The sequence below is a fragment of the Bradyrhizobium sp. CIR48 genome (genome assembly GCF_014198315.1).
Taxonomy (GTDB): domain Bacteria; phylum Pseudomonadota; class Alphaproteobacteria; order Rhizobiales; family Xanthobacteraceae; genus Bradyrhizobium.
This window is the reverse complement of the sequence record NZ_JACIHG010000007.1, coordinates 1-57671: the sequence shown is the minus strand read 5'-3', so window position 1 is coordinate 57671 and position 57671 is coordinate 1. Positions and strand designations below refer to the sequence as shown.

The window sequence follows — 57671 nt, the reverse complement described above, 5'->3', positions numbered from 1 at the left end:
TATTTATCGACAGAGTTGCCAAGCATACCCATCGGAAATCTCCGCCAGATCACGCGATGTACAGGTAGAGAGGTATTGCCGGTTCCAGCAATTAGCATGCCAGAGAACCGCCAGGGCGTCCACCGGACGAGAGCAGTCCGGGACAACAACACCGCACGTTTTGAAAAGCCAAAGCGGGTCCGGCCGCCGCATCCTTCGGACCGTCTTGAATCAGGAAGCGGAGAGATCCATGGCGAGGTCCACGGTCATAGGCGCGTGCCCCCACGACTGCCCGGACACCTGCTCCATCCTGACCACGGTCGAGGACGGCAAGGCCATCGCCGTCCGCGGCAATCCCGATCACCCGTTCACGCGCGGACGGCTCTGCGTCAAGGTCAACAATTACGAGGAGCGCGTCTACAGCGACAAGCGCATCCTCCATCCGCTGAAGCGGGTCGGCCCGAAGGGCTCCCGGCAATTCCAGCGGATTTCCTGGGACGAAGCCATCGACACCATCGCATCGCGCTGGACCTCCGTGATCGCCGAGCACGGCGCGCAGGCGATCCTGCCCTACAGCTATCTGGGCACGCAGGGCATCATCAACGGGTTGAATGTCGGAGATCCCCTCTTCAACAAGCTGGGTGCGACAGTGCTGGAGCGCACGTTCTGCGACTCCGCCTCGTGCACAGCGTACATGATGACGATCGGGCACACGCCCGGCGTCGACCCCGAAAGCTTCGTGCACTCGAAATACATCATCCTGTGGGCCTGCAACACGCTGAGCACGAACTCGCATCACTGGCCGTTCATCGAGCAGGCAAAGAAGGCCGGCGCCAAGCTCGTCGTGATCGATCCCGTCCGTACCCGCACCGCGCGCCTCGCCGACTGGCACATTCCGATCCGGCCCGGCACTGACGCCGCGCTCGCGCTGGCGATGATCCACGTCATCATCAAAGAGAACCTTGTCGATCGCGACTACGTCAACAAATACACCGTTGGCTATGAGGAGCTGGCCGAGCGGGCCGCAACCTACACCCCTGAATTTGCCTCGCAGGAAACTGGCATTCCCGTCGACGACATCCTCAAGCTGGCCAGAGAATTTGCGACCACACCGCCCGCCGTCGTACGCATCGGCGTCGCGGTCGAGCGGCATGCCGGCGGCGGCCAGACCGTGCGTGCGATCGCCTGCCTTCCGGGGCTGATCGGCGCCTGGAAGCATGTCGGTGGCGGCCTGCTCCAGCTGCCAATCTGGGCCTTCCCGGTCAGATGGGACGTGTTGATGCGGCCCGATTTGCAGCCCGAGACAATGCGCGTGCTCAATTCCTGGCGGCTTGGAGCTGCGCTGACCGGCGAGCTCGGCTTCGACCCACCGGTCAAGGCGCTGTTCGTATACAACGCTAACCCGATGGCGATGGTGAGCGAACAGGCCAAGCTCGAAAAAGGGCTCGAACGCGAGGATCTATTCACCGTCGTCAGCGAGCACTTCCTGACCGACACCGCCAGATATGCCGACATCGTTTTGCCCGCAACCACGCAGCTCGAGCAGAAGGACATCATGTTCTCCTGGGGGCACCTTTACCTCTCCTACAACAACCAGGCGATCGCGCCGCTCGGCGAAGCCGTCTCCAACACCGAGCTGTTCCGCCGCCTGGCGCTCGCAATGGGCATCACCGACCCCGCTTTCTTCCGGACCGACGACGAAATCATCGAAGCTTCGCTCGACTGGAGCAGCCCGGTTCTCGAAGGCATCACGCTCGACGGCGTCAAGACCAAGGGCTATGCGCGCCTCAACATGCCGGCGCCCGCCGACTGGGCGCCGCATCGCGAGGGCAATTTCCCGACCGCCTCCGGCAAGTGCGAGTTCAAATCGACGATCGCGGGCGGCGGCAACTTCGTGGTGCCGCTGTTCCGCCAGGGCTACAACGGCGACCAGGATGCCACTCCGGTCGATCCCCTGCCCCACTACATCCCGCCGAACGAGAACCCGCGCACGGCGCCGGTGCTCGCGACGCGCTACCCGCTGAGCTTGATCTCGCCGAAGAGCCACGCCTTCCTGAACTCGAATTACGGCAATCTTCCCGCGCAAACCGCCCAGGCCGGCGAAGAACAGGCGGTGCTTCTCAATCCCGATGATGCCGCACAGCGCGGGATCGTCGCCGGCGCGCCCATTCGCGTGTTCAACGATCGGGGCTCATTCGAAGCCTTTGCGACCGTTTCGTCCGACATCATGCCTGGAGTCGTGGTGGCGCCGTCCGGGTACTGGCAGCGGTCGAATCGCAAGGGCGCGACGGTCCACGTGCTGACGCCGCCGGCGTTCGCCGACCTCGGCCGGGCCCCGACATTCTCCGACATCCTCGTCCAAGTCAGCGGGGCGTGACGATGACTTATGTGGTCACCGACAATTGCCGGGGGTGCCGATACACCGAATGCGTCACGGTGTGTCCCGTCGAGTGTTTTCACCTCGATGAGTCCATGACCTATATCGATCCGGAAAACTGCATCGACTGCGGCGGCTGCGCGCCGGCCTGCCCGGTCGGTGCGATCGAGCCCGACTATCGCCTCGCAGCCGACAAGAAATTCTGGATCGACGTCAACCGCAAGCGCGCCGCCGAAACTCCCGTCATCAGCGCGCGCCTGGTGCCTCTGCCGGGCGCCGACGCACGCCGCCTGGCGCTCGGCCGATGACGGGCGGGACGCGCATCGCCGTCGTCGGCAGCGGACCGAGCGGCTTCTACACGGCCGAGGCCCTCTTGCGTTCCGGTACATCCGTGACGGTTGACATGTTCGAACGGCTCCCGGTGCCGTACGGGCTGGTGCGGTTCGGCGTGGCGCCCGACCACCCGAAGCTCAAGCAGGTGACGGCAGCGTTCGACCGCATCGCCGCCATGCCCGGCTTTCGCTTCATCGGCGGTGTCACGGTCGGAGACGATGTCACGGTCGACGAGCTGCGTGAGGCCTATGACGCCGTCGTGTTGGCAACGGGCGCCGAACTGAGCCGGCCGCTGGGCATTCCGGGCGAGGCTCTACCCGGGAGCCACAGCGCCGGCGATTTCGTCGCGTGGTACAACGGACACCCCGATTTCGCCGATCTCAGCTTCAATTTCGACCATGAGGCGGCAATCATCATCGGTCACGGCAATGTCGCACTCGACGTCGCACGCATTCTCGCCAAGACCGCCGACGAGCTGCGACAGACCGACATCGCGCGCCACGCGCTCGAGGTGCTGGCGGCGAGCCGGATTCGCGAGATCTCCATCGTCGGCCGCGGCGGACCGGTGCAGGCCAAATTCAGCGCCAAGGAATTGCGCGATTTCCTCGAATTGAGGTCATGCGACACACTTGTCGATTACCGCGATGTCACGCCGAAGGACTTCGAACCGCAGCATCCCGCAGATCCGGAGCTGGTCGAGAAGCTGTCGCTGCTGCGCGGATTTTCGCAGCAGACCGCGACCAGGCCGCGCCGCTGTGTCTTTCGATTTGGCTTCTCGCCCCTCGCGATCCACGGACGAGACCGGGTGGAGACCCTCTCGGTGACGCACCGGTCCGGCGCCGTCGAGGACATCGCCGGCGGCCTCGTGTTCGGCAGCGTCGGCCGCAGGACGGCGCCCGTCACCGGCGTGCCCTACGACACACATCGCGGCGTTCATGCCAACGCCAATGGACGTGTCACGAACGGGCATTGCGTGATCGAGGGCCTCTATGCCTGCGGATGGAGCAAACGCGGTCCGAACGGCACGATCGGCACCAATCGCGGCTGCGGCATCGCCACGGCAGAGGCCGTGCTGGCGGATCTTGCGCATCGGCGAGCGCGCCCGGACACGCCGGATGCGCTGCTGGCACGCGTCGTCGGCCGCGTCACCCACGTCGTGAGCTATCCGGACTGGATGGTGATCGATACTGCCGAGAAATCCAGGGGAGCCCTGCTCGGCAAGCCGCGGGAAAAATTCGTCACAATCCCCGACATGCTCGCAGCGGTGGGCGCGTAACCCCGGAATCGATCGCGTCACCGGACCGCGCTAAAGCGCGATGCGATCAGGATGAATCGTCATCGCGCTTTAGGTTGTTGTTTAAGCATGATCTTTTCGGAAAATCGCGGCGCACTTTTCCGGACCACGCTCGCATCTACTCCTGATCGACGAGATCGTCCTCGAGGATCGCCATCTGGAACTGGAACGAGCGATCGTCGTCCTCGTCGTCGACGAAGAGAACGCCGATGAATTCCTCGCCGATATAGACTTCGGCGGAATCGTCCTTCTTCGGCCGCGGCACGACGCGGATCTTGGGATTGCCGAATACGCGCTTCAAATACGCATCTAACTTTCTGACTTCTTTGACGTCCACGGCAAGTCTCCGATCGAAAATGGTCGGCGGGTTTTAGGACGAGACGCGACGAACCGCCAGCATGAATTGCCAAAGAATTTGGGGACCGAAAGGGCCGGAAATCCGGCCCTTTTCGCCTTCAAAGCCAAGTCTTAAGCCCCAAGTCTCAAAGCCCCATCGCGTTGATCATCTGATCCATCGTGCGCGACGGTTCGGCGCACCCGGCCTCGCCGACGACCTTGGCAGGCACGCCCGCGACGGTGACGTTGTGCGGCACGGGCTTGACCACGACCGAGCCGGCGGCGATGCGCGCGCAATGGCCGATCTCGATGTTGCCGAGGATCTTCGCGCCGGCGCCGATCAACACGCCATGGCGGATCTTCGGATGACGGTCCTCGTTCTCCTTGCCGGTGCCACCGAGCGTGACGCCGTGCAGGATCGAGACGTCGTCCTCGATCACCGCCGTCTCACCGCAGACGAAGCCGGTGGCGTGGTCGAGGAAGATGCCGCGGCCGATGCGCGCGGCGGGATTGATGTCGGTCTGGAACACCGCGGAGGCGCGGCTCTGCAGGTAATACGCAAAATCCTTGCGGCCCTTCAGCCAGAGCCAGTGCGCCAGGCGATGGGTCTGGATGGCGTGAAAGCCCTTGAAGTAGAGCAAGGGATCGATGAAGCGCGAGGTCGCGGGATCGCGATCGTAGACGGCCACGAGATCGGCGCGGAAGGCGTTGCCGAGATCGGGATCGTCGCGCAGCGCCTCGCCATAGGTCTGGCGCACGAGGTCGCCGGACAGCGCGGAGTGATCGAGCCGGTCGGCGACACGGTGGATCACCGAATCTTCCAGGCGGCTGTGATGCAGCACCGTCGAATAGATGAAAGTCGCAAGCTCGGGCTCGCGACGGACGATGTCCTCCGCTTCGCCCCGGATCCGGTCCCAGATCGGATCGAGCGATGCGAGCTTTCCTCCCGGATTGACCTGATGCACTGCCATGGATTTGCTCTTTGGGATTTGCTCTTTCGAGTGGGCTCGTTTTGCCGGCTTTATAGCATAGTGTAGGCGACGAAGTCCTGACCGGCTTGCCTGAGAGTGAACAGCGCCTTGCCCTGCCAAAGCATGCCAAGACATTGAAACACAACAGTTTCTTTCGAAGCCCCCAAGCAGCAAGGTCGGCTCAAAGTGGTCAGAGTTTTGCCAAATTCAAGTCGGGCGGCGTCAAAACTATTGGTGAATTCTCTCCCGACCCTTATTGCGAGCATGGTTCGGGGCGAGGACGGGGAACAGATTTGAGCATCACCACCGATCAATTGCGCGCACGCGCCGCGGATACGCTTTGGCTGCGTCTGGCGGCGGTCGCCCTGCCCCTCCTGATGATCGTGCCGGCGTTCTGGAACGGCTACCCGCTGTTGCAATGGGATACCGGCGGCTATCTGGCGCGCTGGTACGAGGGCTATCTCGTCCCCAGCCGCTCCACGGTGTTCGGCCTCTATCTGCACTTTGGCGAGAGTTTTGGCTTCTGGATCAACCTCGCGGTCCAGTCGCTGGCAACGCTGTGGCTGTTGCAGCTCACCCTGCGCGTGCTCTCGATGATGCAAACTGTCCGCTTCGTCGCGATCAGCCTTGGCCTGATCCTGTCGACCGCGCTGCCCTGGCTTGCGAGCATGCTGCTCACCGACATCTTTGCAGGACTCTCGGTGCTGTCGCTGTTCCTGCTGGTCGTCGGCGCCAGCCGAACCTCGGTGCTCGAGAAAATCTCGCTGTTCGTCTTCACCGCCTTTGCCGCCGCCACCCACAGCGCCACGCTCGGCGTGCTGCTCGGTCTTTGCGTCGCGGGCTGGATGGTACGGCCGTTTCTCAAGGAGCGCCTTCCGCTGGCCGGATTGGCGCAGGCCAGCCTCACCATCGTTGCGGGCGGGGTGATGCTGGTCTCGGCGAATTATGCGCTGTCCGGCAAGCTGGCCTGGACGCCCGGCGGTTATGGCGTCGCCTTCGGCCGCATGATGCAGGACGGCATCGTCGCGCGCTACCTCGACGACCATTGCCCCCGCGAGCGCTACAAGCTGTGTCCCTATCGCAACGAACTGCCGGCGACGGCAGATGAGTTCCTGTGGGGCAAGAGCATGTTCAACGCGCTCGGCCGCTTTGAAGGCATGAACGAGGAGATGGGTTACATCGTCGTGCAGTCGCTGAAGGATTATCCGGCCTGGCAGGCCGGCGCGGCGCTGCGGGCGATGGGCCAGCAATTGCTGCATGTCGCGACCGGCGAAGGCACCAATGGCTGGATCCCGCACACCCGCGGCATCATCGAACGCTACGTCCCCGCGCAGGCCGGGCCGATGCGCGCGGCGCGGCAGCAGAATTGGCAGCTCGACTTCACCGCCATCAACCGGCTGCACGTGCCGGTGGCGCTGGCCTCGATGCTGGCGCTGGTCGCGCTGCTCGGCCATGCGCTCGCGAACCGCCGGCTGGACGATTTGACGCTGCTGGCGGCGACCGTGACGCTGGCGCTGCTCGGCAACGCCTTCATCTGCGCCGTCATCTCAGGCCCGCACGACCGCTACGGCGCGCGGATGGTGTGGGTCGCGACATTCGTGGTGCTGACGGCACTGGCGCGGCGGTTTGGCGAAACTGATCCGTCCAGGCCGGATCATCGCCACTCCTAGATGGCCCGGGCTTATCTAGTCCGCTTGCGTAACCAAGGCGATGGACGGCATGCCCGCCGCGCTCGACAGCCTGGATCACCTCGCTTTTATCTTCGGCTGCGCTTCGCCTTGCCCGAGAAACGTGTCCGCAAAACCCCGTCCAAGGAGAGCTAGCATGCCCTATGTCACGTCCGCAGACGGCACCCAGATTGCCTACTCCATCGACGGCAGCGGTCCGGCGGTCATCCTTACCACCGGCTCGCTCGATGACGGCAGCGAGAACGCGCGACTTGCAACAGAACTCAGCCGTTGGTTTCGCGTGGTAAATTATGCGCGGCGCGGTCGCGGCGAGAGTGGTGACGGGCGCGAATATTCAGTTGCCCGCGAGATCGAGGACATCGCCGCGCTCATCGACGCGGCGGGGGGCGGCCGTGCTGCGCTCTACGGCGTGTCGACCGGCGGCGCCCTGGCCCTCGAGACGGCTGCCACATTGCGGTCCATCGATGCGGTCGCAGTCTATGAAGTGCCCTACGACCTCGCGCCGGAGACGCCGCAACAGCAGCGGGCCTATGTGGCCGAGCTCGACAGACGACTGTCGGCGGGGCGGCGCGGCGATGCCGTAGCACTGTTCATGGAGCTCGCCGGAAGTTCGGCTGAAGAGATCGCCGGCGCTCGCGCGCATCCGGTCTGGCCGAGTCTCGAGCGAATAGCGCATACGTTGGCCTACGACGCTGCCGTGCTGGGGACGCGCCAAGCCCCGTTGGAACGTTTCGCGCGCCTTCACCAGCCGGTGCTGGTTGCCACGGGCGGCGGCATCCCCCCGTTCGAAGGTGCGGCCGACGCGCTCGCGGACGCGATCCCCCGGGCCCGGCGAAAGGTGCTCACCGGTCAGGGCCACGTGGTGGATCCGGCCGTGATGGCAGCAGAACTGAAGGCGTTTTTCGAGGAGGCTAGGCCGGCCACGTCGTCAGAGCCCCGTTAGATCGCTACTTGCACGCGAGCTTCGCCGCCCTGGTTTTCGAGGGTACGGCATCGATGTCCGCAGTTTGGCCTTTGCTGACGTCCCAGAACCGCCCTTAGCGACCTCCGGGATGCTGAAAGGTCATCACCCCGGCCGCCGCCGGCGCCGGAATTCCCGCCTGCTCGTAGGAACAAAATTTAATTGATTTAATTTATTTAATATTATTTAATACCTTTCGAGAGAAATGACCATGCCAGACCAGGACGACGGCCGACGGGACCTGCGGAAAGTTCGCCGCCGTGACGCCGCCGACCATCACCCTTTTGCTATCAACGTCCCTCACGTCCAACGCGATTGCACAGTCTGGCGCGGGGGGCGGTCCACCATGACCATCAGCACCATGGCAACAATGGCCGGCGCAACGGCGGCCGCGATGGCAGCCCCAACGGGAAGGGCGATAGAGGCCGCTGAGCCGACGCGCGGCCTGCGGAAGGAGACACAATGCAGCCCAGGCGCCGTGACGTAGATTGGCACTTCGCCTCCATGATCGTCTCGTCGATATGGCTAGCGATCTTGGCTGCCGCACTTATAGCGGTGCTCATCCGAGTGCAATCCTGACCGCCCAGGCCGCGCGAGAGCGAGGATCGCGGGTCCCGGAACCATAGATGGGGTATTTCGCGATCGCGCGGAAGGACCGTGAGCCTCGGAGAGGCACCAGCTTGCATATTGGCATCCGATAGACCCAATACGCGATGACCTACGGGCCCTCTAATGGTCTTCGTGCAACCGCAGCCGCAGACGATGACCGCATCTTCGGCCATCGCACTTGGTTTCGTCGAGCAGCGATCGCTTCGTCGAAAAGGAACAGCCAGAACTGACTTGGCGTTCAACAGCCTATCCGCGTCGGCAAAGAACCCGCGCAACTGAATCCGGTGATAGCCGCCCTTAACAAGAGATTGCCTTCACTTTAGGGGAGGTCGCAGCTTAGCGCTCGCGCCAGGCGCGCATCAACTGATCGGAGAGCGGCTTGACGAGGTACGACATCACCGTGCGCTGGTCGGTCTGAATGAAGGCTTCGACCGGCATGCCGGCGATCAGCTTCAGGTCGCCCAGGCGGGCGATCTCCGCCTCGGGAACTGCGATGCGTGCTACATAGAAGCTCGTCGTGCTCTTTTGGTCGACCGCCACGTCAGCGGACACCTGGCTCACTTCGCCGTTGAGTTGGGGTGTGGTGCGCTGGTTGAAGGCCGTAAAGCGTAACAGCACCGGCTGGCCGACCGACAGACGATCGATCTCATGTGGGGGAATCCGCACCTCCACGACGAGCGCGTCGTGCGTGGGGACGATAAGCATGATCTGCTCGCCGGGGCTGATGACGCCGCCGATGGTGTGCAGCGCCAGCTGATGCACGGTGCCGTCCTGCGGCGCGCGAATATCGATGCGTTTGAGCTGGTCCTCGGCGGCAACGCGTTTCTCGACCAGCTCCGAGGTCTTGGCGCGGATCTCGGCGAGATCCTTTCCGACTTCGGTGCGCAGATCCTGATCGATCTGCATGATTTGCAGCGTGGTCTCGGTGATCCGGCCCCTGACTTCGGCGATGGCCGCGACCAGAGCGCCACGTTCGCCATGCAGGCGCACCGCGTCGCGCTCGAGCGTTGTCAGGCGCGTGATCTGTACCAGATTCTTTCGCCACAGGTCGCGCACGCCCAGAAGCTCCTGGTCGATGAAGGTGGTTTCGCGGTCTTTCGCCTGGATCTGCTCGTCGAGCCCGCGGATCTGCTCCCGGAGCTGGCCGATGCGCTCGCTGAGCTGCGCCTTCTTGCCGGTGCGGGCGGCGCGGCGCAACTCGAACAGCTTGCGCTCGCCCACGATCAGTCGATCGACGTCGGGATCGGCGGCACGATCAATGAGGTCGGCGGGAAATTCGAGCCGGTCCTGGCCGTCGCGCTCAGCCTCGAGCCGCGCCCGGCGCGCCGCCTGTTCGTCGAGACTCTTGACGACGATCAGGAGATTGGCCCGCGTCACCGTCTCGTCGAGGCGCACGATCACGTCGCCAGCCGTCACCCGCGCACCCTCGCGAACGTTGAGTTCACCGACCACGCCGCCAGTCGGATGCTGCACCTTCTTGGTGTAGCTGTCGACCACCAGCGTGCCGGAGCCGACGACGGCGCCAGCCAGTTCCGTGGTCGCGGCCCAGCCGCCGGCGCCCCCGGCAAGAATGATGACGCCCACCAGGCCGGCGCGCAGGTGCTGGCGGATCGCGTGCGGAACCTGGTTCACCGGCTCGCGGTTCAAAGGCTCGCTCCCTCGGTTACGACCTTAAGCGGCACTGCCGGCCGCGGCTGCATCATCTTGGCCAGCAGCGCGTCCTTGGGCCCGAACGCCTGCACGCGCCCCTCGGCCATCACGATCAATTGGTCCACGCCAGCGAGCGCACTGGTGCGATGCGCGACGACGATGACAATGCCGCCCCGCGCACGCACGCCGTGGATGGCCTGCGTCAGGGCCTGGTCGCCGTCGGAGTCGAGATTGGAGTTGGGCTCGTCGAGCACCACCAGGAAGGGTTCGCGGTAAAGGGCACGGGCGAGCGCAATGCGCTGCCGCTGCCCGGCAGAGAGCGCCGCGCCGCCTTCGCCGATCGGCGTGTCGTAGCCTTTCGGCAAGCGCAGCACCATCTGGTGCACACCGGCGGCGTTCGCGGCGGCGATCATCGCCTCCGCATCGGGAACGGGTTCGAAGCGGTTGATATTCTGCGCCACCGTGCCGGCGAACAGCTCGACGTCCTGCGGCAGATAGCCGATGTGGCGGCCGAGCGCCTCGGAGCCCCATTGGTCGAGCGCGGCGCCGTCGAGCCGCACCTTGCCGCGCGCCGCCCCCCACACACCGACGATGGCACGCACCAGCGACGACTTGCCCGATGCGCTCGGGCCGACGATGCCAACCCCCTGCCCCGGGTTCAACGCGAAGGATGCTTCCAGCACGACGGCGGTCTGCTCGCCCGGCGGCGCCACGGAGACAGCCTCGACGGCGAGGGTCTTGCACGGCGGCGGCAACGGCGTCTTCTCCTCCTCGGCCGGGAGTTGCGCCCATTGCTGCTGCAGACGTTTCCAGCTCTCCCGGGCCGCGATCAGGCTCTTCCAGTGGGCGATGGCGAGCTCGACCGGCGCGAGCGCGCGCGAGGTGAGAATGGCGCCGGCAATGATGATTCCCGCGGTCGCCTCCTGGATGATGACGAGATAGCCGCCGACGGCCAGCACCGCCGACTGCAGCACCATGCGCAGCACCTTGGAGGCGGAGCCGAAGCCGCCGGCGATGTCGGCGGCGCGCCGCTGGGTGAACATGTAGCTGTCATTGACGTCCGCCCAGCGCGCGGCGAGCCGCCCGCGCATGCCCATGGCCTGCAATACCTCGGCATTCCGGCGGCTCGCCTCGGCGAGAGCGTTGCGTTGCGCGATCTGGCCGGTGACTTCCTTCGTGCGCGCACGCGTCAAGCGGTCGGTGAGAAGGGTCAGGGACACGAGCATCACCGAGCCGATCGATGCCGTGAGCCCGAGCAGCGGATGAAACATGAAGCAGATCGCGAGGTAAAACGGGATCCAGGGCAGGTCGAACAGCGCGGTCGGGCCGAGCCCGGAGAGATAGCTGCGCACCTGGTCGAGATCGCGCACCGGCTGCAACCCGTCGCCGCTGGCGCGCACCCGCAGCGGCCAGCGCGCGACGACGTCGTAGGCGCGCGCCGAGAATGCGCGGTCGAGCCACTCGCCGATGCGGACGAGGATGCGCCCGCGCAGAATGTCGAGGAATGCCTGGAACGAATAGAGCGCGCCGACCAGCGCGGCGAGGCCGATCAGCGTCGGCACGCTGCGGCTCGGCACCACGCGGTCATAGACTTCGAGCATGAAGAACGAACCGGTCAGGTACAGCACGTTCAACATGGCGGTGATCAGGCCGAGCCCGACCAACACCCCGCGACAGGCCTGAAGGGGTGAGGACATTTGATGCGCGTGAGGTGGCTCGTCGGGTCGCGCAGCTGCCGCCGCGCGCCGCCGCTTCCAGACCAGCCTGATGAAAATGAAGGCCGCCACGGCCAACAGGCCGACGCGGATGGTGAAGCTCGCCAGCTCCTCTGGATAACCGAGGACCTGGCCACACCAGGCGGCAGCAGACCGGGAGAGATGGCCGCACCAGGCGGTGACACTATCCGGCATCGAATCTACTCCAGCCCCGTGCGACCGAACAGGTGCCGGCTGCGCGCCAAAGCGGCGTGCAGCCGGCGGCTTGCGATTCAGATCGTGATGACGCCGTTGTGGTTTCCGTCAATCCCGACCGAGAAACTGCTGGAAGCCGTATCCCCGTCGGCATCAGCGATCTGCACGGTGAAGTCGAGCTTCTCGTCGGGCGCCGGCTGCGACTGGATCAGGCTGAACCCGCCGATGTCGAACGTGTTGTTGTCGTTGCCATCGATGCCATCATGGGCGCTGATGTTTTCGATCAGCACGCGGTCGTGGGTCGTTCCGCTCGTCGTCCACTGCACCTTGTCGCCGGTGCTCAGCCCGGTGATGATCAGATTGCCGTCGCCGTCGATCGTCGCTTGCGGTGTAAACTGCAAGTTGCCTGTTTTGACGACGAAGTCGGTGATCGAGAACGACGTGATGTTGACGTGCGTGTCGTTGGTGAGCCCGTCGACGAACCCCGCCCCCGGCTCGTAGGCGGTGCTGAAGGCCGTGATCTTGACGGTGACGGGTCCGACGCCCGGGTTCGTCTGGTTGACGGTAAAGGACGCCGACGTCGCATTGAACAGGGCCTGGAAGTCGATGTTGGCTTCGACATCGGCCTCGTTCTGGTCCAGATTCGGCACGAGGAAGTTCGTGTTCGCGCCAGTCACGTAGGTGATGTACGCGCCTTCAGTGGGATAATTGGCGCTGTCATTGAGCTGGTTGCCGTTGACACCGAACGACGTGGTGCTGCCGGCCTGGCTGATGTTGAGCACGTCCTTGGTCGTGATGTTGCCGCCCTGGGACTGGTTCAGCGGATTCTCTCCAACCACCACGATCTGGGTCGAGGCAGGATCGCCGAAGGTCATGAAGAGATTGCTGCCGGAGGGCGCTCCGGCAAAGCTGAAGCTGACCTCCGCGGGCGGAGGATTCTGCAGGACATCGAAAGTGTAGTTGCCGCCGGACACGGTCAGCTTGAAGAAATCGATGTCGCCCGCGGTGTGTGTGGTGCTGCCATCTACGTCCTTGTAGTAGGTGGCGACAGTATTGCTGTCCGTGAGGGCCCGGAGCAGCGTTGTCTGCGAGACCGTGCCATCCAGGATCGTCAGGCTCGCCGGCGAGCTGGTGATACTGTACGTCGCCGGGTCGTCCACTCCGCCCGCTGCGTTGAGCGTCTTGGTTACGCTGGCGCCGGCAGCAAAGTCCACCTGCCCATCGGCGATGGGCCCGATGGTCGGCCCGTCGTCCTGGAACTGCACGGCATCGCCGATGCCGGTCGAGCTCGTCGCCGTGTCGCCGTCACCGTCGGTAACCGTCACCACCGCCAGCAGCGCGCTCTCGGTGATGTTGATCGCCTCATCGTAGCTGGCACCGCCGGTCGGATGCTTCAGCGAGGCATATTGCGCCACGCTGACGACACCGCTCGTGCCGTCGATCGCCACCGCGAAGGCCGCGGCTCCGGCGGAACTGCCGATGCGGCCGACCACCAGGCTGCCTTCCTTGAACAGGAAGATGCTGGCGCCGCCGGTCGTGTCGAGGCCGGAATCCACGCCTGCGGCGGACACCGCCAGCGAGAACGCCGTCGTCGCGCCCTCGTTATCGGCACCCGCAGAGCTGCCGGTCGCGCTCACGACGGGGGTGGCATCCTGTGCGTAGCCGGGGCTGAGATCGGTGCTTTTATTGGCGACGCCAGCGAACAAGGCGACAACACCTGCCGCAGTTGTGTCGTCGGCATCCGCGTCGACCCCCGCAGTCTCGTCATGCGCTACCGTCGCCGTGCCCTGCGCGATTCCCGCTGTCGGTCCGTCGTCCTGGAACTGCACGGCATCGCCGATGCCGGTCGAACTCGTCTTCGTGTCGCCGTCGCCGTCGGTCACCGTCACCACTGCCAGCAGCGCACTGTCGGTGATGTTGATCGCCTCATCGTAGCTGGCGCCGCCGGTCGGATGCTTCAGCGAGGCATATTGCGCCACGCTCACGACGCCGGTCGAGCTGTTGATTGCCACCGCGAAGGCCGCGGCGCCGGTCTCACCGCCGATGCGGCCGACCACCAGGTTGCCTTCCTTGAACAGGAAGATGCTGGTGCCGTTGGTGGTGTCGAGGCCGGAATCCACCCCTGCGGCGGATACCGCCAGCGAGAAGGCCGTCGTCCCGCCGAACGAGTCGGTGCCATACGAGCTTCCGGTCGCGCTCACGACAGCGGTCGCATCCTGCGCGTAACCGGTCGGGCTGAGGTCGCTGCTGACGTTGGCTACGCCCGCAAACAGCGCCACCACGCCCGCCGCGATGGTGTCATCGGCATCGCCCTGATTGCCCGCGGTCTCGTCATGCGCCACGGTCGGCGCGCCCTGCACGATCCCCGCCGTCGGGCCGTCATCCTCGAAGTGGATGGCCGTGCCGACCACGGCGCTCGCGGCGTTGGAGCTGACAAGGCTGAAGCCGCCGATATCGAAGGTGTTGTTGTCGTTGTCTGGATTGGTATCCGCGTTGCTGATGTTTTCGATCAGGACGCGGTTATGGGTTGCGCTCGTTGTCCACTGCACCGTGTCGCCGCTGCTCAGGCCGGTGACCGTCAATGTGCCGTCGGCGTTTACGGTAGCGGCCGGAGTATATTGCGTATTGCCTGATTTTTTGACGACGTTGATGAAGGAGGCCGATGTGATCGCGATCTGCGTGTCGTTGCTGAGCCCGTCGACGAAATTCACCCCCGTCTCCGCGGCGGTGCTGAAGGCCGTAATCTTGACGGTGACGGGGCCGATGCCCGGATTGGTCTGGTTGACGGTGAAGGAGCCGCCGGTCGCGTTGAAGACGTTCTGGAAGGCGATGTTGGCTTCGACGTCGGCCTCGTTCTGATCGAGGTTCGGCACCAGGAAGTTCGTGTTCGTGCCCGTGACATAGGTGATGTACGCCCCCTCACCAGCGTTGATCTGGTTGCCGTTGACGCCGAACGAGGTGGTGCTGCCGGCCTGGCTGATATTGAGCACGTCCTTGGTCGTGATGTTCCCGCCCTCGGATTGATTGAGCGGGTTCTTGCCAATCACCACGATCTGGGTGGAGTTCGGATCACCGAAGGTCATGAAGAGATTGCTGCCGGACGGCGCTCCGGCGAAGCCGAAATTGATCTGCTCGCTGACCGCGACCTTGAGATGGCTGCCGAGGTCGAGGGAGTCATCGGGGTTGGTGCCATCCAGATGCTGCAGCGCCTCGTATTGAACGCTCCAGATCTTGGCACCGGTCGCGGTCTGCTCGAGATAGACCGCGAAGACGATGACACCCGCAGCCGTCTTGCCGACCACGATGTTGTCGTTCGTGGGGTCCGCCCAAAGGAAGACCTCCTCGCCGTCATTGGTGAAGAGACCGCTCGTGTCACCGTCGAGCGCGCCGCCAGTCGAATCGGTGAAGGCGAGGTTGCCGATCGCGCCCGTGACGCCGCTGATGGTGATAACGTCGCCGCTGCTGACCGCGTGGTTGATCTCCGTGGCCGGAGCGCCCAGTGCCGTCAGCCGACTTGAAAACGCGCTCGGGAGCGTCGTGTTGGTGTCGTCGTTCTGCAGATCAGCGGTTTCGTCGAGAATAACGGTTGTGCCGGTAAGAGTGACTGAGAGTGCCATGAGAAACCTCCTACAAGAGAATAATGGTAGGCTTGCACATCAGAAATTCCTGCGTCAGCTCTTCGGCGTATCGCGAGTTTCGACAACGCCGGCATCATCGGCGGCAAGCCGATCACAGGCTCCTTCTTTCTCTTTCATCGAAGAATTTCCCGCCACCCGGGAGGCAACGCACGCATCACACGACAAAGCAAGACCGCTTCGTCTCTCTGCCAAGTGAGAGAACGAACTTGCAAAACATGCAAAACGGTCGGAAGCGTGCGCCGCCCCGAGCGGCGATCACACCCTGCTGATTGGATATTTCCTGAAGCAAGCAGCGTGCACAAACATGGCCGCCTCCCCAAACAATGAACGTTACTCTGAAGCCCTCTCAATCAATCAGGGCCAACTCTGTTCAAGTGCGTGTGGGCTCGCAATCTCGATTCCTGTCGAGTATTAAATCTCGACGAAAGTAAAAATTTAAACCAATTATTAACAAATGTAAATAGCGGCGCAATGTCGCTCGCGTTCGTGCGAGGAGATCTCGCGGCTCTCTTGATGATCTTCAGGCCTTGCGGCCATCTTGCGCAGCACTCGCGTACAGTTCGTTGGACTAACGCTCGAGATAAATGTCCGTTAGTGCCCTTTGCTGACGTTCCTACCCGCTTCGAGCTGACGTCTCGTCAGCGCCCTTGGCGGACTCCAGATCTCTGCGCATAGGATAGTTGGGCAACAACGTCATCCCCTCAGCCAACATTGCCTCAGCCGCGGCGTGACAGAAAATCGAGCACGCCGGTCTTGTAGACCTTGTCGCCGACCGCGCGCATGTGGTCGCGGTTCGGAATGTCGAGCACTTCTGAGCCGGGGATGATGGCACCGAGCGCGCTGGCACTTCCTGCGACGTCGTCGGTCGAGCCGACCGCAATCAGCACCGGCAAGTCGATGCGCGCGGCCTCGTCCTTCGTCATGAGATCGCGCGTGCCGCGCAGGCAGGCGGCGAGCGCACGGTGATCGGAGCGAGTCTGGTCGGCGAACGCACGGAAGGTGCGGCCGACGGGATCGGTGACGTCATCCAGCGAGGGCGCCTCCAGCGCCTTGGCGACGTTCTCGCCGGGACCGGTGCCCTCGATCAGGCCGCCGATGCCGATGCCGCCGAGGATCGCCGAGCGCAGGCGCTGCGGCTCGTTGAGGGACAGCCATGCCGCCATCCGACCGCCCATCGAATAGCCCATGATGTCGGCCTGCGGGATGGCGAGATGATCCATCAGCGCAAGCACGTCGCCGGCCATGGTCGGGATCGAGTATTGCGCGGGCTCGTAGAGCTTTGCGCTTTCGCCATGGCCGCGATTGTCGAGCGCAATCACGCGGCGGCCGTTCTTGCGCAGCTCCGAGACCCAGGTCGGATAGACCCAGTTCACGTTCTTGCTCGAGGCAAAGCCGTGCACCAGGATGATCGGATCGCCCTCGCCTTCATCGAGATAGGCAATTTCAACGGCGCCGTTGTGAAAGCTCGGCATCTGCAGTTCCGCGGGTCTGGAGGGGAATGGTTGATCTTAGAGCATGATCCGGAAAACTGTGCAGCGGTTTTCCGGCAACATCATGCTCAAACAATAGCCTGAAGCGCCGCGCGCCTCAGGCCGTGACGGCCGCGTTGGCCAGGGCAGCTTCGGCTGCGATCTGGGCACGGCGCAGCCGCCGCGCCCGTTTGCGATCGCACCAGGCCTGGGTGAGGCGCTCGGTGGTCGCCTTGATGGAGGAGAGAAGGCCGAACAGCGTCAGTGCCGCACTGAACAGCCAGAGCGCCAGATTGAACGCGCCGCCGATCAGCAGCAGCGCGCCCCGGCCGAGCAGCTTCATGATCGCGCGCGTCTTGCTGCCTTGCGCTTCGGCAAGCCGCGCCGCGCGTGCGACATCCTTCGGGCCTTCGGCGATGCGCAGCGTATCCATCGCCCCGCGCGTGCCGGTCTTCTCGGCGACGCGCGTGACGTCCTTGCCGAGCCGGACCAGCGCACCGGCCTTCTCGGCACGGAACGCGGCCTTGATCGCGCTGACGGTCTCGCGCGGCCGCAGCACCGAACCTGATACCACCGCATTCCGCAGCGCCGGCGTGTCGACGACCTCACGCGCGGAACGGCCAGCCCAGACCGCGAGTCCCTCGCCGAGCCGCCCGACTTTGCGCGCGTCCTTCACCAGCGTCAGTCCGGCGCGCACCGGCGCCGCGCCACCGACGGACACATAGGTCGCCGCCGTCACCGCAAGTCCGGCCGCCGCAAGCCCGAGCACGAGCCGGTCGGTGTCCTCACCCATGGCCAGATGCTTGCCCTCGCGCACCACGTCCCTGATGTCGCCGATCACGAAGAGATCGCCCGCCACCGTCCCCGAGAGGCTCGCGACATCATCGGCATTTCCGGTGACGAGGCCGGTGGCGAAACGCTTGGCGAAATGCGAGGTGGAGCTTTCGGCTTTGACCGCGTCATTGACGCGGCTCAGGAGGTCGTCGGGCAGCGCGATGTTGCGGTCACGCGCGAGCGCGACAAAACTGTCGGCGAGATCGGCATCGCCGGCGGCGAGCGCGGCCTCGATGTTGTCCTGGACCAGGCGATCGTTCTGCCGCAGCACTTGATCGAGCTTGAGCTCGGAGAGCACGGCCGGATCATCCTGGGCGGCGAGGATCGCGCCGGCCTCACGGGCGTGCGGCGCTACCTGCGCGAGCAAGAAGCCGCACGCCGCGATGCCGGTCAAAGCTGTGGTGATTCGCAGCCACTTCATGTGGAAAAGCCCGGAAGTCCCTGGGATCCCTTGCGCCTGATGATTCGTCTTTCGGCACAAATTTGCTCGTCCACAGACATAGTATGCCAAAATTGCGACACAACGTCCCCGACGAAAGAAGGGCTTCTCTCAGGCCTTAAGATTGTGTCGAATTTGCATGAGCAAATGAGCATGGGGCAATTGTGGACCTTTCGGTTCCGCTGGACTAGCAATCATCCACACCCGCCAGTATGGTCCGCGGCGCCTTAAAGATGCCGCGTCAGTTCTTGATTGTGTCTGCCGCCATTGCCACTCCAGGATGAGTTACGATGTCCGACCATGTCGTCCCGCACTTCCACAACGATGCCGGTGTCCCCGTCATCGAGATCGGCTCGCAAGAGTTCATGTGCGTGGGCGCCAACCCTCCGTTCGACCATCCGCACGTCTTCCTCGACCTCGGCAACGACAACGAGATCATCTGCCCCTACTGCTCGACGCTGTACCGTTTCGCGGCCGACCTGAAGGCGGGCGAAGCCCGCCCGCCGGAATGCGTCCTGAAGGACAAGGTGGCCTGACCGCTTCCATCGGTCAGGGTGGCGCTCTCCCGCACGATTGTCATCGCCGGTGCCGGCATCGGTGGACTGACGGCCGCGCTGGCGCTCGCGGCCCGCGGCTTCCGTATCGTCGTGCTGGAAAAGGCCGAGCGGCTCGAGGAAGTCGGCGCCGGCCTGCAACTCTCCCCCAATGCCAGCCGCGTGCTGGTCGAGCTCGGCCTCGCTGAGCGCCTCAAGCTGCGCGCCGTCACTCCGGAAGCGGTCTCGATCATGAGCGCGCGGGCCGGCGGCGAGCTGCTGCGGATGCCGCTCGGTGAAGCAGCGTCGCTGCGGGCCGGCGCCCCCTATTGGGTGGTGCACCGCGCCGACCTGCAATCGGCGCTCGCCGGCGCTGTTGCCGATCATCCCGACATCGACCTGAAGCTGGGCGCGACCTTCGAAGACGTCGCGCCTCACGCCAAGGGGCTGACGGTGGTCCACCGCAGCGGCACGATCCGCCGCAGCGATCTCGCCAGCGCGCTGATCGGCGCCGACGGCATCTGGTCGACGGTCCGCCAGCATCTGTTTCCCGAGGTGCAGCCGCGCTTCTCCGGGCTGATCGCCTGGCGCGGCACGCTGGACGCCACGCAACTGCCGAAGGACTACACCGCGCGCCGGGTGCAGCTGTGGATGGGGCCGAATGCCCATCTCGTCGCCTATCCGATCGCGGGCGGCCGCCAGCTCAACGTGGTCGCAGTGCTTCCGGGCACCTGGAACAGGCCGGGCTGGAGCACGCCCGGCGATCCGCTGGAAGTGATGGAGGCCTTCGCCGCGCCGCGGTGGCCGGCCTCGGCGCGGATGATGCTGGCCACGGTCGACAGCTGGCGGAAATGGGCGCTGTTCGGCGTGCCCGATGGCTGCCCCTGGAGCAAGGGTCCGGTGGCACTGCTCGGCGATGCCGTGCATGCGATGCTGCCTTTTGCAGCCCAGGGCGCCGGGATGGCGATCGAGGATGCCGCGGTGCTCGCCCGGCATCTGAGCTTTGAAGCCGCCGAGAGCACAGCGGGCATCAGTGCTGCGCTGACGCAATACGGCCGTGCCCGTCAGGCGCGGGTGCGGCGAGTGCAGCGAACCGCGCGGCAGCAGGGCCGCATCTATCATCTCAGCGGGCCGCTTGCGGCCGCACGCGATCTTGCGATCCGCGCGCTCGGCCCGGACCGCATGCTGGCGCGGCAGGACTGGATCTACGGCTGGCGGCCCTGATGCGAAGCGCCGCTGGCGCGGCGCCTCAGCGTGACGCTTTCCCGGATTTCGAAGCGGGCTTGGCAGCCGCCGCGGGGGACAATTGCGTGGCAGGCGGGGTCGCCTCCGGCGGCGTTTCCCGGCACTTGTTGCGGCGCCAGGCGTCCTCGGCCATTTGCGCCGACCCGCGCACGGCGACATAGTCGTTGCGATAGGCGAGTTCGGACACCACCGCGCCACCGGCCCCGGTCTCGGCCTTTTCCATCAGCCCCCGCAAATCGTCAGTGCGTTTGGCGAGCGTCTTGCGTTCGGCCTCCAGCTGCTTGCAGTCGTACAATTCGTATTTGGCGGGATCGGCAAAGGCCGGCGCGACCGTCTCGCTCATACCGGCGCAGCCGGACAACGCGGCGCCGGCCGCAAGCAGCGCCAAGAGCGCGCCGAAGCCGCGCGGCGAAGTGGAAAACGAAGCAGCCATGCCGAATGAATAGTCCCCGTGGATTGAGAATGCCTAAAGCAACAACAGATGTCCGGATTGAGGCTTTGCCTTGTGCGCCCGGCTCGCTTAAGGAAGGACCGTCCCTCCGGGCTCGCAACGCGCCAATTCCAGACGGCTAGGATGGACTTAAGTGTTTGATCTCGTTGGATCAAGCGGGCATGGCGGAATTGGTAGACGCAAGGGACTTAAAATCCCTCGGTGCGCAAGCGCTGTGCCGGTTCGACCCCGGCTGCCCGCACCACGAGATTTGATGCTCCCGCGTGGGCCATTGGTGAAGGCGGTCTGCCCTCCGCTTCAGCTGAGCGATCATCGAACGCGCCTCCGGTGGCGTCTCGATCTGCCCAATAGCTTTGTTGCGCGGCTTCAGCATCTGAAGATCGCCCTCTTCCGTGTCCGAGCAGCCGCTTCACCGAAAGCAGGCGACGCATCGCCACCGCATCGAGCGCTTGTTGGAACACGTACAGCAGAGTGCTCGGAGAGCTGAGCGATTATTGCGGCGTGGACCACGACCGCGAAAGCATCGAGCGTGCCGCCAAGGCGATGTCAGGCTCAACCACCGCCACGGCTATAGCTGGACCGCGTCCGGCACCCGGCCCGCATGACGGACGTCGAGCAGCAGGACCCAGAAGAACATCAGCGCGCTGAAGAGCTGGATGGAATTGTCCTCGGAGGAACTCCCCGTCAGGAAGATCAATGAGGGCATCAGGAGACCGACGGTGAGCGCGGCGGCCAGTGCCCTGGCCGGAAGATCGACCAGCAGGATCGCGGCATACAGCGCGAGCTCGAAGAAGGCATATTCCTTGAGGCGCGGCGAGCTGAGATAGAGCGCAAACATGGCCAGCACCGTGATGCGCATGGCTGCACGGGGGTGATCCATCAGCCAGCGATCCAGTCGCGCAAGAAGCGAATCTCCTTCGTGCGCCGGCCGGCTCCCGATCAAGCGCAGGACGGACAGGACGAACGGCACGAGCACCAGTGCGGTCGCAGCGAACGCATAGGCTGCGAAGATCGCCGGCTTGCTGTCGATCAGGCCCACATGGCCCATCAGATCCCGCGCCAGCAGCAGCAGGGACGGATTGCTCTCGAACAGCTCGACGAGGTGCTGGTCCGGAATCTTTCCGGCCACCGCAAGCTGCCAGCTCGCGAACAGATCGGGGTACGCCAGCCACGATATCAGGATCGGCAAGGCGAAGCTGAACACAGCCATCGCGATCAGCATCAGCTTGCGGCCGCGCGGCAGCGGCAGGAAGTACAGCGCGGCCAGCACGGGAAAGAACACCAGCTTGAACGACATCACGAGGCCGAGCAGCGCGGCGCCGGCGAGGCGCGATGGAAAGCTGCGGTCCTCTGCCGCTCCGGATGCGGGCGGAGAAAGCAGGAGCCTCAGCGCGATCGCGGTCAGCACGCCGCTCAGGATCGCGAAATTGCCCGACGCCTGCACCCATTCGAAACCGACGAATGCGCCGAGTGCGCAGAGCACCCTGAGCCCGACGTCGCGAGCGCTCGGGCGCGTTCGGCCAAAACCTGGCAAGATGAGGCCGCAGAGCACGGCCAGCACGGGAAAGATGGTTTTGTAGTGAGCGACCAGAATGCCGTCCGCGCAAAAAGGACGAAAGGCGTCCAGCGTCACCGGCAGATAGGGGTAAGAGAGCTTGGTGCCCTTCAGGTTCTTGACGAAATAGGGATCGAGTCCGCCGACATAGGCATCCACCGCCGCGCAATTGACGCGGGTGTCCCAGCCATATTTCACATCGAGCCCGACGTCGCTGGCGAGATTGCCGAACACCAGAAGCGCGGTCAGTGCGATCAGGCAGGCAAGCCAGAGGTTACGCCTCGAAGTCATGTCGGCCGAAGGCTCCAACCATCGTGCTGTACCGGTGACATCAGACACAATCGGATACCTTGTTTGGCCTGGTTTTCTTTCGGCGCCAGCGCGGCGCCTCATCCATCGGCCGCCACAGTGGACAGGAGGCGTTTCCGTTTCATCCCGCCGGGCCCGACCTGCCTCGCCCGGCGCCGATCTTTAGGGAGGGATGGTGAATCACAGGTTTCCGGGCCATAGCAGGACCCGCGGTCGGCTCGCGCGGGGGTTCCCCTCACCAATTCTTGTCCGCCCCTCCTCCGCCTGCCAGCCATCCCGAAACATGGGTTGTGCAACGCAGCATGGGCGATGGATAAAGTCGCTCAATTTCAGAGGTGAGCTTCTTGTCTGACGTCAATGCCGACGATTGGGTGTCCGCAGGACACCGCCCGATGGGATTTCCAGAATTCGTCATCGTGATCGCGTCCATCATGGCGCTGAATCCGCTTGCGATGGACATGATGCTGCCCGCGCTGCCCAATATCGGGACAGCCTTCAACATTCCCGTCGCCAACCATCTGCAGCTGGTGCTGTCGACCTTCCTGATCGGTTTCGGCGCCGGCCAGTTCGTGATGGGTCCCTTGTCGGACCGCTTCGGCCGCCGGCCGGTGCTGCTCGGCGGCATGGCGGTCTATGCGGTGGCGAGCGTGCTGGCGGTCGCGGCGCCCTCGTTCGAGACGCTGCTGCTGGCGCGCGCGCTGCAGGGGCTCGGCACCTCGGCGACACGCGTGATCGCGACCTCGATCGTGCGCGACTGCTATGTCGGCCGCCGCATGGCGAGCGTGATGTCGCTTGCCATGATGGTGTTCATCGCGGTGCCCGTGATCGCTCCCTCGTTCGGACAGGCGGTGCTGCTGGTGACGGCGTGGCGCGGCATCTTCGTCGTGCTGATGCTCTACGGCCTGCTGGCGCTCGCCTGGTGCGTGCTGCGGCTGCCGGAAACCCTTCCTGAATCCGGGCGCCGGTCCCTGGCGCCCGCCGACGTGCTCTCGGCGTTTCGGCAGACCGTGACCAATCGCCAGACCATCGGCTATGCCACGGCCGCCGGCAGCGTCATCGGCGCGCTGTTCGCCTTTGTCTTCTGCGCCCAGCAGGTCTTCACCGGCATCTATCACCTCGGCCATTACTTCCCACTCGCCTTCGCAGCGATTGCAGCCGGCACGGCCGTCGCCGGCTTCCTCAATGCGAGGCTGGTCGGGCGGCTCGGCATGCGCGTGATCTCGCATGGCGCACTGACGCTCTACACAATCGTCGCCGCCGTGATGCTGCTGACGGAAATTCTCGGCGTCCTGCCGCTGACCCTGTTCATGGTGCTCTCGGCTCTGATGATGTTCTCGTTCGGCATGATGGTTGCCAACTTCACCGCGCTCGCGATGGAGCCGCAGGGCCACATCGCCGGCACCGCCTCCTCGCTCTACGGGTCGATCACGACGCTGATCGGAATCGTGGTCGGCATGGCGATCGGACAGAGTTTCGACGGCACGCTGCTGCCGTTCTCGATCGGCTTCTTCCTGTCGACGCTCGCTGCGCTCGCGATCGTGCTGGTGGTGGAAAAGGGCCGGCTGTTCAAGCCGCATCATCGTCCCATCACTTAGGGAACTTCCCGATCCGCTCGATGTTGTCCTGCAGCAATTCGAGAGGTCACATTCAATGGAACCGGAACACCGGGAAGATCGCCGCGACGTCGAACGGCGGAAGACGGAACATTCGGAGCCGAGCGAAGAGCACGCCACATTGACGACGCCTTTGGCGAGCGAGGGTCTTGAGCAGGTCCGCGACAGTCATTGTTGAGCGCAGAGCCTATTCCGGACCGCGCCTGCTGGCGCTGAAATCATCCGCAGCGCTCTTGGGTATCATCCGCATTCCCCGGGGCCGCACGATCAGAGCGACCACCTCCCGCGAGAGACCGGGCCGCCCCCACAGGGTGGCCCGCACGGTGAACTCGCGCCTGACGAAGTGTCCGGTCTGCGAGGACGCCCACGCCATCCACCGGGTGCAAGATTCCTGGTCGCGGAAACACAGCGCGGCCCAGCCGCGGTCGAGCGACGTCTTGCGCGGCAAGCCCAATGTCTGGTCGTACTCGAAGGGCGCCGCATGACGTGGATGGTCCGGGCTGTAGAAAGCGGTGGCGAAGGCCAGCGAACCATCACCACTCACCGCGCCCAGCGGCACACCGGTCTGCTCGCGCCACTCGCGCGTCAATTCACTGGCCGCCTGGGCGTAAAGATTCCGGCCCTCCTCATACCCGTGATCGTTGCGATAGACGGCATGGATCGGCGCGGCGATCAGGACGGCCGCGAGCGCGACGCCGGCCAAGATCACGGTGAGGTTGACCGTGTAGAAGCGCTCGATCGGGTAGCTCGTGCCGCAGACCACGAGAACGGTGAACAGGAACAGTCCCTGCAACGCCCATAGCGACGGCAGATCGGTGCCCATCGCGAGCGACGTCACCACCGGCAGCACGATCGTACCCATCGCGACGTAGAACAAAAGCCGCAGGCCCGGGCTCATTGCGGCGAAGTCCGCCGGAAACTGCTTCAAGCGCGTTCCTGCAACGAGCACCCAGAACACGGCCGACATGCTCATCGCGGCCGCCAGCCCCAGCAGAAAGTTTCTCGCCTCGCCGAGTGAGGTCGCAGCGTTGCCGCCTGTGTGCGCCAGTGCGTAGGTGAAGGTCGACGCGCCCGTTGTCGCGAGCCAATAGACGTGAGGTGACAGCGCCGCGAGCCCGACGACGACCGAGATCCAGGGCGAAGCGGAGGTGAAATAAGCGCGCCGCGCCGGGTGCGCCAGCGCGGCAAACGCGAAGCTCGTGACGAGAAAGACCGAATAATATTTGCCGACCATCGCCAGCGCCGTCGTGCATCCCATTGCGACCGCCCACAGCGGGGCGCGCGTCTCGAATGCGCGCAGGAAGCACCAGGTCGCCAGCGGCCAGACCGCCAGCAGCACCGAATTGGCATTGAAGCGCTGGGCATGGAATTGATAGACCGGCGTCAGCATCAGCAGCAAAAGCACCAGGATGCGCTTGTGCCCGGTCACGAATTGCCGCGCGATCCGGTCGACGAAGATCAGCGCAAGCCCGGCATTGGTCATCGCCATCAATTGCAACGACCAATCGCTGAGCGGGAAGACAGAGGTCCAGCTGGCGGCGATCCAGCCGGTCAAGGGAGGATGCTTGTGATAGCCCCAGGCGAAATGCTGCCCCAGCATCCAGGCCTCGAGCGTATCAGGGTGCAGGCCGCCGCCGGCATAGGCGATCGCCAGATAGAGCGTCCAGATCGCGACGAAACAGCCGATGAGGAGCGGAACGGCCCAGCCCGCCTCGACGCCATCGAGCCAATGCAGGAAAGGCCGCCGCCAACGCGCCGGCGCGCGATCGGACCGTTCGGCCATCGCCTGGAATGCAAAATCGATCGGCACGGGAATCAGGTTGAGGAGGGAAAATGACGCGTAAGGACGACGCATCTATTTCAAGATTGAAACAAATAGCAATGACCGGAAACTGGAAAGGTTAAAAGCCGCAACGCTTTTCCGCCGACGCAAGACCACAAAAGACAACGGCGCCGCTGATGACAGCGGCGCCGCATGGTGAAGACGACGAAGGCTACGTGAATTCGCCTCCCCTTACTCCGACTTGTCGACGTTCCAGAACAGCGGCGTCGCCGGGCCGTCGAGCACGCCGGTCAGCGATTTACGCCAGCCGCTCGGCAGCAGGTATTGCCCCAGCGGGATGTAGATCACCTGCTCATAGGCTTCCTTCTGGATGTCGGCGGCGATCTTCTTCTGCTCGTCGATCGACGGCGCGCGGACGAACGCGTCCTTGAGCTGCTCGATCTTGGCGCTTTCCGCCCAGCCGAACCAGCCGCCCTTCTTGCCCTGGCCGCCGATCGAGAGATTGGCGATCGGGTTGGAGACGTCGGCCGCGACCCAGTTGGTGAAGAACATGTTCCAGCCACCCTCCTTCGGCGGCTTCTGACTGGCACGGCGGCTCACCACCGTCTGCCAATCGGTCGCTTGCAGATCGACCTTGAAGCCGGCTTCGCGCAGCAGCTGGGCCGCGACGATGGGCTGGGCCTTGAGCGTGGTGACGTCGCCGGGCGCCATGATGACGACCGGGGTGCCGTCATATCCGGATTCGGCGAGCGCCTTCTTGGCCTCCGCCATACCATTGCCCTTCACCAGGGTCTCGGCGCCGACCTCGGTCGCGAACGGCGTATCGCAAACGAAGAACGCGCCGCAGATCTTCTGGTACTTGGCATTGCCGACCAGCGCGTCGAGAACGTCCTTCTGGTTCATCGCCAGAAGAGCTGCACGTCGCACCTTCACGTTGTCGAACGGCGGATAGAGGAAGTTCATCCGGCCGAGCGTCTGAAAGCCGAACTTGTTCGAGACCTCGATCGTGATCTCCTTGTTCGCCTCCAGCACCGGCAGCATGTCGTAGGGCAGGTTTTCCATGAAGTCGATGTCGCCCGACTGCAGCGCGTTCACGGCGGTCTGCGAGTCCGGCATGGTGATCCATTCGACGCGGTCGACCTTCGCCACCTTGCCGCCGGAGGTCCAGCTCGCCGGCTCCTTGCGCGGCACGTAATCGGTGTTCTTGACGTAGACCGCCTTGACGCCAGGCTGGAATTCCGACGCCACGAACTTGAAGGGGCCCGAGCCGATCTGCTCGGGGATCTGCTTGTCCGGCGGCGTCTCGGCGAGGCGCTTCGGCATCATGAAGGCGACGCGCGAGGACGGCTTGCCGATGGAGTCGAGCACGAGGCCGTAGGGCTCCTTCAGCTTCAGCGTGATGGTCTTGGCGTCGGTCGCCTCGATGCTCGCGGTGAAGTCCAGGAGCTTCTGGCCCATGCCGTCGACCGCGGCCCAGCGCTTCAGCGAGGCGACGCAATCTTCCGCCGTCACCGGCGCACCGTCATGCCATTTGAGGCCGTCGCGCAGCGTGAAGGTGTAGGTGAGCTTGTCGTCGGAGATCTTCCAGTCCGCCATCTGCGGCTGAATCTTGAAGCTCGAATCGGGAGCCACCAGCGTGTCGTAGACCATGTAGCCATGGTCACGCGTGATGTAGGCCGTGGTGAAGATCGGATCGATGATGCGCAGATCCGAATGCATCACCGCCGTAATGGTCTTGCCGGCTGCTAGCACTGGCGAGGCAAGCGCCGTCGAAAGCGCAACGACAGACAGCGCAAGTTTGGAGGCAAACGCGCGAGGCCCCCGGCGCATGAAGTGGAACATAAAAAGTTTCTCCTGACGTGAAACTGTTCAAAGGCAGGTTATTGGTTAAGCATGGGGCTCGTTCCTTGGGCGAACTAACCTCATGCAATGCCTTTATCTTTCGAGACTTGCAGACAGTGCCGAGCGCGTCAATCCGGTTTCGCTGCAAGCCCTGGCGGCGCGGGCACGGGCTCCACAAGGATCGGTTTGGCTCTACAACACTCTCCACTCGTCCTGCCCCGCACCAATGCAATGCGCATTCCATCTTTCGAAGCTTGAGAGACATTGAGATGAATCCAGCCAATCTTCCTTTCGATTCCGAGGCGATGCTCCAGGGTCTGCGCGGCTGGGTCGAATGCGAAAGCCCGACCTGGGACGCTGATGCGGTGAATCGCATGCTCGATATCGCAGCGCGGGATATGGCGATCATGGGTGCGACGATCGAGCGCATCGCCGGCCGGCAAGGTTTCGGCGGCGTGATCCGCGCGCGCTTTCCGCATCCGAAACAGGGCGAGCCGGGCATCCTGATCGCCGGCCATATGGATACCGTCCACCCGGTCGGTACCATCGAGAAGTTGAAATGGCGGCGCGAGGGCAATCGGTGCTACGGCCCCGGCATCTATGACATGAAGGGCGGCAACTACCTCTCGCTGGAAGCGATCCGGCAACTGGCGCGTGCATCGTTCACCACACCGCTGCCGATCACCGTGCTGTTCACGCCGGACGAGGAAGTGGGCACGCCCTCGACGCGCGACATCATCGAGGCGGAAGCCGCCCGCAACAAATATGTCCTGGTGCCCGAGCCCGGCCGCGCCGACAACGGCGTCACCACCGGACGTTACGCCATCGCACGCTTCAATCTCGAGGCGACGGGCCGGCCGAGCCACGCCGGCGCGACGCTGTCGGCGGGACGCTCGGCGATCCGCGAGATGGCGCGGCAGATTCTCGCCATCGACGCGATGACGACGGAGGACTGCACCTTCTCGGTCGGCGTCGTGCATGGCGGGCAATGGGTCAATTGCGTTGCCACGACCGCCACCGGCGAAGCGCTCTCCATGGCCAAGCGGCAGGCCGATCTCGATCGCGGCGTCGAGCGGATGCTGGCGCTGTCGGGCATGGCCAACGATGTTTCCTTCAAGGTGACGCGCGGGGTGACGCGTCCGGTGTGGGAGCCGGATGCCGGCACGATGGCGTTGTATGAGAAGGCGCGCGGCATCGCCAAGTCGCTTGGCGCCGAACTGCCGCATGCGAGCTCCGGCGGCGGCTCCGACGGCAACTTCACCGGTGCGATGGGAATCCCGACGCTCGACGGCCTAGGCGTGCGCGGAGCCAATGGCCACACCTTAGAGGAGTATATCGAAGTCGAGAGTCTCGTTGAGCGCGGCCGGCTGATGGCCGGGCTACTTGCGACGCTGGAGTGACCGGATTGGATGGGCGCGCCTGGCGGCGCGCCGCGATATTTCGTCTGGCGGGCACGCTCCGCTGGCCCCCTTGAAGAGGGGTCGCCAAAACAGCTGACCGCACTGCAAAAACTGTGGCCCTGATGGCACGGGAATTGCTGAAATGTTAGGCTGGTGGCAGAACAGACTACGACCGCTGCCGCCGATTTACTCTAATCTGACGGATCCAACTTGCTCGGATATCTCCTTCGCCGAATCTTCGCCGCCGTGCCCGTGATGGGCGTCGTCGCGCTGTTCGTCTTCCTCCTGCTCCGCCTCACCCCCGGCGATCCCGCCGCGATCCTCGCCGGCGACAATGCAACGCCGGAACGGCTCGAGCGCATCCGCACCTCGCTCGGCCTCAACGAGCCCTTGATCGTGCAGTTCGTCACCTGGGTGAACAAGCTGCTCCACGGCGATCTCGGGACCTCGCTGATCTCCAATCTGCCTGTGATGAAGATGATCGGCCAGCGCGTCGAGCCGTCGATCTCGATCGCGCTGTGCACCATCATCCTCGCCGTGATCGTGGCGGTTCCCCTCGGCGTGATCGCCGCGTGGAAGCACGGCACCTGGATCGACCGTTTCGTGATGGGGCTTTCCGTGCTCGGCTTCTCGGTGCCGGTGTTCGTGGTCGGCTATATTCTGATCCAGGTCTTCGCGATCGAACTGCGGTGGGTGCCGGTGCAGGGCTTCCGCAGCATCTTTAACGGCTTCGGACCGTTCTTCGAGCGCATGATCCTGCCGACCTGCGCGCTCTCCTTCATCTACATCGCGCTGATCGCGCGCATGACACGCGCGGCGATGCTGGATGTGCTCGGCGAGGACTATGTGCGCACCGCGCGCGCCAAGGGCATCAACGAGGTCGCCGTGATGATGCGCCACGCGCTGCGCAACGCCGCCGTGCCCGTCATCACCGTGATCGGCACCGGCTTTGCGCTGCTGATCTCCGGCGTCGTCGTCACCGAGAGCGTGTTCAACATCCCCGGCATCGGCCGCCTCACCGTGGATGCGGTGCTGGCGCGCGACTATCCGGTGATCCAGGCGATGATCCTGCTGACGTCGCTGATCTATGTCGTCGTCAATCTTCTCATCGACGTCGCCTACACCCTGCTCGATCCCCGGATCCGGTACTGAGGCAAGGACAAGAATAGAATGTCGGTCGATACCCTTCCCCAGTCCTCCATTCCGATCACGTCGCCGCTGCGGCCGCGCTTCGGCTTCCTCACCTCGACGCCGATCATCGCCACGGCGACGGTCCTGCTCGCGCTGATCATCCTGATCTCGATCCTGGCGCCGCTGATCGCGCCGCATGATCCGATCCAGCTCGCGCCGTCGCAACGGCTCAAGCCGTCGTCCGCGCAATTCCTGCTCGGCACCGATGCCTATGGTCGTGACCTGTTGTCGCGCGTCGTCTATGGCGGCCGCATCTCGCTGCTGATCGGCATCGGCTCTGCGATCCTGTCGATCGTCATCGGCCTTGCGATCGGCCTCGTCTCCGGCTTCTTCAAGCTGGTCGATGCCGTGCTGATGCGGGTCATGGACGGCCTGATGGCGATGCCGAGCATCCTGCTCGCGATCGCCGTCGTGTCGCTGTCCGGCGCCAGCCTCTGGACCGTGCTGATCGCGATCACCATCCCCGAGATTCCGCGCGTGGCGCGGCTGGTCCGCTCGGTCGTGCTGTCGGCGCGCGAGGAGCCTTATGTCGAGGCAGCGATCTCGGTCGGCTCGTCCTTGCCGAAGATCATGTGGCGGCATCTGATGCCGAACACGGTGGCGCCGCTGATCGTCCAGGGCACCTATATCTGCGCGAGCGCGATCCTCACCGAGGCGATCCTCTCCTTCCTCGGCGCCGGCATCTCGCCGGAGACGCCGACCTGGGGCAACATCATGGCCGAGGGCCGCCAGTACTTCCAGATCAAGCCGTCGCTGATCTTCTGGCCGGGCCTGCTGCTCTCGATCGCCATCCTCAGCATCAATCTGATCGGCGACGCCGCCCGCGACGCACTCGATCCGCGCATGAAGCAGCGGGAAGGCAAGTGATGACTGATCAAGTGATGACCAACACGGTTCTCGACATCAACAACCTCGTCGTCTCCGTCGGCAAGAAGCCGGGCGGGCCAAAGATCATCGACGGCATCTCGATCCAGGTCCGCGAGCGCGAGACGCTGTGCCTCGTCGGGGAAAGCGGCTCGGGCAAGTCGGTGACCTCGCTGACCACGATGGGCCTGCTGCCGAAGGGCACGCTGGTTCCCACCGCCGGCAGCATCAAGCTGGTCGGCGAAGAGCTGCTCACCGCGACCGACCGCCGCCTGCGCCAGCTCCGCGCCACGCAGATGGCGATGATCTTCCAGGAGCCGATGACCGCGCTCAATCCGGTGGTGCCGGTCGGCCGCCAGATCGACGAGGTGCTGCGCGCGCACACCAATCTCGATGCCAAGGCGCGAAAGAAGCGCATCCTCGACATGATGGAGCAGGTCCACCTGCCCCAGGTCGAGCGCATCTTCGCCTCCTACCCGCACCGCCTCTCCGGCGGCCAGCGCCAGCGCATCATGATCGCGATGGCGCTGGTGCTGGAGCCGAAGCTCTTGATCGCGGACGAGCCGACCACCGCGCTCGACGTCACCACGCAGAAGCAGATCTTGTCCCTGATCCGCGAGCTCCAGCGCGATCACGGCACGGCCGTGCTGTTCATCACCCACGACATGGGCGTGGTCGCCGAGATCGCCGACCGCGTCGCCGTGATGCGGCAGGGCCGGCTGGTCGAGACCGGCCCGCTCGAGGCCGTGCTGCGCAATCCGACCATGGAATACACCCGCAATCTGCTCTCCTCGGTGCCGAGCCTGGTGCCGCGGCCGCCGCGCGAGGAGAGCCGCGAGCCGGTCGTGCTCGAGGCTAACGACCTCAGCAAGGTCTACAAGGAGCGCGCCTTCTTCGGCAAAGGCCGCGAGGTCGTCGCCGCCGACAAGGTGACGCTGACGCTGCGCAAGGGGCGCACGCTCGGCATCGTCGGCGAAAGCGGCTCGGGCAAGTCGACCGTGGCGCGCTGCATCGTGCGCCTGATCGATCCGACCTCCGGCGGCGTGCGCCTCGCCGGCCGAGAGATTGCCGGCATCTCGCGCCGCCTGCTGCAGCCGCACCGGCAGAAGATCCAGATCGTGTTCCAGGATCCCTACCGCTCACTCAACCCGCGTGTCACGGTCGGCGAGAGTATTGCGGAGGGCCCGATCAATTACGGCGTCGCCCATCCCGATGCGATGAAGCGCGCCCGCGAGCTGCTCGAGCTGGTCGGCCTGCCCGCCGATGCAGTATCGCGCTATCCGCACCAGTTCTCCGGCGGCCAGCGCCAGCGTATCGCCATTGCCCGCGCGCTCGCGCTCGATCCGGACGTGCTGGTCGCGGACGAAGCCGTCTCCGCGCTCGACGTCTCGGTGCAGGCGCAGGTGCTGGAACTCTTCGACGAGATCCAGAAGCGCCTCGGCATCGCGATCCTGTTCATCACCCACGATCTGCGTGTCGCAGCGCAGATCTGCGACGAGGTCGTGGTGATGCAGCATGGCCGTGTCGTCGAACAAGGCCCGGCCGCTGAGGTGCTGACGCATCCGAAGGAGGCCTACACCAGGGCGCTGCTGGATGCCGCTCCCGGCCGCGACTGGGACTTTGCGAACTTCCGGCCGGTGGCGGAAGGTGTGGCGGCCAGCCTGTAGCAACATCCTCCGGTGTCGTCCCTGCGAAAGCAGGGACCCATACCGCGGAATCCAGCGACCGCGCGTGGCGCTAATCCCGAACGACCGATCTTCGCCAAACTCCTCCCTGGGGTTATGGGTCCCTGCGTTCGCAGGGACGACACCGCGAGTGTGGTCGGCAGAGCCACTCACAACACCCACCGCACCCGCAGCATTCCCAAAACAGCTTGATCCTATGCGCGGCGCGAGTGCTTCCCACCTTGCTCTCGCCGCAGGGCCAAGGCTAACGTCGCGCCCTCTTGATTGATTGGACTGAACTGAATGACACGCATCGCCGTCGGCGGCTTCCTGCACGAGACCAATACCTTCGCTCCCACCAAGGCGACCTTCGCCGACTTCCAGCATGGCGGCGGCTGGCCTGCGATGACAGAAGGCGCCGACGTGCTGAAGGTGATGCGGCGCATCAATGTCGGCCTCGCCGGCTTCGTCGATAGCGCCGAAGCGAATGGCTGGGAACTTGTTCCGACGATTGCCTGCGGTGCGAGCCCGTCGGCGCATGTCACCAAGGACGCCTTCGAGCGCATCGTGAAGGTGATGGTCGACGGCATCGCGGCCGCCGGCCCGCTCGATGCCGTCTATCTCGACCTGCACGGCGCCATGGTGACCGAGCATCTCGACGATGGCGAAGGCGAGATTCTGGCGCGCGTGCGCCGCGTCATCGGCAAGGACGTTCCGCTGGTCACCAGCCTCGACCTCCATGCCAACGTCACGCCGGAGATGATGGAACATGCCGACGCGCTGATCGCCTACCGCACCTATCCGCATGTCGACATGGCCGAGACCGGCCGTGCCTCTGCGCGCCATCTCGCGCTGCTGCTGCAAACAAAGCAGCGCTTTGCCAAGTCGTTCCGGCAATTGCCGTTCCTGATCCCGATCAGCTGGCAATGCACCAACGACCAGCCAACTAAAGGCATCTACGAACAGCTCGCCGCGCTGGAGAGTGACGCAGTTCCGACGCTGTCTTTCGCGCCCGGCTTTCCCGCCGCCGACTTCCGCGATTGCGGGCCGAGCGTGTTCGCCTATGGCAGGACGCAAGCCGATGCCGACCGTGCGGCCGATGCGATCGTCAAGCTGATCGAAAGCCACGAGGACGATTTCGACGGCAAGATCTGGTCGCCCGATGATGGCGTGCGCCACGCGATGGAGCTTTCGAAGAGCGCGAGCAGGCCGATCATCATCGCCGACACCCAGGACAATCCCGGCGCCGGCGGCGATTCCGATACGACTGGCATGCTGCGCGCGCTGGTGCGCAACAGAGCGAGCGCCGCGACCGGCGCGATCTACGATCCGGTCTCGGCCAAGGCCGCGCATGATGCCGGCGTCGGTGCCATCGTGACGCTGTCGCTCGGCGGCAAGTCCGGCATCCCCGGCGACGAGCCCTATCGTGAGACCTTCGTGGTCGAAAAGCTCTCCGACGGCCGCTTCATCGCGCCCGGCCCTTACTATGGCGGCCGCGAGATGGAGATGGGCCCCTCCGCTTGCCTGCGCATCGGCGACGTCCGCGTCGTCGTCTCCTCGCACAAGGCGCAGCTCGCCGACCAGGCGATGTACCGCTATGTCGGCATCGAGCCGACCGAACAGAAGATTCTGGTCAACAAGAGCTCGGTGCACTTCCGCGCCGATTTCGAGCCGATCGCGGAAAAGCTGATGATCTGCGCCGCACCGGGCGCGATGCCGGCCGACACCGCCACCCTGCCCTGGACGCGCCTGCGGCCGGGCATTCGCATCAAGCCGAACGGCCCCGTTTTCTCGCCTCCCTCACGCTAACTGGACAGAACCCATGCCCACGATCGATCGCATCGACGGTTACGCCGACGAGCTCACCGCCATCCGCCGCGACCTGCACGCCCATCCCGAGATCGGCTTCGAGGAAGTGCGCACCTCCGGCATCGTCGCCGACAAGCTGAAGAGCTGGGGCATCGAGGTGCATCGCGGTCTCGGCGGCACCGGCGTGATCGGCGTGATCAAGGGCAAAGGTTCGGGCAACAAGCGCATCGGCCTTCGCGCCGACATGGACGCGCTGCCGATGGAAGAGAACACCAATCTGAAGTGGAGCTCGAAAATCCCCGGCCGCTTCCACGGCTGCGGCCATGACGGCCACACCACCATGCTGCTCGGCACCGCGCGCTATCTCGCCGAGACCAAGAACTTCGACGGCACCGTGCACCTGATCTTCCAGCCGGCCGAGGAAGGCCTCGGCGGCGCCCGCGCGATGATCAAGGACGGCCTGTTCGAAAAATTCCCCTGCGACGAGCTGTACGGCCTGCACAACGCACCCGACCTCAACCATGGCGAGATCGCGATCCTGCCCGGCCCGGCGATGGCCAGCGCCGACTTCTTCGACCTGCGTATCACCGGCTATGGCGCGCATGGCGCGATGCCCGAGCGCTCCAAGGACGCGGTGATCATCGCGACCACGCTGGCGCAGGCGATCCAGACCATCGTCAGCCGCAACGTCGAGCCGCTGCAGGCTGCGGTGGTGTCGATCACCCAGATCCACGCGGGCTCCGCCTACAACGTCATTCCCGGCGACGCACATCTTTGCGGCACCATCCGCACCTTCTCGAAGGAAGTTCGCACCCTGGTCAGCGAACGCATCCGCACCATCTGCGCCGGCATCGCAAGCGCCTATAGTTGCGTGATCGACGTCGACATCCGCGACACCTTCGGCGTGCTGGTCAACCAGGTCGAGCAGTCCAAGGTGGTCGAAGAGGTCGCGCGCACCATCGTCGACCCCGCCAACGTGATCACGCGCGCCCAGCCCAAGATGGGCAGCGAGGATTTTGCCGACATGCTGGAGACCATTCCCGGCGCCTATTTCTGGGTCGGCCATGACGGCAACGTGCCCGTGCACAATCCCGGCTTCGTGCTCGACGACAAGATCCTGCCGATCGGCGCCAGCATGTTCGCCCGGATCATCGAGACCCGTATGCCGGTAGGTTAGCAATGCATAAGAAGAGCCCTGAGGAAGCAGTTACCTCGCTGCACGATCTGTCCGCGGTCGATCTGATCGCGGGCTATCGCGCCAAGCAATTCTCGCCGAGCGAGGTGCTGGAGGATTTGCTCGCGCATGTCGCTGCGTGGGAGCCGCATCTGAAGGCGCTCTATGCATTCGATCCCGACGGCGCGCGCGAGGCCGCGAAGGCCTCGACCGCGCGCTGGTCCGGCGGTGAGCCATCCGGCGCGCTCGATGGCGTGCCCGTCACGGTGAAGGACAACATCGCGACCAAGGGCGTGCCGGTGCCGCTGGGCGCGGCCAACGTCAAGCTGGTGCCGGCCGAGAAGGACGCCCCGCCCGCCGCACGCCTGCGCGAGGCCGGCGCGGTCATCTTCGCCAAGACCACGATGCCCGATTACGGCATGCTGTCATCCGGCCTCTCCAGTTTCCACGCACTCGCGCGTAACCCCTGGGACCTCTCGAAGAACCCCGGCGGCTCCAGCGCGGGCGCAGGCGCGGCTGCCGCGGCCGGCTATGGTCCGCTACATCTCGGCACCGATATCGGCGGCTCGGTTCGCCTGCCTGCGGGCTGGTGCGGCCTCGTCGGCCTAAAGCCGAGCTTCGGTCGCGTGCCGATCGACCCCACCTATGTCGGGCGCGTCGCCGGCCCCATGACCCGCACGGTCGACGATTGCGCGCTGATGATGAGCGTGATCGCAAAGCCTGACCGGCGCGACGGCATGAGCCTGCCCGCCGAGCCGCTGAACTGGAAGGGAGCAGAGAAGTCTCCGCGCAAGCTGCGCATCGGCCTGATGCTTGATCCCGGCTGCGGCCTGGCGCTGGAGAAACCGGTGCGCGAGGTCGCGGTGAAGGCGGCAAAAGCGTTCGAATCCGCAGGTAGCGTCGTGACCGAGGTCGACGGCATCCTGACGCGCGAGATGCTCGACGGCCTCGACAACTTCTGGCGCGCGCGGATGTGGGATGATCTGGCCAAGCTGACGCCGGCCGAACAGGCCAAGGTGCTGCCCTATATCTTCAAATGGGGCGAGTCCGGCGCCAAGCTCTCTGGCATCGATGTCATCCGCGGCTTCAACCAGACCATGGCGATCCGGGCTGCGGCGTCAAAGCTGTTCTGCGAGCTCGACTATGTGATCTCGCCGACCGCGCCGAACGTGAACTATCCGGCGGACTGGGCCTCGCCGACCAACGATCCGATGAAGCCGTTCGAGCACATCGCCTATACCGTGCCATGGAATATGTCGGAGAACCCCGCCATCTCCATCAACGGCGGCTTCGACGCCAAGGGTTTTCCCATCGGCGTACAGATCGTCGGCCGCCGCTTCGACGATATCGGCGTGCTCGGCATGGCCAAGGCTTTTGAAGGTTTGCGCGGGCCGCAGAAGCCCTGGCCGAGGCCGCCGGCGAAGTAAGACGTTCTCGTCATTCCGGGAAGCGCGCCCTTTAAGCGCAAGCCCGGAAGTCTTTGGACAGGCAGCATGCGGAGCCTCTTGCTTACCCTCCCCTGGAGGGGGAGGGTCGGCTCACGTTGAGCGCAGCGAAATGTGAGACGGGGTGGGGTGACGTTCTCTCCGCGTCCAGCAGTGCCCGAGAGGAGAGATCACCCCACCCCGCTCGCGCTGCGCGCGATCGACCCTCCCCCTCCAGGGGAGGGTAAAGAAAACTCAAGCCCTGTGCCATCTGCGCAGCGAAAGAACAAAAGGAAGGAAACCGCCATGGCGTATGAGACGATCAAATACGAGGTCGCCGAGCAGATCCTCACCATCACCCTGAACCGGCCCGACAAGCTCAACGCCTTCAACGCGCAGATGCAGGCAGAGCTGATCGACGCATTCGACGCCGCCGACAAGGACGATAACGTCCGCGCCATCATCGTGACAGGCGCCGGCCGCGGCTTTTGCGCGGGTGCCGATCTGTCGTCGGGCGCCGACACGTTCGATCGCGACGCCCGGCGCGGGCCCGTCAAACGCTGCGCCGACGGCAAGGTCGACTACAGCGATCCGCAGGTGCGCGACGGCGGCGGCCAGGTGACCTTGCGCATTTTCAAGTGCCTGAAGCCCGTCATCGCCGCCGTGAACGGCCCTGCGGTCGGCATCGGCGTCACCATGCAGCTCGCGATGGACATCCGCATTGCTTCCGACGCCGCTCGCTTCGGCTTCGTGTTCTCCCAGCGTGGCATCGTGCCGGAGGCGGCGTCGAGCTGGTTCCTGCCACGCATTGTCGGCATCTCGCAGGCGCTGGAATGGTGCTATTCGGGCCGCGTCTTCCCGGCCCAGGAGGCCCTCGCCGGCCGTCTCGTCAGCAAGGTCGTCTCCCCTGATGACCTCCTGCCGACCGCCCGCGCGCTCGCCAAGGAGTTCGCGGCGAAGACCGCACCGGTATCGGTTGCGCTGATCCGCCAGATGATGTGGCGCATGATGGGCGCCGATGATCCGATGGAGGCCCACAAGGTCGACAGCCGCGGCATCTACGCCCGCGGCCGCTCCGACGATGTGAAGGAAGGCGTGGTGTCGTTCCTGGAAAAGCGCCCCGCGCAGTTCCAGAACAAGGTGTCCAGCGACATGCCGGACTATTTCCCGTGGTGGACGGAGCGGGAATACAAGTAGCTTCGTAGCTCTCGTAGGGTGGGCAAAGCGACTTGTCCGCCATAGCTCGAAGAGCGACGGCGGAAGCGTGCCCACGCACTTTTCGCCATCGAGAGAGATGGTGGGCACGGCGCAACAGCGCCTTTGCCCACCCTACGGCACCGTCACTCCATCATCAGCGCGACACGCCCGATCGCCTTGCGGTCGATCAAGAGCCGCATGGCCTTCGCGTAATCTTCCAGTGGCAGGCGGTGTGAGACGTTGGGGCGCAGCTTGCCCTCCTCCGCCCATTGCAAGAGCGCTTTCAGGCGGACCTCGCCAAGTGCGGGATTCTTTCGTACCGCTTCGCCGGCACGCACGCCGAGCACGCTGGCTCCCTTGATCAGCAGGAGGTTGGTCTTGGCCGAACCGATGCCGCCGGTGAAGCCGATTACGAGGAGCCGCGCGCCCCAGGCGATACAGCGCATCGAGTCTTCGAAAACCTGACCGCCGACGGGATCGAACACGATGTCCGCGCCGCGACCATCGGTGATGCGCTTGACGGCGTCGCGAAACGGCTCGCGGTCATAGCGGATAAGATGATCGGCGCCGCGCGATTTCGCAATGGCGAGCTTCTCGTCGCTGGACGCCGTCGCGATCACGGTCGCGCCCAACATCTTGCCGATCTCGACGGCGGCCAATCCCGTGCCACCACCGGCGCCATGCACCAGCAGCACCTCTCCCGGCTCGACCCGGCCGCGATCGATCAGCGCGTGATAGGCCGTGCCATGGCCGGCAAGATAGGTCGCAGCCTCGGCGTAGTCGAATGTCGACGGCATCGGCGTGAGCTGCGACGGCGCGACGATGGCCTCGTCGGTGAATGCGCCATGCCGCATCTTCACGATAACCTTGTCGCCGACGGCAACGCCCTTCGCCTCCGCACCCACTTCGGTCACGTCGCCGGCAGCTTCCATGCCGGGCGTGAACGGCAGCTCCGGCTTGAGCTGATATTGGCCGGCGGCCATCAGCACATCAGGAAAATTCAGCCCGGCGGCACGGATCGCGACCCGCGCTTCGCCCGGCTTCAGGGCGCGCGGCGGAAACTCTTCCAGCCGCAAGGTTTCGGGCTCGCCGAGCGCGCGACAGACGACGGCGCGCACCATCAGGCCGCGCTCGCCTTGCTGCGCTTGAGCGCTTCGCGGATCAGCGGCAGGCGGTCATTGCCGAAATACATGTCGGTCTTGTTGACAAAGATCGTCGGCGAGCCGAATCCGCCGCGGGCGACGACCTCTTCCGTATTCGCCTTGAGCTGATCCTTGATCCCTTGCTCGGCGATGCCGGCGAAGAATTTTGGCTCGTCGATGCCGACCCGTTTGCAAATCTCCGCGAGCACCGCGTCCTGCGAGATGTCCTTGTCGCCCCCCCAATAGGCCTCGAACACGGCGGTCGCGAACGGCACCATGTCCTTACCCAGCCAGATGCAGCCGCGCATCGCCTTGACGCTGTTCACCGGAAACACCGTCGGCGGCATCTTGATCGCAAGGCCCGCCGAGCGCGACCAGTCCTGAAGGTCCTTCTTCATATAGCGCGCCTTCAACGGCACCGGCGTCTCGCGCTGCGCATAGACGCTCGGATTGACCGTATTGAAGATGCCGCCGACCAGGATCGGTCGCCAGACGATCTCGGCGCCGAGTTCCCTGGCGAGCGGCTGGATGTTGTGGAAGGCGAGATAGGTCCAGGGGCTGGAACAGTCGAAGAAGAATTCGATCATGGCGTTTCCTTTGTGACGGACCTCGTCCTGAGGAGGCCGCGTAGCGGCCGTCTCGAAGGATGGCCACGGGTGACAGTCGGGCCTTCATGGTTCGAGACGCGCCTATGGCGCTCCTCACCATGAGGGACAGGCACTACTTCCTTCCCAACACTTCCTTCGCACGCTGGCCGAACATGATCTTGCGTGATTCCTCGTCGAACGGCTCTTTCACGAATTTTCCGATCGCAAGCCCCGCCTGCACCTGCGGCCTGGCGCGGACGTCGGCATACCAGCGTTTGACATTCGGATAGTCGTCGAGCGTAAAGCCCTGCGCCTTGTGGGTCATGGTCCAGGGGAAGCAGGCAATGTCGGCAATGGAATAGTCGCCGGCGACATAGGCGCCGGTCTTCTCCAGCTGCCGGTCGAGCACACCGTAGAGCCGGGCCGCCTCGTCGCGATAGCGCTCGATCGCATAGGGGATCTTCTCCGCCGCATAGAGCGCAAAATGGCCGTGCTGGCCCAGCATCGGCCCGAGGCCGGCCATCTGCCACATCACCCATTGAATTGTGGTGGAACGGCCGCGCAAGTCAGCGGCCAGGAAGCGGCCGGTCTTCTCCGCGAGATAAATCAGAATTGCGCCGGTCTCGAACACCGAGAACGGCCCGCCGCCGTCGGCGGGTGCGTGATCGACGATCGCGGGGATGCGGTTGTTCGGGGAGATCGCCAGAAACTCGGGGCTGAACTGCTCGCCGGCGCGGATGTCGACGGGCTTCACGACATAGGGAAGTCGGAGCTCTTCCAGCATGATCGAGATTTTCCAGCCATTCGGCGTCGGCGCGTAATGGAGATCGATCATGACGTTTCCCTCGGCATCCTTTGGCCTTCCCTGCCGATGCCGCCAGCTAAAATAACGACTTTTGTTGTTCTGTACCTTGACGTTAGGACATGGCAGGAAGGGGCGCAACACAACCCGCCGGAGGGCCGCCATGCTGTTTCCAACCACGATTGCCGGCTCCTTGCCGAAGCCGGAATGGCTTGCCGAACCCAATATGCTCTGGGCGCCCTGGAAGTCGCAGGGCGACGAGCTACTCCGCGCCAAGCGCGACGCGACGTTGATCTGGCTGAAGATCCAGGAGGACGCCGGAATCGACATCCTCACCGAGGGCGAGCAGGCCCGGCAACATTTCGTGCACGGCTTCCTGGAGAAGATCGACGGCATCGACTTCGCGCACAAGGTCGAGATGGGCATCCGCAAGGACCGCTACAAGGCGATGGTGCCGCAAGTGGTCGCCCCGCTCCGGCTCAAGGGCCGCGTCCATGCCTTCGAGGCGCGCGCGGCGCGCACGCACACGAAGAGGAAGCTGAAGTTCACCCTGCCCGGCCCGATGACCATCATCGACACCATTGCCGATCGCTACTATGGCGACCGCGTCAAGATGGCGTTTGCCTTCGCCGAGCTTTTGAATGAGGAGGCCAAGGCATTGCAGGCCGACGGTGTCGATCTCGTGCAGTTCGACGAACCCGCCTTCAACGTCTACATGGACGAGGTCAACGATTGGGGCATCAAGGCGCTGGAGCGCGCTGCGCAGGGCCTCACCTGCGCCACTGCCGTGCACATCTGCTACGGCTACGGCATCAAGGCCAACACCGACTGGAAGGAAACGTTAGGCAGCCAATGGCGGCAGTATGAACAGATCTTTCCGGCGATCGACGCCAGCCCGATCCAGCAGGTCGCGATCGAATGCCGCAATTCGAAAGTGCCGCTCGATTTGCTCGCGCTCTTGAAGAACAAGATCGTGCAGGCCGGCGTGATCGACGTTGCCAGCGACACGGTGGAGACCGCAGAGGATGTCGTGGAGGTGATCGACGCGGTGTCGAAATTCGTTCCCAAGAGCAACATCATCGCCACCACCAATTGCGGCATGGCGCCGATGCGGCGCGAGATCGCCGAAGCCAAGCTGATGGCGCTCGGCGCGGGTGCCGCGCTGGCGCGCGAGAAGCTGGGGTGAGGGCCGGGATCCGCAGGCCGCTCTGCTAGTCCAGAGCGGTCGGATGCAGCGCCGGTTGATATCCGGCGCTCAGTGCACGCAGTGTAGACGGGGGCGTCAGCAGCATTGGGCTCTCCAGCTCGTGCTCGGCGCGGGCATAGCCGGCTGGCGACCATAACAGCGGCCGTCCCTTCATCACCAGAAAGCTCTCCTCGCCCTGCTGCACCATCGCGCCGTCGGGCAACTCTGCCGGCAACATCGGTAGTGGGTGCAGGCGCTTGCGGCCGCCATCGAGACGCTCCAGGTGCAGCTGGGCGTCCATCGCCTTTGCGCTCACCTTGGTTGTGCCATTGCCCCTCTCCCACGCCGCGCGAAACCGGTTGGCGTCCTCGCGTCGGCAGAAGAAGCAGGGGCGATGTCCTGCGGCAAAGGCGGTGGCCTCGTCGAGGAAGAACAGCTCGGTCCAGCTGCGCCGCGCCATCACCGGCCGCCGCCAGCCGCGGAACTCGCACAAGCATATAATCCACGCTGGCGACGACCAGCGCTTGTTCAGCAGCGTCTTCGTTGCGGGATCATGGATGATGCCGCGATTGCCGGTGAACAAGCCGCGATGCGGGGTGGCGATAATGTCGCCGGTCGGCAGGACGCGGTTTTGGAGAGGGCGAGTAGCGAATGGCGAATTGCGAGTGGAGGGGCTGCTATTCGCCATTCGCTACTCGCCATTCGCCTTTGATCACGCCGCGCCGTCGCGCAGCGGCGGGTGGTAGGACAGCGCGGTGTCCCAGGGGAAGAAGATCCAGGTATCCTGCGAGACTTCCGTGATGAAGGTGTCGACCAGCGGGCGCCCCTTCGGCTTGGCATAGACGGTGGCGAAATGTGCGTCGGGCAACATCTCGCGCACCAGCTTGCCGGTCTTGCCGGTGTCGACGAGATCGTCGACGATCAACAGCCCCTTGCCGGTGCCACCACCAAGCTTCATGGCCTGTTCCGAAATACCCTTGAGGACCTGGAGGTCGCCCTGCTTGTCGTGGTCGTAGCTGGCGACGCAGACGGTATCGATGATGCGCACGCCAAGCTCGCGCGCCACGATCGCGGCCGGCACTAGGCCGCCGCGGGTGATCGCGATCACCGCATGGAACGGGCCGACCTCGTTGAGGCGCCAGGTCAGCGCCCGGCAATCCCGGTGGAACTGGTCCCACGAGACCGGGAAGGCCTTGCCCGCCCGCTCCTGCGCACTCAGTTCCGGTGCTTCACCAGCCATTGTCGTCTCCTGCTTCGCCTGCCGGCAAATTCTCTGCTAACGACTGATGTTCAATCCTGCCAGCATTTCCTTCACCGCGGCCATTGCTGCCGCGAGCTTGTCCGCATCGCGCGAGCGCACCACGAGGTTCGTATTCGGCTTTTGCTCCTCGTCCATGAAGGGGTAGCTGCCGATGATGGTGTCGGGATGGGCGGTGGCGATCGCGCGTAAGGGGCTGCCGATGTCGCCCTCCCGCGCATTGGCGCGGACCGATTCGGAGAGCATGCGCACGCCCGATTTCAGCTTGGGCGAGACGATGTCCATCATCGCCTGCATGATCGAGGGCACGCCGGCCATCACGATGACATTGCCGATCTTGAAGCCGGGCGCAAGGATGGTTGCGCTCTGGATCAGCTCGGCACCGTCGGGGATGCGGGCCATGCGCAACCGGGCCTCGTTGAGGTCCTGCTCGCTCCAGCGCTCCTTGAAACGGGCGACCACCTCCGGATGGTGGTCGATGCCGACGCCGAACGCCTTGGCGACGCTGTCGGCGGTGATGTCGTCATGGGTCGGCCCGATGCCGCCGGTGGTGAAGACGTAGGTGTAGCGATGCCGCAGTGCATCCAAGGCCGCGATGATGTCGGGCTCGTCATCGGACACGACCCGAACCTCCTTCAGGTCGATGCCGATATTGGTCAGGTATTCGGCGATGAAGCCGATATTCTTGTCCTTGGTCCGGCCCGACAGGATTTCGTCCCCAATGACCAGAATGCCCGCCGTGACGATCTCGCTCATAACTTAAGTCCCTCACCTGTGGCGCCGACTTTGCCGAGGTAACGCGTTGAAGTCACGCGGTTTTGCTGTCGAAATAAGCAGTCCTCAGCCATTTTTTCAGGCAAGCCGCCGGCCATCCCCGACAAATGCTGCCAGTCCATGCTTATCGCGCTGGCCCGGCCCTTGCTACCACATGAAAGTCATGCACTCTTGCCGCATGGTCAGGACGTTGCGGCTTCACCAGGGCCTGGCGACCTGTCCATTGGCGCAACGCCTTGCGGAGAACAGTCGGCATCTATGGCAGTCGCGTTTGATGAAATGAATATTCCCGGCGGGGACCTTCGCCCCGCCTATCAGGAGCTGGCGCGCTGGCTCAAGGAGACGCCTCCCGAGGCGCTCGAATATCGCCGCCAGGAGGCCGAGCTCCTGTTCCGCCGCATCGGCATCACCTTCGCGGTCTATGGCGAGGCCGAGTCCACCGAGCGCCTGATCCCCTTCGACGTGATCCCGCGGATCATGTCGGGCAAGGAATGGGCACTGCTGGAGAAGGGCCTGAAGCAGCGCGTGCGCGCGCTCAACATGTTTCTGCGCGATATCTATCACGGCCGCGACATCCTGCGCGCCGAGATCGTGCCCGACGATCTGATCTTCCAGAACCCGGTGTTCCGGCCCGAGATGAACGGCCAGCAGGTGCCGCACGACGTCTACGTGCACATCGCCGGCATCGACATCGTCCGGGTCGATGCCAACGACTTCATCGTGCTCGAGGACAATGCGCGCACGCCCTCCGGCGTGTCCTACATGCTGGAAAACCGCGAGATCATGATGCGGTTGTTTCCGGATCTGTTCGCCCGCCACAAGGTGGCGCCGGTCGAGCGCTATCCGGACGAGCTGCTCTCGGCGCTCCGCTCCGTCGCGCCGCTCAGCGCCTCGGGCGAGCCGACCGTCGCCCTGCTCACCCCCGGCGTCTACAACTCGGCCTATTACGAGCACTCCTTCCTCGCCGACAAGCTCGGCATCGAGCTGGTCGAGGGCCGCGATCTCATCGTCAAGAACAACGAAGTGTTCATGCGGACGACCGAAGGCGTGAAGCGGGTCGACGTAATCTATCGCCGCGTCGACGACGACTTCCTCGATCCGCTCACCTTCCGTCCCGATTCCGTGCTCGGCGTGCCCGGGCTGATGTCGGCCTATGCGGCCGGCAACATCACGCTCGCCAACGCCGTTGGCACCGGGATTGCCGACGACAAGGCGATCTACTCCTACATGCCGGATATCGTGAAATTTTATCTCGGCGAGGAGCCGATCCTGAAGAACGTCCCGACTTGGCGCTGCCGCGAACCGAAGGACCTCGCCTATGTGCTGGACAATCTGAGCGAGCTCGTCGTCAAGGAAGTGCACGGCTCCGGCGGCTACGGCATGCTGATCGGGCCCGCCGCGACGAAGGCCACGATCGAAGCGTTCCGCGAGAAGCTCAAGCGCGAGCCCGAAGGCTTCATCGCCCAGCCGACGCTCGCGCTCTCGACCTGCCCGACTTGCACCGCAACCGGCCTCGCCCCACGCCATGTCGATTTGCGGCCCTTCGTGCTCACCGGCAGCAAGAGCACCACTGTCGTGCCGGGCGGCCTGACACGCGTCGCGCTGAAGGAAGGCTCCCTGGTGGTGAATTCGAGCCAGGGCGGCGGCACCAAAGACACCTGGATCCTGGACGAGTAGTCAGATGCTGTCGCGTACCGCCGAAAACCTCTACTGGCTCGCCCGCTACGTCGAACGGGCCGAATATCTCGCGCGCACCATCGATGCGACGCTGCGCGTCACCGCGCTTCCCGCCGCCTATATCGGCAAGACCAATGAATGGGACTCGGCGCTGCTCACCGCCGGCGTCGCCGCCAGCTTCTATCAGACCTACGAGGAAGCCAACGAGCACAACGTCGTCAACTACCTCTCGTTCTCCGTGGACAATCCATCCTCGATCAGGAACTGCATCGAGGCGGCGCGGCTGAACTCGCGCTCGGTCCGCACGGCGCTGACCAGCGAGATGTGGGACACCATCAACTCGGCCTGGATCGAGCTTCAGGCGGTGTGGAGCAAGGGCACCTCGACGCGCGAGGACCTCGCAAAATTCCTGCGCTTCGTCCAGGAGACCTCGCTGCGTTTCGACGGTTCGGCCTACCGGACCATGCTGCGCAACGATGCCTACTGGTTTTCGCGGATGGGCGTGCATCTGGAGCGCGCCGACAACACCGCGCGCATTCTCGACGTGAAGTATCACGTGCTGCTGCCCGAGGAGGAGCATGTCGGCGGCCCGCTCGATTTCTATCAGTGGAGCTCGATCCTGCGCTCGGTCTCGGCGCTGACGGCCTATCACTGGGTCTATCGCGAGACGCTGAAGCCGTGGCTGATCGCGGATCTGCTCATCCTCAACGACACGCTGCCGCGCTCGCTCGCCAGTTGCTACGGCAATCTCGTGCGCAACCTCGACCAGATCGGCGTCGCCTATGGCCGCCAGGGCCCGGCCCAGCGCCACGCCCGCGGCATCCGTAACCGGCTGGAACACAGCAATATGAACGACATTTTCCAGCATGGCGTGCATGAATTCATTCAGGAATTCATCACCGACAATTCCAGGCTGGGCGAAATCATCACGAAGCAGTATTTGATCTGATGAACGCCGTCATTCCGGGATGGTCCGAAGGACCAGACCCGGAATCTCGAGATTCTCAAGTGCGCAATTGCGCACTAGAGTTCGATGCTGACGCATCGCCCGGAATGGATCAAAACCACCATGCGCCTGCGAATCCTGCACACCACGACCTATCGCTACGAGCCGGCAGCCACCAGCGTAATCCAGATCCTGCGCATGACGCCCGGCAGCCATGACGGGCAATATGTGGCGGAATGGCAGATCGACGTCTCGACGGACACCAAGCTCGACACCCACGAGGACGCCTTCGGCAACGTCACCCATGTGCTGTCCTGCGGGCCTGTCGGCGACATCAAGATCACCGCCGAAGGCCTGATCGAGACCCACGACACCGGCGGCGTGCTGCGCGGGACCGACGAGCGCTTTCCGGCCGGCATGTTCTTACGTGCCACCGACCTCACCTCGGTCAATCCGGCGATGATGGCGGTCGCGCGCCAGTTGCGCAGCGAGGCCGAGAGCGACACGCTCGGCTTCCTGCATACGCTGATGACCGAGATCGCCGATCACATGACCTTCGACGAGGACCCGACCAACAGCGGCACCTCGGCGGCGGAGGCGTTCACGCTCAAGCGCGGGGTCTGCCAGGACTACGCGCACATCTTCATCGCCTGCGCCCGCACCGGCGGCGTGCCGGCGCGCTTCGTCTCCGGCCACTTCCTGCGCGCGGACGGCACGGTGCATCAGGACGCCGGTCACGCCTGGGCGGAAGCGTTTGTGCCCGATCTCGGCTGGGTCGGATTCGATCCCGCCAACAGCATCTGCGCCACCGACGCCCATGTCCGCGTCGCGATCGGGCTCGACTATCTCGGCGCAGCTCCGGTGCGCGGCACCCGCTATGGCGGCGGCGCCGAGACGCTGGCCGTGGCCGTGAAGGTCGAGCAGGCCGGCCGCGGCGGTCCGTCGCAATCGCAATCCCAACGGCAGAGCTAGGCGCAGCCGTTCGAGCGCATCGGTCGTGCTACACTCGCGGGGATCGAAGCTGCCCCCGCGAGGTACCCATGGCCACCGTAAAACTGCTTTCGGACGATGAACTCTCCACCGAAGCGCGCGCCGTCTTCGACGATATCCGGAAGGTGCGAAAGTCGGACTTCGTCAACAATTTCTGGCGTGCGCTGGCGCATGATCCGAAGACGCTGCGGCGGACCTGGGAGAGCATCAAGGAGGTGATGGCTCCCGGCGCGCTCGATCCCAAGGTCAAGGAAATGCTTTATGTCGCGGTTTCGATCGCGCATGGCTGCAGCTACTGCATTCACTCCCACACCGCCGCCGCGCGGGCCAAGGGCATGACCGAGGCCGAATATGGCGAGCTGCTCGCCATCGTCGGCATGGCCGCGGAGACCAACCGGCTGGTCACGGCGCTCGGCGTGCCGGTCGACGAGGCGTTTCTCGTCGATGCCGCGGATTGAGCGGCAGAGCTGGCTGCCACGCCCCGGAATGACGACCTTCCCCCGGGAATCGGGGGTTGGACCGGCTCCCGAAATTCGCTAGTAATTCCGCGCAAACGCGTTCGGGGACTGGAAATGACCTATTGTTGCGGAATCCTGGTTCGGGACGGTTTGGTGATGATCGCCGACACCCGCACCAATGCCGGCCTCGACAACGTCTCGACCTTCCGCAAGCTGCACATCTTCTCAAAGCCCGGCGAGCGCATCATGGCGATCGCCAGCGCCGGCAACCTCGCCATCAGCCAGTCCGTGCTCTCCACGCTGACCGAAGGCCTGGAGGACCCCAACACGGGCGAGGTCGAGACGCTGATGAACGCGCCGACCATGTTCCAGGCCGCCCAGCGCATCGGCCGGGCGATCCGCGCGGTGCATGCGACCGAGGGCCCGGCGCTGAGATCCGAGGACGTCTCGTTCGACGTCTCCTTCCTGTTCGGCGGCCAGATCAAGGGCTCCCGGATGCGCCTGTTCATGATCTACACCGCCGGCAATTTCATCGAGTGCACGACCGATACCCCGTACTTGCAGATCGGTGAGCACAAATACGGCAAGCCCGTGCTCGACCGCGCCATGCATTACGACGTCGAGCTCTACGAGGCGCTGAAGACCGGCCTGATCTCGATGGATTCGACCATGCGTTCGAACCTCGGCGTCGGCCTGCCGATCGACGTGCTGGTGGTGCGCGCCGATGCCTGCGATGCAGATCTCAACCATCGCATCGAGGCCGGCGAGCCCTATTTCCACGATCTGCGCTCGCGTTGGTCGGCGGCGCTGCGCGCGGCGCACCAGAACATTCCACGGCCGCCCTACAAGAACGAAAAAGAACCTAAAACCTGACAGCATGAGAAAAGGCAGGAAACAATGAGTGAAGCAAACAAGATCGCAGTGGTGACGGGCGCCGGCACCGGTGTCGGGCGCGCCGCGTCGCTGGCATTGATGAACACCGGCTTCACCGTGGTGCTGGTGGGTCGCCGGCTCGACATGCTCGAGGAGACGGCGAAGCTCGGTCCCGCCGGGAAAAGCCTGTGCGTCACCGCCGACATGACCAAGCCGGATTCCATCGCCGCACTGTTCGACAAGGTGAAGGCGACCTATGGCCGGCTCGACGTGCTGTTCAACAATGCCGGCATGGGCGCTCCCGCGGTGAACTTCGAGGACCTCAGCCTCGAGCAATGGCAGGCGGTGGTGAACACCAACCTTACCGGCCCGTTCCTGTGCACCCAGCACGCCTTCCGCATCATGAAGGACCAGACCCCGCGCGGCGGCCGCATCATCAACAACGGCTCGATCTCGGCGCATGCGCCGCGCCCATTCTCGGCGGCCTACACCTCGACCAAGCACGCCATCACCGGCTTGACCAAGGCCAGCAACCTCGACGGCCGCATGTACGACATCGCGGTCGGCCAGGTCGACATCGGCAATGCCGCGACCCCGATGACCGATCGCATGGTCAGCGGCCCCGGCGTGCTGCAGCCGGACGGCACCACCAAGCACGAGCCGCGCATGGATGCGAAAGCGGTCGGCGATGCCGTGGCCTACATGGCCGGCCTGCCGCTCGATGCCAACGTGCTGACCATGACGGTCATGGCAACCAAGATGCCGTTCGTCGGACGGGGCTGAAGCTAAAATTGCGAAAACAACCCCATGCACAGTAGGCGTCAAGAGGCGCCTGCTGCTGCTTGGCTGCGGGGGTGACGCGAGTTAAGTCCACGAGCTATCTCAACAATCGTCATTGCGAGCGCAGCGAAGCAATCCAGAATGCTTCCGAGGCAAGATTCTGGATTGCTTCGTCGCTTCGCTCCTCGCAATGACGTGGAGAGAGCGGAGGCCTACTCCAAGCTCTCCACCTGCCGCAGGCTGGGAAACAGCTTCATCCAGAGCAGCGCCACCGCAACCGTGGCGACGCCGCCGAGCACGGCGGCGGGCATGGCGCCGAGCAGCGCGGCGGCCACACCGCTTTCGAACTGGCCGAGCTGGTTCGAGGCGTTGATGAAGAGGAAGTTCACCGCGCCGACGCGGCCGCGCATCTCGTCGGGCGTGGACAGCTGCACCAGCGAGAAGCGGATCACGACGCTGATCGTGTCGGCGGCACCGAGCACGGCGAGCGCGAGCACCGACAGCCACATCCAGGAGGACAGCGCGAACACGATCGTGGCGAGGCCGAACACGATCACGGCCTGGAACATGCGCAGGCCCACGTGCCTCGAGATGGCGTGGCGTGCCAGCACCATGGTCATCAGGAGCGCACCGACCGCCGGCGCGGCACGAAGCACGCCGAGCCCGACCGGACCGGTCTGGAGGATGTCGCGGGCATAGATCGGCAGCAGTGCGGTGACGCCGCCGAACAGCACCGCGAACAGGTCGAGCGAAATGGTGCCGAGGATCGCCGGATTGCTGCGAATGAAGCGAACGCCGGCAAAGATGTTGTCCGAGTCCATCCCCTCCTTCGCGATCGCCTGCGGACGCGGCCGGATGAAGCCGGTCAGGATCATGCCGACAATCCAGAACAGCACCATCACGGCGTAGGCGAGATGCGGGGAAACCGCATAGGCGAAGCCGCCGAGCGCCGGCCCGGTGATGGTCGCGACCTGCGCCGCGCCGCTGGAGACGGCAGTGGCGCGCTGAAGCGAGCCCTGCGGCGCGATCAGCGGCAGCAGCGCCGCCGTGGTCGGGCTCTCGAACGCGCCGGCAATGCCGAGCACGAAGGTCGCGATGAATATCTGGACCTCGCCGGCCGCGCCGAGATAGGTGATGATTGCGAGATAGAGCGCGGTCGCCGCTTCAACGAGCTGGCAGAGCTGGACCACGCGCTTGCGCTCATAGCGGTCGGCGGCGTGGCCAGCGACGAACACCAGGAGCGCGGTAGGCAGGAACTGCACGAGGCCGACCATGCCGAGGTCGAAGGCCGAGCCGGTGAGATCGTAGATCTGCCAGCCGATCGCGACCGCCGCGATCTGGCTGGAAAAGCGCGACAGGCTGCGCGAGAGCAGGAAGAACAGGAACGCGCGATGGGCGAGAAGCGCGCGGGCGCTGACCGGCGGGTGTCCGGATATTGGCTGCTCTGGCATCGCCTTTTGGGTCACCCTCGGACCGCTCGCCCCCTCACTGTCGAAGGCCCCCGCGTGGCCGAGGCGGACCCGCTTGTCAACAGTGGGGCGCCTCTGGCGGCCCCCGGCATTGCCTTTGCAGCGCAGGCGCGGCCATAATCATTGGGGGTTTGGGGACATCATGCTGCGCTTGCAATCGGCACTCGGCATTTTCGCATTGCTGTTGATCGCCTTCGCGTTGGCGGAGAATCGGCGCGCGGTGTCGCTGCGGCAGGTGGCGATCGGCCTCGTCGCCACCTTCGTCACGGCGATCGTGCTCCTGAAGCTGCCGGTCGTCGCGCACGCCTTCGGCGCCATTAATGACGCGGTCGGTGCGATCTCGGCCGCCTCGCGCGCCGGCTCCGCCTTCGTGTTCGGATATGTCGGCGGCGGCGCCCTGCCCTTCGACGTCAAGGTGCCTGGCGCCGATTTCATCCTGGCGTTCCAGGCGCTGCCGATCGTGCTGGTGATGAGCGTGCTGACGACGCTGCTATTCTACTGGCGCGTGCTACCGCCGATCGTGCGCGGCATGGCCTGGCTGCTGGAGCGGACGCTCGGTGTCGGCGGTGCGGTGGGCCTTTCGACCGCCGCGAACATCTTTCTCGGCATGGTCGAGGCGCCGCTGTTCGTGCGGCCCTATCTGAAGCAGATGACCCGCAGCGAATTGTTCCTGGTGATGACCGGCGGCATGGCGGGCATCGCCGGCACGGTGCTGGTGCTCTATGCGACGCTGCTGGCGCCCCACATTCCTGACGCGGCCGCGCATTTCGTCATCGCCTCCGTGCTGGGCGCGCCGGCAGCGATCCTCGTCAGCCTGATCATGGTGCCTGAAACCTCCGACACGCGTACCGGCGGCACGCTCGAAGATCCGGAGATGGAGGTCTCCAGCACGATGGATGCGATCGTGAAAGGCACCAGCGCGGGGATCGAGCTGCTGATCAACATCGTCGCCATGCTGCTTGTGCTGGTGGCGCTGGTCTATCTCGTCAACGCTATGCTCGGCCTGCTGCCGAACGTTGGCGGCGCCGCGATCTCGTTACAGCGCCTGCTGGGGCTGGTTATGGCGCCGGTGTGCTGGCTGATGGGATTGCCATGGGATCAGGCGGTGACGGCCGGTAGCCTGATGGGCACCAAGACCGTACTCAACGAATTGATCGCCTATGTCGACTTCTCGAAGCTTCCGGGTGATGCGCTCGACCCGCGCTCGCGCCTGATCATGCTGTACGCAATGTGCGGCTTCGCCAATTTCGCCAGCCTCGGCATCATGATCGGCGGCCTCGGCGTGATGGCGCCGGAGCGGCGCGAGGAGATCAACGCGCTGGGATTGAAGTCGATCGTATCGGGGACGCTGACGACTTGCTTGATGGGCGCGGTCGTGGGGGTGTTGGCTTGATGCCGTAGGCCGGATGAGCGCAGCGAGTATCCGGGATCAGCTTCGCCGCGGAGAGACTTTCCCGGATGCCGCTACGCTCTCATCCGGGCTACGAACCGGTCATTCCGGTCAACTGCACAATTTCGACTTCTGCAAGATGCGGCGCACCTCGGCCAGCTTGGCACGGCACGGCTCGGCCGCCATGGCTTTCGCCTCGCTTTCCCGTCCCTGCGCCCATAGCAACACCGCCATCAGGCCCTGTGCGCCGGAGCGCACCGGCCCACCCGCCACATCCGAAGCTGCGAGCGACATGGCGGTTCGCGCCTCCGTCTCCGCCGACCTCAGGTTGGCTTGTTCCAGGAAGAAGACCGCGCGGAACACGTGAGCCCGCGCGTCTTTCGGGTAGCGGGTGACGAGGTCGAAAGACCGGCTGACCATCTCGTCAGACTTCGTCGGCACTTCCGATGCGCGGATATAGTGCACGGCATCGGCCATGTAGGACGAATAATGCACGGCGGCGAAGCCGGCGCAGATCAGAGATCCGAGGGATGCTGCAAGCAACGTCATGCCGGCGCTCCGCGGCAGGCTGTCATAGGACCAGAAGGCGAGCCACGGCGTGATCGCAAGCGCGGCGCCGGCCACCGCACCGCCTGCATGGGCATAATAGTTGACATTGCCCGAGGCGCCGAAGGCCAGCGGCAGCAGTGCGGGCACGCCGAAGAAGAGCGACGTCTTCAATCGCGATATGGTTTGATCGGCGTCCGCTTCGGGATCGAAGCTCGCGACGAACAGTGCGGCAATGAGCCCGGTAATGGCGCCGGACGCGCCGACGCCCACCGTGCCGGGGCCATTGCCCAGCAGAGAGCCGACCTCACCCGCCACCGCACTGGCGACGAAGATCAGCGCAAACCAGCCACGGCCGATCAGAGACTCCAGCCTGACGCCGACGATGAACAACCCGACGCAGTTGCTGATGAGGTGCCACCCGCTGCCATGCAGCAGCGGCGCAAGGCCAATCCTCCACCACTCTCCTCGTCCGACAACGAGATCGTAACCGGAGGCGCCCTGAGCGATCAGCGAGCGGACATCGAGGTCACCGTCCCGCGCAACGTCGATGGCCAGACTGCGTTGCAGGGCGAAGATCAGAAGCAGACCAAAAATCAGGCCAATGGTGAGGAAAGGGATATCGGCCAAAAGCTTGTTGTCGCCAAAAAGCGTCCCCTCACTAGGCAAGGCCTGAGCGGGGTCGCGCACGATCTCCCGAACGATCGGCGCGGCGACGGGTTGAAATGACGCTCTTGAGGGCGGCGCCGCAACGCCGCGTCGGCCAAAAGTGTTGGTCGCCATGAAAGCACTCCCGCGTTTTCACAGCTTTGAGTTGATGGGAGAGGTATTTTCGACTGGTTAGCGCCCGCCCTACGGGACAGCTGAAACCATCCGACTGGTAAGTGCCCGGTTTCGCAGATCGGGGGCTTTTTAGCGATCGTGTGACGGGAACGCTGACGACGTGTTTGATGGGCGGTGGTGGGGCTGGAGTAGCGATGGTCCTGTAGCCCGGATGGAGCGCAGCGCAATCCGGGAAGGTCTGCGTCGTCGCAGGCAGCGGCCCCGGATTATGCTTCGCTCCATCCGGGCTACGAACCGTCATGGCAATGACGAAGGAGAGAGGGGGCCTACGCCTTCAACTCCACCGTCTTGAATTCCGCCGGCAGGATCACCTCCAGCAGTTCGACGTCATCCGAATAATCCAGGATCATGTGCTTGATCTTCGGCGGCTGGGTCCAGGCGCTGCCTTCCTTCATCAAGGTCTCGCCCTGCCCGTCCATATAGGTCTTCACCCAGCCCTTGAGCACGTAGACCATCTGGAAGTCGACGTCGTGAAAATGCAGTTTCGACACCTCGGCCGGATCGCAAGGACCTTGCAGCCGGATCACGTGCGCTTGCGCGAGGCCGTGACTTGCGTCGGCGATGCCGAGGTCGCGGTATTTCGCGTAAGCGCGCAGGCCATCGGCCTTGAAGTCTTCCTCGCGGTGATGGCTGATCGCGATGCGCTGCCTGGGCCGCGCGGGCTTCTTCGGCGCGGCGGTACGGGCCTTCGCCTTCACCGCCTTGCGTGCCGAGGATCGCGCCGCCGCTTTGGCGCCGCTCCGCTTCTTCACTGCGGTCTTCGTTGCGGGTCTTGATGCCTTTTGCTTGGCCATTGTCTGCCTCCCTGATCTGAGCCGCGCCCGCCGGACGGGTACAACCCGAGCACAGATTATCCAGTCTTGGATGAGGCGGCAATTGCCGGGCGCGAGGCTGGCGGCTCGATGACCCGATCGGTCGTAGCTTGTCCCAAGCTGTCGTGGCGAACGGCCGTCGTCTCGTATTCGTTCTCCCGCTGAATTAATCTCGAAGAGAGATTCTGGGGGATTGAAGCCATGGGCAACAGCGTAGGTCAGCGTGCATTTCAAAATGCCCGGCTGCAGAAACGGCAAAAAGCCGAAGTGCTGCCGTTGCTCGGGCATGCGCTCCAGCTCCACAAGATGGGGCTTCTCGCCGAGGCCCAGGCTGCCTATCGGCAACTCCTGCAGCTCGCGCCCAACCAATTCATGGCGCTGCACATGCTCGGCGCTTTGGAGTCTGATGCCAAGAACTTTCAGCAAGCCGAAATCCTGCTGAGCCGAGCGGTCGCCGTGGATCCGCAATCTGCCGATGCACATATGAGGCTGGGCGTCGCGTTCAACGGGCTGCGGCGTCACGACGACGCCTGCGCGAGCTATCGAAAGTCCCTCGCCTTGCGGCCCAACCACGCCGCAACCCTCTCCAATCTCGGTAACGCGAACGTAGCCCTCGATCTTCACGAGGAGGCGCTCCATAGCTACGACAAGGCGATCGCACTCAACCCAAGCCTTGCTGAAGCCCACAACGGCCGGGGTTGGGCGCTGTGCCGTCAGCGCAATTACGACGAGGCCGTCGCAAGCTTGAACCGCGCGCTGTCGATCAAGCCCGACTATGCCGCGGCGCTGGCGAACCGTGCCACGGCTTTACGGGAACTTCAGCGATTTGACGAAGCGCTGGCAGACGGCAATCAGGCGATTGCGCTGGCACCCGACGACGCGAATGGGTGGCTCGCGCGGGCCAGTGTCCTGCTCCAGATCCAGCAAATTGCCCACGCATCCCACGACTGCCAGCAGGCGCTCGCGATCGATCCCGACTCCATTCAAGCTCACCTGGTGCTGGGTCTTTGCCTCGCCGGACTTGGCCGGGTCAATGAGGCCCTCGCCAGTTTCGACAGAGCCCTCGACATCCAGCCCGACCTGCAGAGCGCGATCTCCAACAAGATATTCACGCTCGATTTTGCGGGGGACGCCACCGTTGAACGGCATCAGCAGGCGCGTCAGGTATGGTGGGAGCGTGTCGGCGCGAAAATCGCTTCAGGCGCGGCGAGACCGCATGACAACAGCCGCGATCCGGACCGCCGTCTGGTGCTCGGCTATGTCTCATCGGATTTCAACGCGCATTCGGCTGCGTTGATTTTCAAGCCGGTGCTCCAACACCATGACCGGGCACAGTTCGAGGTCGTGTGCTACGCCTGCTCGTCGAAAGTGGATGCGACGACCGGCGAATTTCAGGGGATCGCCGATCGCTGGCGCGACGCCTCGCAATGGACCGAAGATCGCCTCGCCGCCGAGATCCGCGCCGACGGCATCGACATCCTGATCGATCTGTCCGGCCATACCAGAGGCAACCGCCTCGGCGTGTTCGCGCGCAAGCCGGCACCGATCCAGGTGCATGGCTGGGGCCACGGCACCGGCACCGGGCTGCCGACGATCGATTATCTGATGTCGGATCCGGTCGCGATTCCTCACGAGGTTCGGCATCTGTTTGCCGAGACCGTCGTCGACCTGCCGTGCTTCGTGACGCTGGCGTCGCTGCCGACCGAGATTCCGCGGGCACCAACGCCGGCGATCTCGAACGGTTTCGTCACCTTCGGCGTCTTCAACCGCATCAGCAAGATTTCGGACGAGGCAGCGCAGGTCTGGTCCAGGATTCTCGAGCGGGTGCCGGGCTCGCGACTGCTGATCAAGGATGTTGCGCTGGACGACCAGCTGGTCCGCGAAAATTTGCTGGCCCGGTTCGAGGCTTGCGGATTGCCGGCCGAGCGTGTCGATCTGCTCGGCGCCACCTTGCGAAGTGAACATCTGGCATCGTTCAATCGCGTCGATATCTGCCTCGACCCGTTCCCGCAGAATGGCGGCGTCAGCACATGGGAAGCCTTGCAGATGGGCGTGCCGGTGGTGGCGAAGCTCGGCAACAGCCTGCCCAGCCGTGCTGCCGGCTCCATCCTCACCGCACTTGGCTTGCCGGACTGGGTCACCGACAGCCATGAGGCGTATATCGAAATCGCAACGAGCCGAGGTTCGCAAATTGGCGAGCTCGACAGGTTGCGCCGCGAGCTGCCCGACAAGATCCGGGCCGCAGCCGCCAGCAACCCCGTCTCATACGGGCGAGCGGTCGACGAGGCCTATCGCGCGATGTGGAGACGCTATTGCAGCGAGGGCGCCTGATCGCCCCTCAGGTGATCACGGGAATAGCGCGTTCGCCCGGCGCAGCTGCAACGGAGATATCGTAGGGTAGGCAAAGCGACTTGTCCGCCGTAGCTCGAAGAGCGAAGGCGGAAGCATGCCCACCTTCCGTGCGCGATCATGGAGAGATGGTGGGCACGGCGCTTAAGCGCCTTTGCCCACCCTTGTAATAGCGCGATCGTTTATCTTTGACCTGTTCCATGAGGAATGGCCTGCCGCGGTTTGCACCCCGCGACAGGCCGCTGGC

The 57671-nt window shown here is 64.5% G+C and carries 45 protein-coding genes, 1 tRNA gene and 1 pseudogene; 27 read left to right on the top strand and 20 right to left on the bottom strand.

Annotated features, from left to right (window positions below):
- Positions 1-229: 229 nt before the first annotated feature.
- Genes GGD66_RS21670 through GGD66_RS21660 form a run of 3 tightly spaced genes read left to right on the top strand, consistent with a single transcriptional unit; the run spans position 230 to position 3965 of the window.
- A complete protein-coding gene (locus GGD66_RS21670; RefSeq protein WP_183258966.1) occupies positions 230-2356 on the top strand; it encodes a molybdopterin-dependent oxidoreductase in 2127 nt (708 codons plus the stop codon).
- 2 nt (positions 2357-2358) lie between these two features.
- Positions 2359-2664 carry a ferredoxin family protein gene (locus tag GGD66_RS21665; RefSeq protein ID WP_179734467.1) on the top strand — a complete coding sequence of 102 codons (306 nt, stop codon included), beginning with the start codon at positions 2359-2361 and terminating at the stop codon, positions 2662-2664.
- Complete coding sequence (locus GGD66_RS21660) at positions 2661-3965, top strand: FAD-dependent oxidoreductase (protein WP_183258965.1); 1305 nt, start codon at positions 2661-2663, stop codon at positions 3963-3965. Before GGD66_RS21665 ends, GGD66_RS21660 begins: the two co-directional genes overlap by 4 nt.
- A gap of 136 nt (positions 3966-4101) precedes the next feature.
- Here the strand turns inward: GGD66_RS21660 and GGD66_RS21655 are convergent, their stop codons facing one another.
- Together GGD66_RS21655 and cysE are read right to left on the bottom strand one after the other, a co-directional pair.
- Positions 4102-4320 carry a DUF3126 family protein gene (locus GGD66_RS21655; RefSeq protein ID WP_007602550.1) on the bottom strand — a complete coding sequence of 73 codons (219 nt, stop codon included), beginning with the start codon at positions 4318-4320 and terminating at the stop codon, positions 4102-4104.
- 145 nt (positions 4321-4465) lie between these two features.
- Positions 4466-5290, bottom strand: a complete 825-nt coding sequence (cysE, locus tag GGD66_RS21650) for a serine O-acetyltransferase (protein WP_018322099.1) — start codon at positions 5288-5290, stop codon at positions 4466-4468.
- A gap of 293 nt (positions 5291-5583) precedes the next feature.
- On the opposite strand from cysE, the gene GGD66_RS21645 reads away from it, so the two are divergent.
- The 3 genes and pseudogenes from GGD66_RS21645 to GGD66_RS42440 all read left to right on the top strand — a co-directional run.
- Complete coding sequence (locus GGD66_RS21645; RefSeq protein ID WP_183258964.1) at positions 5584-6960, top strand: hypothetical protein; 1377 nt, start codon at positions 5584-5586, stop codon at positions 6958-6960.
- Between the two features lie 154 nt (positions 6961-7114).
- Entirely contained in the window at positions 7115-7921 is an 807-nt protein-coding gene (locus tag GGD66_RS21640) for an alpha/beta fold hydrolase (RefSeq protein ID WP_183258963.1), read from the top strand.
- A gap of 260 nt (positions 7922-8181) precedes the next feature.
- Positions 8182-8371: pseudogene (locus tag GGD66_RS42440) on the top strand (hypothetical protein); the annotation flags it as partial.
- Between the two features lie 513 nt (positions 8372-8884).
- Here GGD66_RS42440 and GGD66_RS21635 read toward each other — a convergent pair.
- From GGD66_RS21635 to GGD66_RS21615, 5 genes are all read right to left on the bottom strand, one after another.
- A complete protein-coding gene (locus tag GGD66_RS21635; RefSeq protein WP_092259205.1) occupies positions 8885-10195 on the bottom strand; it encodes an HlyD family type I secretion periplasmic adaptor subunit in 1311 nt (436 codons plus the stop codon).
- On the bottom strand, positions 10192-11895 hold the full coding sequence (locus GGD66_RS21630; protein ID WP_183259146.1) for a type I secretion system permease/ATPase: 1704 nt from the start codon (positions 11893-11895) through the stop codon (positions 10192-10194). Before GGD66_RS21630 ends, GGD66_RS21635 begins: the two co-directional genes overlap by 4 nt.
- A 290-nt stretch (positions 11896-12185) precedes the next feature.
- Positions 12186-15725: a DUF5801 repeats-in-toxin domain-containing protein gene (locus GGD66_RS21625; RefSeq protein ID WP_183258962.1), complete on the bottom strand. Its 3540-nt coding sequence runs from the start codon at positions 15723-15725 to the stop codon at positions 12186-12188.
- Positions 15726-16462: 737 nt separating this feature from the next.
- The gene (locus GGD66_RS21620) at positions 16463-17218 is read right to left on the bottom strand and encodes an alpha/beta fold hydrolase (RefSeq protein ID WP_183229956.1); all 756 of its coding nucleotides are present in this window, start codon (positions 17216-17218) and stop codon (positions 16463-16465) included.
- 115 nt (positions 17219-17333) lie between these two features.
- Positions 17334-18470 (bottom strand): hypothetical protein, encoded by a 1137-nt coding sequence (locus tag GGD66_RS21615; RefSeq protein ID WP_183229958.1) that lies wholly within the window; start codon positions 18468-18470, stop codon positions 17334-17336.
- A 308-nt stretch (positions 18471-18778) separates the two neighbouring features.
- Here GGD66_RS21615 and GGD66_RS21610 point away from each other — a divergent pair, with 308 nt between their 5' ends.
- Together GGD66_RS21610 and GGD66_RS21605 are read left to right on the top strand one after the other, a co-directional pair.
- Positions 18779-19024 (top strand): zinc-finger domain-containing protein, encoded by a 246-nt coding sequence (locus GGD66_RS21610; protein WP_007602543.1) that lies wholly within the window; start codon positions 18779-18781, stop codon positions 19022-19024.
- A gap of 18 nt (positions 19025-19042) precedes the next feature.
- Entirely contained in the window at positions 19043-20245 is a 1203-nt protein-coding gene (locus GGD66_RS21605) for an FAD-dependent monooxygenase (RefSeq protein WP_092259201.1), read from the top strand.
- Positions 20246-20270: 25 nt separating this feature from the next.
- Here the strand turns inward: GGD66_RS21605 and GGD66_RS21600 are convergent, their stop codons facing one another.
- The gene (locus GGD66_RS21600) at positions 20271-20699 is read right to left on the bottom strand and encodes a hypothetical protein (protein WP_018322089.1); all 429 of its coding nucleotides are present in this window, start codon (positions 20697-20699) and stop codon (positions 20271-20273) included.
- Between the two features lie 173 nt (positions 20700-20872).
- On the opposite strand from GGD66_RS21600, the gene GGD66_RS21595 reads away from it, so the two are divergent.
- Positions 20873-20961: transfer RNA gene (locus tag GGD66_RS21595), tRNA-Leu, on the top strand.
- A 324-nt stretch (positions 20962-21285) separates the two neighbouring features.
- Here GGD66_RS21595 and GGD66_RS21590 read toward each other — a convergent pair.
- Complete coding sequence (locus GGD66_RS21590) at positions 21286-22563, bottom strand: hypothetical protein (protein ID WP_183258961.1); 1278 nt, start codon at positions 22561-22563, stop codon at positions 21286-21288.
- A 362-nt stretch (positions 22564-22925) separates the two neighbouring features.
- Between GGD66_RS21590 and GGD66_RS21585 the strand changes: the two genes are divergently transcribed.
- Positions 22926-24176 carry a multidrug effflux MFS transporter gene (locus GGD66_RS21585; RefSeq protein WP_092259200.1) on the top strand — a complete coding sequence of 417 codons (1251 nt, stop codon included), beginning with the start codon at positions 22926-22928 and terminating at the stop codon, positions 24174-24176.
- 205 nt (positions 24177-24381) lie between these two features.
- Here the strand turns inward: GGD66_RS21585 and GGD66_RS21580 are convergent, their stop codons facing one another.
- Together GGD66_RS21580 and GGD66_RS21575 are read right to left on the bottom strand one after the other, a co-directional pair.
- Positions 24382-26049: a glycosyltransferase family 39 protein gene (locus GGD66_RS21580; RefSeq protein ID WP_183258960.1), complete on the bottom strand. Its 1668-nt coding sequence runs from the start codon at positions 26047-26049 to the stop codon at positions 24382-24384.
- A 159-nt stretch (positions 26050-26208) separates the two neighbouring features.
- Positions 26209-27819 carry an ABC transporter substrate-binding protein gene (locus tag GGD66_RS21575; RefSeq protein WP_018322086.1) on the bottom strand — a complete coding sequence of 537 codons (1611 nt, stop codon included), beginning with the start codon at positions 27817-27819 and terminating at the stop codon, positions 26209-26211.
- A gap of 269 nt (positions 27820-28088) precedes the next feature.
- Between GGD66_RS21575 and GGD66_RS21570 the strand changes: the two genes are divergently transcribed.
- The 8 genes from GGD66_RS21570 (at position 28089) to GGD66_RS21535 (ending at position 38542) form a co-directional block, all read left to right on the top strand.
- Entirely contained in the window at positions 28089-29219 is a 1131-nt protein-coding gene (locus GGD66_RS21570; RefSeq protein WP_183258959.1) for a M20/M25/M40 family metallo-hydrolase, read from the top strand.
- A 210-nt stretch (positions 29220-29429) separates the two neighbouring features.
- Positions 29430-30371, top strand: coding sequence for an ABC transporter permease (locus GGD66_RS21565; RefSeq protein WP_179734267.1), 942 nt, complete (start codon positions 29430-29432; stop codon positions 30369-30371).
- Between the two features lie 18 nt (positions 30372-30389).
- The gene (locus tag GGD66_RS21560) at positions 30390-31277 is read left to right on the top strand and encodes an ABC transporter permease (RefSeq protein ID WP_028141177.1); all 888 of its coding nucleotides are present in this window, start codon (positions 30390-30392) and stop codon (positions 31275-31277) included.
- 14 nt (positions 31278-31291) lie between these two features.
- Positions 31292-32941 (top strand): ABC transporter ATP-binding protein, encoded by a 1650-nt coding sequence (locus GGD66_RS21555; protein WP_183259145.1) that lies wholly within the window; start codon positions 31292-31294, stop codon positions 32939-32941.
- A gap of 300 nt (positions 32942-33241) precedes the next feature.
- Positions 33242-34747 (top strand): M81 family metallopeptidase, encoded by a 1506-nt coding sequence (locus GGD66_RS21550; RefSeq protein WP_183258958.1) that lies wholly within the window; start codon positions 33242-33244, stop codon positions 34745-34747.
- A 13-nt stretch (positions 34748-34760) separates the two neighbouring features.
- On the top strand, positions 34761-35924 hold the full coding sequence (locus GGD66_RS21545) for a M20 aminoacylase family protein (RefSeq protein ID WP_183258957.1): 1164 nt from the start codon (positions 34761-34763) through the stop codon (positions 35922-35924).
- 2 nt (positions 35925-35926) lie between these two features.
- Positions 35927-37348 carry an amidase gene (locus tag GGD66_RS21540; protein ID WP_183258956.1) on the top strand — a complete coding sequence of 474 codons (1422 nt, stop codon included), beginning with the start codon at positions 35927-35929 and terminating at the stop codon, positions 37346-37348.
- 303 nt (positions 37349-37651) lie between these two features.
- Positions 37652-38542, top strand: a complete 891-nt coding sequence (locus tag GGD66_RS21535) for a crotonase/enoyl-CoA hydratase family protein (RefSeq protein ID WP_183258955.1) — start codon at positions 37652-37654, stop codon at positions 38540-38542.
- A 143-nt stretch (positions 38543-38685) separates the two neighbouring features.
- On the opposite strand, the gene GGD66_RS21530 is transcribed toward GGD66_RS21535, so the two are convergent.
- From GGD66_RS21530 to GGD66_RS21520, 3 genes are all read right to left on the bottom strand, one after another.
- Entirely contained in the window at positions 38686-39663 is a 978-nt protein-coding gene (locus GGD66_RS21530) for an NADPH:quinone oxidoreductase family protein (protein WP_183258954.1), read from the bottom strand.
- On the bottom strand, positions 39663-40271 hold the full coding sequence (locus GGD66_RS21525) for a 2-hydroxychromene-2-carboxylate isomerase (protein WP_183258953.1): 609 nt from the start codon (positions 40269-40271) through the stop codon (positions 39663-39665). The genes GGD66_RS21530 and GGD66_RS21525 overlap by 1 nt, the downstream gene beginning before the upstream one ends.
- A gap of 133 nt (positions 40272-40404) precedes the next feature.
- Positions 40405-41106 carry a glutathione binding-like protein gene (locus GGD66_RS21520; protein ID WP_018322075.1) on the bottom strand — a complete coding sequence of 234 codons (702 nt, stop codon included), beginning with the start codon at positions 41104-41106 and terminating at the stop codon, positions 40405-40407.
- 130 nt (positions 41107-41236) lie between these two features.
- Here GGD66_RS21520 and GGD66_RS21515 point away from each other — a divergent pair, with 130 nt between their 5' ends.
- Positions 41237-42259, top strand: a complete 1023-nt coding sequence (locus GGD66_RS21515; protein ID WP_183258952.1) for a methionine synthase — start codon at positions 41237-41239, stop codon at positions 42257-42259.
- 25 nt (positions 42260-42284) lie between these two features.
- On the opposite strand, the gene GGD66_RS21510 is transcribed toward GGD66_RS21515, so the two are convergent.
- Genes GGD66_RS21510 through GGD66_RS21500 form a run of 3 tightly spaced genes read right to left on the bottom strand, consistent with a single transcriptional unit; the run spans position 42285 to position 44273 of the window.
- A complete protein-coding gene (locus GGD66_RS21510) occupies positions 42285-42947 on the bottom strand; it encodes a hypothetical protein (RefSeq protein ID WP_183258951.1) in 663 nt (220 codons plus the stop codon).
- 24 nt (positions 42948-42971) lie between these two features.
- On the bottom strand, positions 42972-43499 hold the full coding sequence (gpt, locus tag GGD66_RS21505; RefSeq protein ID WP_018322072.1) for a xanthine phosphoribosyltransferase: 528 nt from the start codon (positions 43497-43499) through the stop codon (positions 42972-42974).
- Between the two features lie 36 nt (positions 43500-43535).
- Positions 43536-44273, bottom strand: coding sequence for a molybdopterin-binding protein (locus tag GGD66_RS21500; protein ID WP_183258950.1), 738 nt, complete (start codon positions 44271-44273; stop codon positions 43536-43538).
- Between the two features lie 276 nt (positions 44274-44549).
- Here GGD66_RS21500 and GGD66_RS21495 point away from each other — a divergent pair, with 276 nt between their 5' ends.
- The 6 genes from GGD66_RS21495 to GGD66_RS21470 all read left to right on the top strand — a co-directional run bounded on the left by GGD66_RS21495 (position 44550) and on the right by GGD66_RS21470 (position 50018).
- A complete protein-coding gene (locus GGD66_RS21495; RefSeq protein ID WP_183258949.1) occupies positions 44550-45968 on the top strand; it encodes a circularly permuted type 2 ATP-grasp protein in 1419 nt (472 codons plus the stop codon).
- Positions 45969-45972: 4 nt separating this feature from the next.
- On the top strand, positions 45973-46917 hold the full coding sequence (locus tag GGD66_RS21490) for an alpha-E domain-containing protein (protein ID WP_183258948.1): 945 nt from the start codon (positions 45973-45975) through the stop codon (positions 46915-46917).
- A gap of 120 nt (positions 46918-47037) precedes the next feature.
- Positions 47038-47886, top strand: a complete 849-nt coding sequence (locus tag GGD66_RS21485) for a transglutaminase family protein (RefSeq protein ID WP_183259144.1) — start codon at positions 47038-47040, stop codon at positions 47884-47886.
- A 68-nt stretch (positions 47887-47954) separates the two neighbouring features.
- The gene (locus tag GGD66_RS21480) at positions 47955-48362 is read left to right on the top strand and encodes a carboxymuconolactone decarboxylase family protein (protein WP_092259187.1); all 408 of its coding nucleotides are present in this window, start codon (positions 47955-47957) and stop codon (positions 48360-48362) included.
- Between the two features lie 114 nt (positions 48363-48476).
- Positions 48477-49235, top strand: coding sequence for a proteasome-type protease (locus GGD66_RS21475; RefSeq protein WP_092259186.1), 759 nt, complete (start codon positions 48477-48479; stop codon positions 49233-49235).
- A gap of 24 nt (positions 49236-49259) precedes the next feature.
- Positions 49260-50018 carry an SDR family oxidoreductase gene (locus GGD66_RS21470; protein ID WP_183258947.1) on the top strand — a complete coding sequence of 253 codons (759 nt, stop codon included), beginning with the start codon at positions 49260-49262 and terminating at the stop codon, positions 50016-50018.
- Between the two features lie 209 nt (positions 50019-50227).
- Here the strand turns inward: GGD66_RS21470 and GGD66_RS21465 are convergent, their stop codons facing one another.
- Positions 50228-51466, bottom strand: coding sequence for an MFS transporter (locus GGD66_RS21465; RefSeq protein ID WP_183258946.1), 1239 nt, complete (start codon positions 51464-51466; stop codon positions 50228-50230).
- A 160-nt stretch (positions 51467-51626) separates the two neighbouring features.
- Here GGD66_RS21465 and GGD66_RS21460 point away from each other — a divergent pair, with 160 nt between their 5' ends.
- Positions 51627-52877, top strand: a complete 1251-nt coding sequence (locus GGD66_RS21460; RefSeq protein ID WP_183258945.1) for a NupC/NupG family nucleoside CNT transporter — start codon at positions 51627-51629, stop codon at positions 52875-52877.
- A gap of 108 nt (positions 52878-52985) precedes the next feature.
- On the opposite strand, the gene GGD66_RS21455 is transcribed toward GGD66_RS21460, so the two are convergent.
- Positions 52986-54203 carry a rhomboid family intramembrane serine protease gene (locus tag GGD66_RS21455; protein ID WP_246788954.1) on the bottom strand — a complete coding sequence of 406 codons (1218 nt, stop codon included), beginning with the start codon at positions 54201-54203 and terminating at the stop codon, positions 52986-52988.
- A 326-nt stretch (positions 54204-54529) separates the two neighbouring features.
- On the bottom strand, positions 54530-55057 hold the full coding sequence (locus tag GGD66_RS21450) for a cupin domain-containing protein (RefSeq protein WP_018322061.1): 528 nt from the start codon (positions 55055-55057) through the stop codon (positions 54530-54532).
- A 219-nt stretch (positions 55058-55276) separates the two neighbouring features.
- Here GGD66_RS21450 and GGD66_RS21445 point away from each other — a divergent pair, with 219 nt between their 5' ends.
- Entirely contained in the window at positions 55277-57406 is a 2130-nt protein-coding gene (locus tag GGD66_RS21445) for a tetratricopeptide repeat protein (RefSeq protein ID WP_183258944.1), read from the top strand.
- Positions 57407-57671 lie beyond the last annotated feature (265 nt).

Coding starts and splice junctions, on each gene's coding strand:
- GGD66_RS21670 (WP_183258966.1), top strand. CDS start 230: ATGGCGAGGTCCACGGTCATAGGCGCGTGCCCCCACGACTGCCCGGAC.
- GGD66_RS21665 (WP_179734467.1), top strand. CDS start 2,359: ATGACTTATGTGGTCACCGACAATTGCCGGGGGTGCCGATACACCGAA.
- GGD66_RS21660 (WP_183258965.1), top strand. CDS start 2,661: ATGACGGGCGGGACGCGCATCGCCGTCGTCGGCAGCGGACCGAGCGGC.
- cysE (WP_018322099.1), bottom strand. CDS start 5,290: ATGGCAGTGCATCAGGTCAATCCGGGAGGAAAGCTCGCATCGCTCGAT.
- GGD66_RS21640 (WP_183258963.1), top strand. CDS start 7,115: ATGCCCTATGTCACGTCCGCAGACGGCACCCAGATTGCCTACTCCATC.
- GGD66_RS21630 (WP_183259146.1), bottom strand. CDS start 11,895: ATGTCCTCACCCCTTCAGGCCTGTCGCGGGGTGTTGGTCGGGCTCGGC.
- GGD66_RS21625 (WP_183258962.1), bottom strand. CDS start 15,725: ATGGCACTCTCAGTCACTCTTACCGGCACAACCGTTATTCTCGACGAA.
- GGD66_RS21620 (WP_183229956.1), bottom strand. CDS start 17,218: ATGCCGAGCTTTCACAACGGCGCCGTTGAAATTGCCTATCTCGATGAA.
- GGD66_RS21615 (WP_183229958.1), bottom strand. CDS start 18,470: ATGAAGTGGCTGCGAATCACCACAGCTTTGACCGGCATCGCGGCGTGC.
- GGD66_RS21610 (WP_007602543.1), top strand. CDS start 18,779: ATGTCCGACCATGTCGTCCCGCACTTCCACAACGATGCCGGTGTCCCC.
- GGD66_RS21600 (WP_018322089.1), bottom strand. CDS start 20,699: ATGGCTGCTTCGTTTTCCACTTCGCCGCGCGGCTTCGGCGCGCTCTTG.
- GGD66_RS21590 (WP_183258961.1), bottom strand. CDS start 22,563: ATGACTTCGAGGCGTAACCTCTGGCTTGCCTGCCTGATCGCACTGACC.
- GGD66_RS21580 (WP_183258960.1), bottom strand. CDS start 26,049: ATGCGTCGTCCTTACGCGTCATTTTCCCTCCTCAACCTGATTCCCGTG.
- GGD66_RS21575 (WP_018322086.1), bottom strand. CDS start 27,819: ATGTTCCACTTCATGCGCCGGGGGCCTCGCGCGTTTGCCTCCAAACTT.
- GGD66_RS21570 (WP_183258959.1), top strand. CDS start 28,089: ATGAATCCAGCCAATCTTCCTTTCGATTCCGAGGCGATGCTCCAGGGT.
- GGD66_RS21560 (WP_028141177.1), top strand. CDS start 30,390: ATGTCGGTCGATACCCTTCCCCAGTCCTCCATTCCGATCACGTCGCCG.
- GGD66_RS21555 (WP_183259145.1), top strand. CDS start 31,292: ATGACCAACACGGTTCTCGACATCAACAACCTCGTCGTCTCCGTCGGC.
- GGD66_RS21550 (WP_183258958.1), top strand. CDS start 33,242: ATGACACGCATCGCCGTCGGCGGCTTCCTGCACGAGACCAATACCTTC.
- GGD66_RS21545 (WP_183258957.1), top strand. CDS start 34,761: ATGCCCACGATCGATCGCATCGACGGTTACGCCGACGAGCTCACCGCC.
- GGD66_RS21540 (WP_183258956.1), top strand. CDS start 35,927: ATGCATAAGAAGAGCCCTGAGGAAGCAGTTACCTCGCTGCACGATCTG.
- GGD66_RS21535 (WP_183258955.1), top strand. CDS start 37,652: ATGGCGTATGAGACGATCAAATACGAGGTCGCCGAGCAGATCCTCACC.
- GGD66_RS21530 (WP_183258954.1), bottom strand. CDS start 39,663: ATGGTGCGCGCCGTCGTCTGTCGCGCGCTCGGCGAGCCCGAAACCTTG.
- GGD66_RS21525 (WP_183258953.1), bottom strand. CDS start 40,271: ATGATCGAATTCTTCTTCGACTGTTCCAGCCCCTGGACCTATCTCGCC.
- GGD66_RS21520 (WP_018322075.1), bottom strand. CDS start 41,106: ATGATCGATCTCCATTACGCGCCGACGCCGAATGGCTGGAAAATCTCG.
- GGD66_RS21515 (WP_183258952.1), top strand. CDS start 41,237: ATGCTGTTTCCAACCACGATTGCCGGCTCCTTGCCGAAGCCGGAATGG.
- GGD66_RS21510 (WP_183258951.1), bottom strand. CDS start 42,947: ATGGCGAATAGCAGCCCCTCCACTCGCAATTCGCCATTCGCTACTCGC.
- gpt (WP_018322072.1), bottom strand. CDS start 43,499: ATGGCTGGTGAAGCACCGGAACTGAGTGCGCAGGAGCGGGCGGGCAAG.
- GGD66_RS21500 (WP_183258950.1), bottom strand. CDS start 44,273: ATGAGCGAGATCGTCACGGCGGGCATTCTGGTCATTGGGGACGAAATC.
- GGD66_RS21495 (WP_183258949.1), top strand. CDS start 44,550: ATGGCAGTCGCGTTTGATGAAATGAATATTCCCGGCGGGGACCTTCGC.
- GGD66_RS21490 (WP_183258948.1), top strand. CDS start 45,973: ATGCTGTCGCGTACCGCCGAAAACCTCTACTGGCTCGCCCGCTACGTC.
- GGD66_RS21485 (WP_183259144.1), top strand. CDS start 47,038: ATGCGCCTGCGAATCCTGCACACCACGACCTATCGCTACGAGCCGGCA.
- GGD66_RS21480 (WP_092259187.1), top strand. CDS start 47,955: ATGGCCACCGTAAAACTGCTTTCGGACGATGAACTCTCCACCGAAGCG.
- GGD66_RS21475 (WP_092259186.1), top strand. CDS start 48,477: ATGACCTATTGTTGCGGAATCCTGGTTCGGGACGGTTTGGTGATGATC.
- GGD66_RS21470 (WP_183258947.1), top strand. CDS start 49,260: ATGAGTGAAGCAAACAAGATCGCAGTGGTGACGGGCGCCGGCACCGGT.
- GGD66_RS21465 (WP_183258946.1), bottom strand. CDS start 51,466: ATGCCAGAGCAGCCAATATCCGGACACCCGCCGGTCAGCGCCCGCGCG.
- GGD66_RS21460 (WP_183258945.1), top strand. CDS start 51,627: ATGCTGCGCTTGCAATCGGCACTCGGCATTTTCGCATTGCTGTTGATC.
- GGD66_RS21455 (WP_246788954.1), bottom strand. CDS start 54,203: ATGGCGACCAACACTTTTGGCCGACGCGGCGTTGCGGCGCCGCCCTCA.
- GGD66_RS21450 (WP_018322061.1), bottom strand. CDS start 55,057: ATGGCCAAGCAAAAGGCATCAAGACCCGCAACGAAGACCGCAGTGAAG.
- GGD66_RS21445 (WP_183258944.1), top strand. CDS start 55,277: ATGGGCAACAGCGTAGGTCAGCGTGCATTTCAAAATGCCCGGCTGCAG.